Genomic DNA, 57671 nt, shown 5'->3' on the forward strand with positions numbered 1-57671 from the left:
AGGCGGACCCCTTCGAGGGCGGCAAGCAGGCTGTTGCCGAATGCTGGCGCAACATCACGGCGACTGGCGCGGAACCGCTCGCAGCCACCGACAACCTCAATTTCGGCAACCCGGAAAAGCCGGAGATCATGGGCCAGTTCGTCCATGCCGTGAAAGGCATCGGCGAAGCCTGCCGTGCGCTTGATTTCCCGATCGTCTCGGGCAACGTCTCTCTCTACAACGAGACCAACGGCGTTGCCATTCTGCCGACACCGACGATAGCAGGCGTCGGCCTGCTCGGCGACTGGAAGAAGATGGCGCGCATCGGCTCCGCATCTCATGGTGACAAGGTCATCATGATCGGCACCGACGGAAGTCACCTCGGCTCGTCCATCTACCTGCGCGACGTCCTCGGCAGCTCTGACGGCCCGGCGCCGGAAGTCGATCTCTTTGCCGAACGCCGCAACGGCGACTTTGTCCGGTCGGTGATCCGCAATGGCCAGGCGACCGCCTGCCACGACATCTCTTCGGGCGGTCTCGTCCTGGCTCTGGCCGAAATGGCGATGTCCTCGCGCAAGGGTCTGAAGATCGAGCTCGCTGAATGCCGCGGCGCCCCGCATGCGCTGTTGTTTGGTGAAGATCAGGCTCGCTACGTCCTGACGGTTCCTGATGATGTCGCGGACTTCGTCTGTGCAAACGCGGAAGGCGCTGGTGTACCGTTCCGTCGCATCGGCACAGTTTCCGGCGAAAGCCTGGTGGTCGACGATCTTCTGTCGCTGCCAATTCAGCAATTGCGTGACGCCCATGAATCATGGTTCCCTGATTACATGGAAGGTCGCGGCACGCTCGCTGCCGCGGAATGATGCGCAAGGAGTAACGATCATGCCTATGAAGCCCGGTGACATCGAAGACATGATCAAAGCCGGTATCCCTGGAGCCAAAGTCACGATTCGTGACCTAGCCGGCGATGGCGACCACTACGCAGCTGAAGTCGTCGCGGAAGCGTTCCGCGGCAAGAGCCGCGTTCAGCAGCATCAGATGGTCTACGAGGCGCTGAAGGGGAATATGGGTGGAATACTGCACGCCTTGGCGCTGCAGACGTCGGCACCCGATTGAGACAGTTTCGCTAATGCCCGGTCAAAAGCCGGGCATTGCTTTATATCCGTCGGCCGCGAATTCGATCGCTGGCAACGGCCCTGCGGTCAGCAAGGTGAAGTCGAACGGCGCCCTGGTATCGGGCCCCAAGACGTACTGCCGGTGGACCCGCAGAAAATCCCGCTTGATCTTCTTGTAGTGCTCCGCCGTGAGCATCTGCTTCACGCGAATGAAGATCATCTGCGCCTGCGGCAGACTGTGATAGCCGCACACGGCCACGACAGGCACCTTATAGAAATGGATGGCGTCGGTCAGACACTGGATATCGATCCACTTCACGGACTGACAGCCTGCGATAAGGCCTACGCGCGAGCGCAACAGATGCGCCGGCCGAAGCAGCGAACATTGCAGGATCGCTGAGCCCAGCGTCGCAAAGACCACCTGCTTGCCCTCGAAGAGATTGGGCTCGCGCTCGAGCAGGATGCCGATCACATGCGCGGCGACACTGGATCCCATGCTGTGCGATGAAATCACGTACTCCTCGGCATCCTCCGTCAGCGCCGCGCGCGCCGCAACCGCGCAATCCTCGAGCCACGCGTTGACGTCGTTCTTGTCCATCCGCCCGAGGGCAACCGCCATTCGCCAGTCCGCAAAAAGATGCAGGGTGTAGAAACGCTCGGCGAAAGGCAGGAAGGCGAGCGCGAAGAATGCGACCGACAAACCCGCGCTCCAGAGCAGATGGAACGCTGAAAGCTCTAGGCCGAGCGGCATCACCAGAATGGTTGCGCTCAGTGAAACGCCAAGCATCATCAGCAGGAACGGGAAGATGAAGAACAGGCCGAACCGCCAAGCATGCCGGAAATAGCCCGACATCCCTCCATCGCCTATGATGGCCGCAGCACTCAGAAAGCCGGCAACGATCTGAGACGCGACGCTGCCTGATCTCAGCCGTGAGACGAGCGCATTATGGTCGAACACGTGAACCCGAGAGCGTGTCTTCCAACCGTCCGTATCGGTCGTCACGTCGAATGCCGTCTCGCGCTGTTTTCCCTGAGTATCCGCCGCGGAGATGCCGAGTTTCCAAACAGCAGCGCTTTGGCGTGCGGATCGCTCATAACGGGCTCGGTGCGCAGATCCATCCAACGGCTCGAAACCGGGAAAATGCAGCACGACCCTTTTGGAGATGAAGGTCATTATTCTCTTTCTTGGCCGCAGCGCGGCGGCAGATAAGTGCTGCGCGGCAATCGGCGACAATTGTGGCGAAATCCGGGTATGGTCAGGTGACGCGCTCGCTCGGGCGATCCCATATCACGCCCTCCCGCGATGAGGCGTAACGCACGGGCAACACCATTGCCTGCAAACCGGTAGGGTGCTCTTTTTTTGGCCCCGCATGCTGGAATTCCGCCGATCACATGCTATCTAAGCTTAACGATTGAAACGGCGGGCCTTTAACTCGCCTGTGGAAAGGATTAGGTCCCTATGAGCGGCATCAACGAATTCATCGACAACGAAATCAAGACCAACGACGTCGTCCTCTTCATGAAGGGCACGCCGCAGTTTCCCCAGTGTGGTTTCTCCGGCCAGGTCGTGCAGATTCTCGATTACATCGGCGTCGACTACAAGAGCGTCAACGTGCTCGCCGATTCGGAAATCCGCCAGGGCATCAAGGATTACTCCAACTGGCCGACCATTCCCCAGCTTTACGTCAAGGGTGAATTCATCGGCGGCTGCGACATCGTCAAGGAAATGTTCCAGGCTGGCGAATTGCAGCAGCACTTCCAGGAAAACGGCGTAACCGTTCGCGGCGCCGCCTGACCTGACCGGTCACCGGGCGTTCTGCCCGGTTTCCAAATCTGTATTTTGAGTCCGAGGCGCTGTGCTGAACAGCGCCTTGGCCTGTTTATGGGAATTACATTGTGACAGATTCATCACAAGCCGCGCACGTGGGCCGCATCCCCATGCGCAAGGGTGAGTTCATCGCGCTTGCTGCCTTCCTGATGGCGATTAACTCGCTGGCGATCGACATCATGTTACCGGCGCTGCAGCAGATCGGCGCGAGCCTGAACGTCGAGAGCGAAAACCACCGCCAGTTCGTTGTTTCAAGCTACCTTCTCGGCTTTGGCTTCGCGCAGCTTGTCTACGGCCCGCTGTCCGATCGCTTCGGCCGCCGCCTGCCGCTGCTTGCCGGCATCGGCATCTATATCTGTTCCTCGCTTGGCAGCGCGCTGGTTCCAACCTTCGAGGGCTTGCTGATCCTCAGGTTCGTCCAGGGTCTCGGCTCCGCCGCCACCCGCGTCATCACCATCTCCATCGTTCGCGATATCTACGGCGGGCGGCAGATGGCCGAAGTGATGTCGCTGATCATGATGGTCTTCATGATCGTTCCCGTCATCGCGCCGGGCAGCGGCCAGATCATCATGCTGTTCGGCAGCTGGCACCTGATCTTCCTGTTCATCGCCGTCATGGCAGCCATCATCGCCGGCTGGGCCTATCTCCGGCTGCCCGAAACGCTGCGTCCGGAAAACGTTCGGCCCTTCACCGTCAGATCGGTGCTTGGCGGCTTCAGGCTGGTTCTGACGAACCGCATCGCGCTCTGCTACACGATCGCCAGCACCTTCATCTTCGGTTCGCTGTTCGGCTTCATCAACTCGGCCCAGCAGATCTATGTGGGGATCTATGGCCTCGGCGTCTATTTCCCCTTCGCCTTTGCCGGCGTCGCGATTTTCATGTCGATGTCGTCGTTCCTGAACTCGCGCCTCGTTGGCAAGTTCGGCATGCGCCGTCTGTCGCATGTCGCGCTGCTCGGCTTCATCACCATCAACACCATCTGGCTGCTGGCCCTGGTGTTGGGGCCGCACCCGATGCCGTTCTTCCTGTTCATCAGCTTTTTCGGCCTGGCGATGTTCCAGTTCGGCTGGATCGGCTCGAACTTCAACTCGCTGGCCATGGAGCCGCTCGGCCACGTCGCAGGCACCGCCTCGTCGGTCCTCGGTTTCATGAGTACCGTTGGCGGCGCGCTGATCGGCGCCGGCATCGGCCAGGCCTTCAACGGCACCGCGCTTCCCATGGTCGCCGGTTATTTCACGGTCTCGATTATCGGTCTCGTCTTCGTGCTGATCGCCGAGAAGGGAAAGCTCTTCCAGCCGCACAATCCGGCTGTTTGAGCAAGCAAACGACGGTTGAGACAAATCTATATTTCAGGACAATCATATGACGCCGCCCCATAAGCCGCACACCGAAAACCAGGGATCCAGCCGCATCGGCATGGGCTTCCTCGAATTCGTCATCACCATCGCCATCATGACGGCAAGTGTCGCCATGGCGATCGACAGCATGCTGCCCGCCCTGCCCGCCATGGGCCATGCGCTGAATGTCGCCAACGCCAACGACGCGCAGCTCGTCATCGGCGTCTTCTTCCTCGGCTTCGGCGTGTCGCAGATCATCTTCGGCAGCCTGTCGGACACGTTCGGCCGCCGCAACATCATGCTCGGCGGCCTCGCGGTCTATGTGCTCGCCATGTTCGGCGCAGCTGCCACCGGCAGCTTCGAGATGCTGCTCGTCATGCGCTTCATCCAGGGTCTCGGCGGCGCGGCCGTCCGCATTACCACCATGGCCGTCGTCCGCGACTGTTTTGGCGGCCGCGAAATGGCGCGTGTCATGTCCTACGTCATGATCGTCTTCATGATCGTGCCGATCGTCGCCCCCTCGGTCGGGCAGCTGATCATCACCTATGCCAACTGGCACTGGATCTTCATCCTGCTCGGCATCGTCGGCGCCATCCTATTCATCTGGGCATCCCTTCGTCTGAAGGAATCGCTGCCGCGCGAAGAGCGCATCCCCCTCTCCTTCGGCAACGTGGTCGACGGCTTCAAGACGGTTCTGACCAACAAGATCACCTGCGGCTACATGATCGGCCTGACCATGTTCACCGCCGTCATCAGCGCCTATGTGATCTCCGTTCAGCAGGTCTTCGGCGAGGTCTACGGCCTCGGCGACTGGCTTCCGATCGCCTTTGCAGCCACTGCCGGCGGCATCGCGGTCGCCAACTTCGCCAACGGCTTCTTCGTGCGCAAGTTCGGCATGCGCCGCATCTCGCACGTGGCGATGATATTGTTCACCATCATCTCGGCGATTGGCTTCTTCAAGGCGCTCGGCGGCACACCGAGCTTCGCCTTCGCCTATGCGCTCTTCACGATCCTGTTGATGATGTTCGCCGTGATCGCCACCAACTTCACGGCAATCAGCCTGGAGCCGATGGGCAATCTCGCGGGCACAGCGACCTCGATCACCGGCTTCGTCTCGACCACCTTCGGCGCCATCCTCGGCGGCGCGGTCGGCCAGCTGTTCAACGGCACGGTGCAGCCGCTCTTCGGCGGCTTCGCGGTGTTCGGGACAATCAGCATCGCAGCAACGCTCTGGGCGGAAGGCGGCAAGCTCTTCACCCATCCGGGCGACGACCCGCAGCTCGATCCCGGTGCCGGCCATTTCTGATTGAGCCGCTTATCGCATTCCTTCTCGCCCGCAACGCATCGTTGCGGGCGAAACTTTTTCAACAGCTAGCGCCACACAAGTGCGACCGAGAGAGCCAGCGCCAACGCCATCGCGATATTGAAGAACCGCGCCGAACGCGGGGTGCGTAAAAACTTGGCCACGAGGGTGCCCAGGACGAGCCAAAGGAACCCGGCAGGAAACGCGGCGGCTGCGAACAGCGCGCCCATCCACAAGGCGCCGCTGGCCCCAGCGTGCTGCGACGATACAAGGAACGTGCTGCCCGCGCTCAGCGCGACCAGCCAACCTTTCGGGTTCAGCCATTGGAATAGAAAAGCCTGGCGAAATCCAACCACCCGCCTCTGGCCGTCCGCTTCAACGGTACCCGCATTGGCGATCTTCCAGGCAAGCCACAGCAGAAACAGGGATCCCGCCAACTTCATCGCTATTACAATAGCCGGCGCGGCGGCGACAATTTCCCCGACACCGAAGGCGCTTAGAATGATCATCACGCCCATGCCAAGCGATGCGCCGAGCGGACAGCCGATTCCTCTTAACGTGCCGACGGCCGCGCCTGTCGATAGGACCAGTGTGTTACTGGGTCCAGGTGTAACCGCCGCGATAAACGCAAACAGCAAAAACGCCATTGTCTGCGCTGTATCCATCATACTCTCCTCGTCATTTCGAAACGGGAGAACATCTACGACTGGCGTGGCTGCTCGTATTGTACGTCTGTGCGCATGGACTTTCCTGGGTGCGCAAGATCTGCACGCCCGGGGCTATGGTTTCAGATGGTGAAGACTTCACGCCGCAGAATGTCCCAGCTCTCCTTGTCGGGCGCGATCAGCAGGCCGCCGTTCGTATGGTGCGGCAGATAGGGCGAGCCGTCGAAACGCGTGGCATGAGCACCGGCCTCGATGCTGAGCAGGGTGCCGGCAAGGTGATCCCAGGGCATCAGCTTGTTGTACATCAGGTAATGCACATGACCGCCGACGAAAGCGCGATATTCATGTGCCGCGCAGCGGTAGTTGGCGAGGAACCGAACCTTGGCGAGATTGGAGAGGATCTCGCTGCGCTTCGGCTTCGGTAGGAAGCCTGTCGATGCCATGCCGACCATGTCCTCCAGCGCCACGGGCGCTGCAACCGAAAGCCGCTCCGCGTCGCCATCAGGGCGCCGAAGCCAAGCGCCGCCGCCCTTTTCGCCCATCACCCAATCGTCACCCATCGGGTCGTAGATGATGCCGGCAACGGTTTCGCCCTTGGATATCACCGAGGCCATGACGCCGAAGGCTGGGATGCCCGATGCAAAATTGAAGGTGCCATCCACGGGGTCGACGACGATGGCAAGGTCTGCTCCCTCGAGCTTGCCGAGCAGATCGGGATCAGCCGCGACCGATTCCTCACCGATGAACACCGCATCTGGCCAAAGGGCCGCGGCTTCCGCCTTGATCATCCGCTCTGCCTGCAGGTCGGCTTCCGTCACTAGGTCGGTCGCCTCACTCTTGGCGCGCACGTCATCGCTTCCAAGGCGACGGAAACGCGGCAATATCTCTGCCTTCGCCGCCCGCCTCAGGAGATCGGCAAGCGTCGCTACATCTATCGTGGAACTCATGGACTTTCCTTCTTTGGCGTGAGCGCCGGCTATTCACTCTTCGACGCAGTCTCTCCGGCCATCAGGCCAGCGAAATCGAAAAGCTTCGGATCGAGCAGGTGCGACGGGTTCACATGCGCGAGAGCCCTCAGCATCGTATCCTTGCGGCCCGGCATGCGCCGCTCGATGTCGGCAAGCATGTCCTTCATCGCATTGCGCTGCAGTCCGTCCTGGGAGCCGCAGAGATCGCAGGGAATGATCGGAAACTGCATCGCAGCCGCGAATTTCGCCATGTCGTCTTCCGCGCAATAGGCGAGCGGGCGCAGCACCATGAGGTTGCCCTCGTCATTGAGCAGCTTGGCCGGCATCGAGGCCAGCCGCCCGCCATGGAAGAAATTCATGAAGAAGGTCTCGAGAATGTCCTCGCGGTGGTGACCGAGCACCAGTGCGTCACAGCCCTCCTCCTTGGCGATCCGATACAGATTGCCGCGGCGCAGGCGCGAACAGAGCGAGCAATAGGTCGCCCCCTCCGGAACCTTCTCTTTCACGATCGAATAGGTATCGCGATACTCGATGCGGTGCTTGACGCCGACCTTGGTGAGATATTCCGGCAGGATATGCTTGGGGAAGTTCGGCTGGCCCTGGTCGAGGTTGCAGGCGATCAGTTCCACCGGCAGAAGACCGCGCCACTGCAGGTCGAGGAGAAGGGCGAGCAGCCCATACGAGTCCTTGCCGCCGGAGACACCGATCAGCCAACGCTTCTGCCCCTTCAGCATCGCAAAATCGTCGAATGCTTGCCTGATGTTGCGCAACAGCCGCTTGCGCAACTTGTTGAACGACACAGAACTCGGAGCCTCGGAAAAGAGCGCGTGCGAGATCGCGCCATCCGCGTTCGGCGTTTCCAGCTCATCGGCAATGTTGGCTGCGATGTTCATTCTCTCGTCCAATCGGTCACTGCTTCCGCCTTAGCAGAAAGCGTCACGACAACCCAGTATCAATCGCCGAAAACCGACCAGCCGGTGCGGGCCGCCAGCATTTCGAGTGCGACGGCGCCGAGCTGTGAGTTGCCGACCTTGTTGAGGCCCGGCGACCAGACGGCAATCGAGGCGATGCCCGGTGCCACCGCAAAGATGCCGCCGCCGACTCCACTCTTGCCGGGAAGGCCGACGTGATAGGCAAAGTCGCCGGATCCATCATAATGGCCGCAGGTCAGCATCAGCGCATTGATGCGCCGCGCCCGCTTCGGCGAGACGACCGAATGCCCCGTCGTCGGATTGCTGCCGCGTGCCGCCAAAAACAGTCCGGCCTTGGCCAGTTGCTCGCAGGTCATCGACAGCGCGCACTGGTGGAAATAGACGCCGAGCACATGCTCGACCGGATGGTCGAGGTTGCGATAGGAGCGCATGAAATTGGCGAGCGCAAAGTTGCGGTAGCCCGTCTGCGTCTCAGACTTCGCAACGCGATCGTCGATGGTGACCGACTCGTCGTCCGCGAGATAGCGGACGAAGCGCAGCAGCTCACCGATCGCCTCACGCGGCGCATGGCCAGCCATGACGACATCGCTCACGGCGATTGCGCCCGCATTGATGAAGGGATTGCGAGGAATGCCCTGCTCCTGCTCGAGCTGGACGATCGAGTTGAAGGCGGAGCCTGACGGTTCGCGACCGACTCGCTTCCACAGCCCCTCGCCGACCTTGCCGAGAGCGAGCGTCAGCATGAAAACCTTGGAGATACTCTGGATGGAGAACGGCACATCGGCATGGCCGACGTTGTAGACCTTGCCGTCTACCGTCACCACGCTCAGACCGAACTGGTTCGCATCGATCTTGGCAAGCTCCGGAATATAGTCCGCAACCTTGCCCTCGCCGATGCGGGGCGCCAGCTCCTTGTGGATGCTGTCGAGAACTGCCTGCAAGTTTGTCATCGTATCTCCCCAGATAACAAAAAAGCCGCCCCAAGAGGCGGCTTTTCCGTATGCGAAAACGCCTCGCGATTAACGCGAATAGAATTCGACCACCAGATGCGGCTCCATGACGACCGGATACGGTACGTCGCCGAGCGCCGGAACGCGTGCGAAGGTAGCAACCATCTTGTTATGGTCGGCTTCGATGTAGTCAGGAACGTCGCGTTCAGCCAGGCTGACGGCTTCGAGAACCGTAACCAGCTGCTTCGACTTCTGACGAACTTCGATGACGTCGCCAGCCTTGCAACGGTAGGAACCGATGTTGACGCGGACGCCGTTCACGGTCACGTGGCCGTGGTTCACGAACTGACGGGCAGCGAAAACGGTCGGAACGAACTTGGCGCGATAAACGACTGCGTCCAGACGGGACTCCAGAAGACCGATCAGGTTTTCGGAGGTGTCACCCTTGCGGCGTGCGGCTTCAGCGAAGATTGCACGGAACTGCTTTTCGCGCAGGTCACCGTAGTAACCCTTCAGCTTCTGCTTGGCGCGCAGCTGCACACCGAAGTCAGAAAGCTTGCCCTTGCGGCGCTGACCATGCTGGCCCGGGCCGTATTCGCGGCGGTTCACCGGGGACTTCGGACGGCCCCAGATGTTTTCGCCCATACGGCGGTCAATTTTGTACTTAGACGATTCGCGCTTGCTCATCGTATTTCCTTTCAGAAAGTTAGAACGGTTTGTTGCCAAACCGCGTGAAGGAAACACGCCCTCCTTTGATCTTCTTTCGAGGATCCGACAGGATCATCCTATTACGCGAACAGGACAAATCCACGGGACATGTCAAATGAAACACCGGACATTTCTGCCCGGTGCTGGCGCGGTCTTTAGGGTGAAGTCGCTGGAATGTCAATCACAATTCCACGTCTTCGCCCCGCAATACTGCCTGGTGTGCCGGCCTTCGCGGCTTACTTTGCGCTCGCCGTTTCAGTCTTCAGGCCAAGAGCGTCGCTGATCGTATAGAACAGATCCGTCTGGTCCGTCAGGCCGGTGACATTGGCGGCACGCGGGCCGTAGGCAGCGATTCGCAGCTGCGAGCCGGTGTGACCCTGATCGTCAGCGTCGTCGGAGTTGCCGTAGCTCACGGCCATGACGGCGCCGTCTTTCGTCATCAGCGCTTCGGTCAGGCCCGGAGCCTTGGTGTCAGCGTCGACGATCTGGCTAGCATGCGCGTGGTCGGCGGTGACGATGACGAGCGTGTCGCCGGCTTCCTGTGCAAACTTCAGCGCTGCCTGAACCGCTTCATCGAGATCGACCGTTTCGCCGATCTGGCCGCACGGATTGGCGGCATGATCCTGCTTGTCGATCGAGGCACCCTCAACCTGGAGGAAGAAACCCTTCTCGTTCGTCCGAAGCAGTTCTATCGCCTTCGAGGTCATCTGTGCCAGCGTCGGGGTTGCCGCCGTGCGCTTCTCGTTCGGCTTGCAGACGACAGGCTCCTTCTCGATGTTACCGTAGTGGCTGGCCTTTGGGCCTTCCCAGCGAACCGGCATGTTGCCTTCGGCAAACAGGCCGAGCACCGGCGCACTGTCATTTGCCTGCTTGACCGCCTGAAGCTCATCGAGGTTGGAGACGATCTTGTAGCCACGCTCCTCGGCCTGCTGGCGAAGCGTCTTGTCCTTCCAGTCGCCTGCCTTCGCGGTTTCGGCGAAGCTCTTCGCGCCACCACCGAGCGTCACGTCTGCCCGCGCATTCAGCAGCTGCTCGCTGATCGAACCCTTGCCGCCGTTTTCAAGCGCGTTGGTCGGGCACTTCTCGGTCGTGGATGCAGGGCTGTAGCACTTGCGCTGCGTCACATGCGCGATCTGGACGGCAGGCGTTGCGTCCTGCAGTTCGGCCGTCGATACGTTGCCTGTGCCGATGCCGGCAGCCTTTGCCTTCTCGAGCAGGGTTTCGTGGGCCTTCTCGTGAATGTCGACGCCGATCGCACCGTTATAGGACTTCACGCCGGTCGCCCAGGCGGTACCGGAGGCAGCGGAGTCGGTCACGTAGGTCGGCTTGCCGGTTTTCTTGTCGAGCGAATAATGCGTGTACTGGCCGGTGACCGGCAGTGCATCGATGCCCTTGAAATACTGACCTGCGCCAACCGCATAGTTGCGTGCGATGGTGATTTCGGAATCGCCCATGCCATCGCCGATCAGCAGGATAACGTTCTTCGGGCGAGTATCGCTGAGCGCGGCGCGATAGGCCTCGGTGATATCGCCGGAGAGGCGGCGCGCGCCACCGGGAACGCTGAGATCCGCGCTCGCTGCACGCTCTAGAAGCTTGTTCGCTGCATCGTCGGCATAGCCAGGCTGAATGGCGACGGTTGAAAGCAGGCCGCCAACGACAAGGCGCAGCAACTGGTGACGAACATTGTTTCTCATGACCGAGATCTCCTTTTGATAATCCGCATCGACCGCTTGGGTCGCGCGCCTTATCCACCACCCGAATGAAGCTCTTGTGACAAAAGCAACTTCTTCGTGTGACATTAGAGATCGACTATAGACCGAGCCGATTGTCCGCGCTCGATCCAGTCTCATTCGGCCGCGGAGCGCATCTCATCCGCATCGGGCGCGTTGGCATCGCCGGGAGCTGTCTGGCAATTCATGTCGGGGAAAGCGACGATGCGCTTGCCGGCGAAATCCGTGTGGACCACCACCGTCCCCTGCTCCTCGAAATAGCCGAGCAGACGCCGCGCCCGCCGCGCGGAATGAGTGCCGTAAGCCCGGGCAATCCGTGCATCGGACGGGCATGGCTCGCCGCAGACGGCAGCCTTTGCCAGCATCAGGAAAACACCCTGCAGATCGTCGGTGACACCCGAAGCGAGCGACAGCGCCGTTCCCCAGGCCTCGGTTTCCGCCGTTGCCGCGTCCACGCCGGAGCGAGAAATCGCGACGCGGCGCCGAAACTCCGGCAGGGACATCGGAGCGCCGGGAACCCGGCGCATGCGAAGGCGCACAAGGAACTCCTGATAAAGCACGGAATCCGTTCGGAATCCGGAGCCAGGATCGTCGAGTATCTCGTGCAGCACCGCCGTCAGCCTTTCCTCCCGCTCCTCTGGGGACAATTCCGGCTGGGAGGAACGCCCCTCCGAAACGGGAGCCGAGGCAGCAGGCGCGGAGCGCGACAATTCGGCGAGGATATCGGTGGTCGGCCGTGGCGCGGGCGGAGCACGGCGCACGATCGGCCTTTGAAATTCCTCTGGATCCGGCGTGAAGATCAGGTCTTCGACGTCCTGCGGGGCATCCGGCAACGGCATGAGCTTGGGGCTGGACGAACGCGCCGACGTCTCGACATTGCCGATCTGGATCGGCAGCGGGCGACGCGAAAGAGCCGGCCCGAGAGCCACGAAATTGCCGCGTTTCAGGTCCCGGAACATTTCCGCCTGGCGGCGGTCCATGCCGAGCAGATCGGCAGCACGCGCCATGTCGATATCGAGGAAGGTGCGCCCCATCAGGAAGTTCGAGGCTTCAGCGGCCACGTTCTTGGCAAGCTTTGCCAGCCGCTGCGTCGCGATCACCCCGGCAAGGCCACGCTTACGACCGCGGCACATCAGGTTCGTCATGGCACCGAGCGACATCTTTCTCGCGTCGTCGGACACTTCGCCGGCGACCGACGGCGCGAACATCTGCGCTTCGTCGACCACCACCAGAACCGGATACCAGAACTCGCGATCGGCATCGAACATGCCGTTGAGGAAGGCTGCGGCGGCGCGCATCTGCTGCTCGACTTCAAGCCCTTCGAGCGTGAGAACGCAGGAAACGCGGTGCTGGCGGATACGATTGGCAATGCCGGCGAGTTCCGCCTCGGTGCGCTCACCATCGACGACGACGTGGCCGAACTTGTCCGACAACGTGACGAAATCACCCTCGGGATCGATGATGACCTGCTGCACCCATTGCGCGGATTGCTCCAGCAGACGGCGGAGCAGATGCGACTTGCCGGAGCCGGAATTGCCCTGCACCAGAAGACGGGTAGCCAGAAGCTCCTCGATATCGAGCGTGGCCGGATTGCCTCCCGACGCCGATCCCATATCGATACCAACCTGCAATGTCACATTCCTCTTTTCGTTAGAACAAGCGTCCTAGCAGGTTTGACCGTGTCTTTGGCAACACGGCTGAACAAACCCACAGGAGAAAACATCACACACTGGCCTTCAGCATCCGCGTGAAGCCCAGGCTGATCACGAGCGGCACCAGCAACACCGCCAAACCGACGCGCAGGCCCAAGACCTCCGCGATGAAGCCGATCAGAGGCGGCCCGATCAAGAACCCCGTGAGGGCCATGAAGGATAGGATGGCGACATTGGCCGCCGCCGGCCGATCACGGAGACTTGCCGCTGCTGTCACAGCCAGCGGAAACCCCACCGACACCCCGATCCCGAGCAAGGCAAAGCCGGCCAGCGTCACTATGCTGTGCCAGGCAAAGACGACAATGAGCATGCCGGCCAGAGCCGCCGCCCCGCAACCACGCGCAAGACGGATCGCTCCGAAACGTTGCTTCAGATGGTCTCCGCTGAACCGTCCGGTCGCCACCATCATGGCGAAGATCGTGTAGCCGATACCGGTCATCATGCCGTCGGTCTGGAAGACATCCTTGAGATAAACAGCGGACCAGTCGGCGATGGCGCCTTCTGTCATGGTAATCCCGAAGACGAAGGCGCAGATGCCGAGCAATGCGCTGCTCGGCAGTTTGAACGGCATATGTGGCGGGGCCGCGCCGGCCTCGCGGTCGGCTGGCAGGCGAAGACTGACAACAACGGCAAACGGCAGAACGACGAAGGCTGCCGCCATGATGGCCCATTCGGCCGGTGCTGCAATCGCCACCATGCCCGAACCAAGCAGGCTGCCCGCCATGATGCCAAGGCTCCAGAAGCCATGGCAACGGTTCATGATGACAGAACCGGTATCCTTTTCAGCGCGGTCAGCTTCGACATTCAGCCCGAGCTCCAACGTCGACATCGCGACACCAAGCAGCGCCAGCGCAATGAACAATTCGAGCGGCGTCCGCGAGAATGCCGGAAGGCAGACGATCACCGAGAAGACGAAAAATCCCGCGATAACAGTGGTCTTCCCCCCGATGCGGGCAACCACACGTCCCGCGAAAGGCAGGGTCGTGAGAATGCCAACAGGCATCCCAAGCAGCGCCAGGGCAAGATCGGCCGGCCCGAGCTCAAGGCGAGCCTGGATTTCCGGAATGCGCGGCAACCAGCTGCCGAACGCGATCGGCTGCAGGAAAAAGATAGCCATGACGAGTTTTTGGAAGGACATGCGAAAGCCTGGCGGGACGGATGCGAATCACAACCCTCAGTCTGCGCAGTCATCAGCCTTTGCGATAGCCCCCATCGCATCCGCGATCAATCCATTTAAGGCGCCCGCGACTGTCTACTGAACCTCAAGCCTTGAGCCCAAATCCCTGCATCAGCCGCCGCGTGGCGAAATCGGGATTGCCTGACGTGAAGACCGCGAAGTCGAAATTATCCGGGTGCACGGCATCGGCTACCTGCGGCACGAGGCTGCGGGCACGCCGCGCGATTGCTTCGGCCGGATCCAGCCAATCGACCGGCCAGGGTGCGAGCCGCCGGAAGACGTTCGCCATGAAGGGATAATGCGTACAGGCGAGAACGACGATATCGGTCTTCGAACCATCCTTCTCCACGAAGCACTGATCAATCTCGGAAAGCACGGCCTCATCGGAGATCGCGTCGCCGCGAATGTAAGCCTCCGCCATCCTAGCCAAGTTTTCGGAGCCGACCAGGCGAACGTGACACTGCTGCCCGAAGGACTGGATCAGGTCGCGCGTATAGGCGCGCTTGACCGTGCCCGGGGTCGCCAGAACAGAAACGAGCCCGGAGCGCGTCCGTTCGGCCGCCGGCTTGATCGCCGGCACCGTCCCGACGAACGTCATCTGCGGAAAGGCCGCGCGCAGATCAGCACCGACGAGCGTGAACGCGGTGTTGCAGGCAATGATGCAGACCTCGGGATCGTGATCGACAAGCAACTTGGCGAAAAGGCCGATGACCCGTTCCTTCAGCGCCTGTTCTTCCCAGCCGCCATAGGGAAAGCCGGCATCGTCGGCAATGTAGATGAAGCCGCGCTCCGGCATCAGCACGCGCGCTTCGCGGAGCACAGTCAGCCCCCCGATTCCGGAATCGAAGACCAGAACCGGCTTCAGCTCATTCGGCGCTGCTGTCATCTTCCGATTGTTCCTTGATATCGACGGGCGACCGGCTGCCGCGCGGATATTTCCGCGAGAAGCGGTCCAGGGAGGAGATCACGCCGCGCAACACGCTGATTTCCTGTTCCGTGAAAGCGCGACGGGAAAGGACTGCTCGCAGGTTGTCTATCATTTTCGGCTTTTTCGCGGGCGGATGGAAATAATTGCGCGCATCGAGCGCTTCTTCCAACTGATCGTAGAGGCCGTGCAATTGTTCCTTCGTCGATTGCGTCTGCTCCATCGCCTGGAACGGAACGGTCCCGACATCCTCCATGCCCGACTTCATCCACTCGTAGGACATCAACAGCACCGCCTGCGCGATATTGAGCGAGGCAAAGGCCGGGTTGACCGGGAAGGTGACGATCTCGTCGGCCAGCGCAACCTCTTCATTGGAGAGACCCCAACGCTCGCGGCCAAAAAGGATACCGGTGCCCTCGCCCGCGCGAAACTTCGCCCGAAGCGTCTCCGCCGCCACCACAGGCGAGCGCACCGGCTTGAAGCCGTCACGTTCGCGCGCCGTCGTCGCGTAGACGAAATTCAGGTCGGCGATGGCCTCCTCCAGGGTTTCGAAAACCTTCGTGCCCTCGATGACATGATCCGCCCTTGAGGCCGCCGCCTGCGCCTTCTCGTTCGGCCAGCCGTCGCGGGGATTGACCAATCGCAATTCCGCCAGACCGAAATTCGCCATGGCGCGGGCGACCATTCCGATATTCTCCCCCATCTGGGGTTCGACGAGAATGATAACCGGACCTTCCGTGAGAAGTTGCCGCTCGCTGTTCGTGCCTGCCATGACGCTGGATCCTTGTGTTACGGGCGGAATAGCCAAGCCGGGCCGAAACGGCAAGGGTTCAAGCGTTCGGGTATAGCCGATCAAGCGTTGAACCCAGCATTTCCACTCCAAGCCGCGAACTGGCGCTCGACAGCGGAAGATGCCGCGTCGTCCCACCGGTGCTCTTACGATCGAGGAAAAAGCAGTCCGCCCGCCGCTCCGAAACAGATGCAAGCCGAGCGATAGCCGCCTCTATCAGCCGGCGCCTGTCCTCGGGCTCGAGGGATCCTGGCTCGCTCTTTGCCATAACTCTTGCCCAATAGGTAGCAGCGAGAAAGATCGCCAGCGTCTGCCGGATATGTCCCGGCTTGGTGACAATGGACCACGATGATCCGAGCGGACGCGCAGCCGTTGCGACATCGCGATAAGCCGCATCCAGCTTCTGCGACAAGGATATCAGAATGGGCGTGGATTGACCGTCCTTGGCAGCCTTCAGCAGCTCCGAGAGCGCCGCAAACCATTTCGCGAGCACCTCCTCGAGCGCTCCCCGCGTGCGCGCCGGAAAGACCACAAAGGCGATGAGCGTCCCGGCTGCAGCACCGAGCGCCGTTTCCTCGATGCGGAGCACGAGCAGGTCGAGCGTCAGCGAGCCGATCATTCCGTAAACGAGACAGAGTGCGATCGAGACGAAAAAGGTCATCGTCGCATACGAACTCTGCAGGAAATAGAAGGCCAGGAAGATCGAAATGCCGGTCACGACGAATGCCGCGGGCGCATACCCGTTCAACATGGTGGCGAGCACGAGGCCGATCGCGATCCCGAAGAGCGTCCCGATCGAGCGCTGCAGCGCCTTCATGGCCGTATCGCCGCGAGAATTCGTGTTGGTGAAGACAAGGAACGAAGCCAGCACGGCCCAGAACCATCGATCGCGGGAAAGCGCCAAGCCGAGCGCCATCGCGATCGCCGATGCAAGCGTCGTCTGCAAGGCGGCGCGAACGAGAGGATTGGCGAGCGAGAAATCGAGCTTCTCGGCCGGCGTCGGTGTGTCCTCGACCGCCGCTATCTCTGCAAAACCGGTCAGATGACCCCGTTCGATCGTCTTATCGAGTTGCGCCCGCGCCTCCCCGAGCCTCACCAGGGCGTGCGACGTTTCAGAAGCGGGATCGCCGGCGACATCAGGAATTGCAGGTGTCGCGCCACCCTCGATCACTGCATGCACGAGACTAAACGCCGGCAGCTTCTGCGAACTGAGAACGATCGCGCTTTCGGCAGCGAGGTGCGCGTCGAACAGTCGGATCGCGAGTTCTCCGGCAGGCTCCGTCGCCGCGTCGAGGACACCGCTCGGCGGACGCGGGACGAAGCTCTCGGCCATCAGCACCACTTCCTTCAGCCGCTCCTCCAGCCCGTTCATTTCCTGCCGGTCGGCTTCGGTGACATGTCCCTCGGCCGCAAGCGCCGCGATTTTGAAAAGGATCTGATTGATGCGACCCCGAACGCTCTCCAGCGACCGCAGGAGATCGCGCCGCCAGTCGTCAGGCAGCACCAGCGAACGGACTGCGTGCCCGATGAGTGCCGCGACCACGGGCCCGACCGCGATAAGCGGCAGGTCCGCGATCGGAGGATGAAAATAGGCCCCCATGAAATAGGAGGTAAACGAGAACATGCCGATGGCATGCCCGCGTGGTCCGAATATGCGCGCCGAGACGGCTAGAAAGATGACGAGGAGGAAGACACCATCCGAAACATAGCGGTGTCCCTCGAGGCTGGCTGAGAGGCCGACGACGAGAATACTTGCCGCACAGCCGAGCAACCGCGTGACAAGCTGCCTGGCGCCACCCTTGTCACGCACGGCGACGCCGCCCTCGATCGACAGCACAATCCCCAAGCCAAATGACGCCAGGGGTAGCGGAACGATCAGGTAGTCGATCACAAGCAGCGCCGCGAACGACAGCGCGATCGTCAACGTTACCCGCGAAGCGATCCTGAGGCGCGACAGCGCCGGATCGTTGGCGAGCAGCCAATCTCGAAAATCAAACCCGGAAAACACGCAGCAGGCCCCTGGAACGGCGGAATCGCATCGTTACCCTACCGGTCAATTAGCCTCGGTCGGCATAAAATCAATTTCAATCCTGAGGCTCACTCGCCCTTGGCGATCAGGACCATCGTGTTCTTCAGCGAATTCGGCGGCTGGCCGGCATCGCCTTCCGTGATCACGTCGTCGATGACGGAATTGCTTCCCTCGTCGATCACCTCGAACCGAACAGTCGTGACGGCCTGCTTGTCGGATCCGTCGTCCATGCAAGTCGCCTTCTTGAAGGTGACCACGACCTCGGTCGTCCCGTTCGCACCGGCCTTCGGAGCATAGGCGAGATCCTGCAATGGGCAGGCGTCCTGTCCGTTGACGATGACATCGTAGTCAAAGGGTGAAATGCCGTCTTCATCCGCCGCCGGGTTCTGGATCGCCGCCCTGTACTTCGTGACGAAATCCTGGCTGTAGAGGCGCGTCAGGCGGCTGTCGTCGAAGATATCGACCCAATCGCTGTCGGTGCCGGACCAGTTCTTGATCGTCGCGTCCATGATCTCCTTGACCGGAGCGGTCGCATCTCCCGCAAGAGCCGGCGCTGAAACACTGAGGAGCAGAGCGAAAGTGAGGGCAAACTTCTTCATGGCGAGATATCCGGGGCAATGGACTCGGCGCGGAGACTAGCCATTTTCCTCTGCTTGGCAATGCCGCAAAAACGCACCTCGCGCCGCCGCTTGCGGCTTTGCACTGTCGGCTCACAATGCTATAGCGCTCGGGATTTCATATCACCCACCCGGGACGCCCGTCCCTCCAAGCTTAACGAGGCAGATACATGAAGAAGATCAAGGTCGCCAATCCCGTCGCCGATCTCGACGGCGATGAAATGACTCGCATCATTTGGCAGCTCATCAAGGATAAGCTGATCCATCCGTATCTCGACCTCGACATCGACTATTTCGACCTTTCCGTCGAAAACCGCGACGCCACCAACGACCAGGTGACGATCGACGCCGCCAACGCCATCAAGAAGCATGGCGTCGGCATCAAGTGCGCGACGATCACGCCCGATGAAGATCGCGTCAAGGAATTCAACCTCAAGCAGATGTGGAAGAGCCCGAACGGCACGATCCGCAACATTCTCGGCGGCGTTATCTTCCGCGAACCGATCATCTGCCAGAACGTTCCGCGCCTCGTTCCCGGCTGGACCAAGCCGATCGTCGTCGGTCGTCACGCTTTCGGCGACCAGTACAAGGCAACCGATTTCAAATTCCCGGGCAAGGGTAAGCTCTCGATCAAGTTCGTCGGCGAAGACGGTCAGGTCATCGAGAAGGACGTCTTCGACGCTCCTGGCGCCGGCGTGGCGATGGCCATGTACAACCTCGACGAGTCGATCCGCGAATTCGCCCGCGCCTCGATGATGTACGGCCTGATGCGCAAGTGGCCGGTCTACCTGTCGACCAAAAACACCATCCTCAAGGCCTATGACGGTCGCTTCAAGGATATCTTCGAAGAGATCTACCAGACCGAGTTCAAGGAAAAGTTTGCCGAAGTCGGCATCACCTACGAACACCGCCTGATCGACGACATGGTCGCTTCGGCACTGAAGTGGTCCGGTGGCTATGTCTGGGCCTGCAAGAACTACGACGGCGACGTTCAGTCGGATACGGTTGCCCAGGGCTTCGGCTCGCTCGGCCTGATGACCTCGGTTCTGCTGTCTCCGGATGGCAAGACCGTCGAAGCCGAAGCGGCCCACGGTACCGTTACGCGGCACTACCGCCAGCACCAGAAAGGCCAGGAAACCTCGACGAACTCGATCGCGTCGATCTTCGCCTGGACCCGTGGCCTCGCGCACCGCGCCAAGCTCGACGACAATGCTGAACTCGCGAAGTTCGCAGCGACGCTCGAAAAGGTCTGCGTCGACACCGTCGAAGCCGGCTTCATGACCAAGGACTTGGCGCTGCTCATCGGCCCGGATCAGCCGTGGCTCTCGACCACCGCCTTCCTCGACAAGATCGACGAGAACCTGCAGAAGGCCATGGCATAAGCCAGACGCAAATATCAGAATGGACGGCGGGGATTTTCCCCGCCGTTTTCGTTTCAGGACAAGACAATCAGGGAACAGCAGGAATGACCGCCACCATTCGCCCACTTCAGCCTTCCGAGCGCACGGCATGGGAACCGCTGTGGCTTGCCTACCAGCGCTTCTATGAAGTCGTCATTCCCGACGAGACGACCGATCTGACCTGGAACCGCTTCCACGACCCCGCGGAGGAAATGCACGCGCTCGGCTCATTCGATGCCGAGGGAAACCTGGTCGGCATCGTCCACGCCATCTTCCACCGCTCGACCTGGTTGCCGAAATGGACGTGCTATCTCCAGGATCTCTACGTGGAAAGCAATCAGCGCGGCCTTGGCACCGGTGCGCTCCTGATCGATGCAGTCGCCGACCTTGCCCGGGCAAACGGTGCGGGACGGCTCTACTGGATGACGCACGAAACCAACGCAACAGCGCGAAAGCTGTACGACCGGATCGCCGCGCGCTCCGGCTTCATCCAGTATCGCAAGGCGCTTTGATCGAACCGGCGGACTTTGCTTCAACCAGCGCTGTCCTATTTCCCGGCTGACGGTCGGGGTATCACCAAAACCCAACAGGAGGAGGAATGAATGGCAGAGGAACTGACGCTCTACACAAACCCCATGTCACGCGGCCGCATCGCCCGCTGGATGCTGGAGGAGACCGGCGTTCCCTATGATACGGAGATCATTGGCTTCGAGGGCGGGATGAAGTCGCCGGAATATCTCGCCGTGAACCCGATGGGAAAAGTGCCGGCGATCCGTCACGGCAAGACTGTTGTCACCGAATGCGCCGCGATATGCGCCTACCTCGCCGACACCTTCCCGGAGGCGAACCTCGCCCCGAAGCCGGATGAACGCGGCAACTACTATCGCTGGATGTTCTTTGCAGCCGGGCCGCTCGAAGCCGCAGCCACCAACAAGGCGCTGGGCTTCGATACGCCTCCCGACAAGAGCCGCATGGCGGGTTACGGCAGCTTTTCCGACGTCATGAACACGCTGGAGAAGGCAGTCGGCGCCTCGCCCTATATCGCCGGCAATCGCTTCACAGCGGCCGACGTCTATGTTGGCTCGCATATCGGCTGGGGCATGAGCTTCGGCACGATCGAGAAGCGCCAGGCTTTCGTCGCTTACTTCGGCCGCCTGATGGAACGTCCCGGCTACAAACGGGCGTCGGAGATAGACGATGCCTCCATGAAGGCGGCCGAATAGGCTAGCCAAGCGGCATGTAGATGTCGGTCAGAAGCTCGGTCGGCGGCACCTCGCGAGGGTTGTTCAGGTACTCCTCGAACATGAGATTGTCTCGCAACTGCCGGCCGGAAGCAGGCAGCCATTCCGCGTAGAGCCACTGGTAGGCCTTGTGCATATTGGCGTATGGCCCCTTGTGACGCAGCACAGCATACTCGCCGCCATCCAGCATCTGTGCCTGCAGTGGCGGTGCGATGGCAGCACCGCCATCAGTGTTCACGCATGCGATAGAGCGCAGCTTATCGGCGGGTACGATATCGGGATCATCGAAATAAACACCGATCATCCGCATCGTCGGCCTGGCCAGCCCTCGGACATGCAGGGTGCCGAACAACGTCTCGAACGCTTGGCCGATCTGCATGTACGAACCGAGGTGCGGCACGCCAATCAATTGAATTGGTTCAATCTTGCGTAAGGTAACATCAAACATCGTTGCGATCTTTCCGTTAGGTGAAGGTTCAAACGCTGTGTGACTACCCTTCTTCCGGTATTGCGCCGGCGGCATGCCGTAGACGGACTTGAAAATGCGGTTGAATGACTGGAGGTTGGGATAGCCTGATCGCTTTGCAATTTCCCCAACTGAAAGATGCGTACCTACGATATCGCCTGCGGCACGATGCAGCCGCAATCGCTTTACGGTCGCGGCAAGCGTCTCGCCATGAATGGCACGGTAGACCCGATGCCAGTGATAGCTCGAGATGCAGGCGATCTCCGCAAGCTTGTCCATATCCAGCTCCTCGTCGAGATGATTGTGGATATGGGCGGATACCCGCCGAAGCCGGGTTTCATAAAGCGTCCAAGCCGTTGCGCCATTCATGTCGGAACCTCTTGCAAACCGATCGGCCACACAGAACCATAGCGTGATTTGACAAATCCTGCTGACTTGGCCGAGGCGCAAAGAAAAAGGCGGGATTGCCCCGCCTTTCCAAAACTCGATAAAGCTCAGTGCGCTCAGCTTGCCAGCGCGAGCGCCACGGCCTCGATCGCCTCATCGGCTTTCGCACCGTCAGGTCCGCCGGCTTGGGCCATGTCCGGGCGACCGCCGCCGCCCTTTCCGCCCAATGCCGCTGACGCGACGCGGACGAGATCCACAGCGCTGAAACGGCCGGTCAGGTCAGGCGTGACGGCGACAACGGCGCTCGCCTTGCCATCGTCGGATACACCGATCAGAGCAACCACGCCGGAGCCGAGGGTAGCCTTGCCATCATCGGCGAGACCCTTGAGATCCTTCGGATCCACGCCCGAGATCGCCTTGCCGAGGAATTTGACGCCACCGACCTCGCGCACGGCATCGTCGGAGCCACCCTGCCCGCCGCCCATGGCGAGCTTGCGCTTGGCATCGGCCAGTTCCTTTTCGAGCTTCCGGCGCTCGTCCATCAACGCCTCGACGCGCGACAGCACCTCGCCCGGCTGCACCTTGAGCGCGCCGGCAAGCGCCTTCACGCGCTCGTCCTGCTCGGCCAGATAGGCACGGGCCGGCTCGCCGGTCACCGCTTCGAGGCGGCGCACGCCGGAGCTGACCGCGCTATCGCCGAGAATGCGCACGAGACCGATGTCACCGGTCGCCGACACATGCGTACCACCGCAGAGCTCGACCGAGTAGGCCTTGCCCGTTTTGGCGCCATGCAGGCCGCGGCCCATCGAGACCACGCGCACTTCCTCGCCGTACTTCTCGCCGAATAGCGCCATCGCGCCCTCTTCGATCGCGTCATCGACGCTCATCAGACGTGTCGTCACCGGCGAATTCTGCAGGATGATCTCGTTGGCCATATCTTCGACCTGCTTCAGCTCTTCGGCCGTCATCGGCTTCGGATGCGAAACGTCGAAGCGCAGGCGCTCGGGCGCGACCAGCGAGCCCTTCTGCGCGACGTGTGTGCCGAGAACCTCACGCAGCGCTTCATGCAGCAGGTGGGTCGCCGAGTGGTTGGCGCGGATGCGCGAACGGCGGGCGTGATCGACGGTCATGGCAACCGCGTCGCCAGCCTTCACATTGCCCTCGACGACGGTACCGGTGTGGACGAACAGTCCCTCGCCGCGCTTCTGCGTATCGGAGATTTCGATCTTCGCGGTATCGGAGGCGATGATCCCGGTATCGCCCGTCTGTCCGCCGGACTCGCCGTAGAACGGCGTCTGGTTGACGACGATCTGCACCTTGTCGCCCTTGGCGGCCGCCTCGACGGCAACACCGTCCTTGACGATCGCCTGCACGACGCCTTCGGCCGTCTCGGTGTCATAGCCGAGGAACTCGGTTGCGCCATGCTTGTCGCGCAGCTCGAACCAGATGGTTTCCGTGGCCTTGTCGCCGGAACCGGCCCAGTGCGAGCGTGCTTCCGCCTTCTGGCGATCCATCGCATCGGTAAAGCCGGCGAGGTCGACGCTGATTTCGCGGGCGCGCAGCGCGTCCTGCGTCAAGTCGAGCGGGAAGCCATAGGTGTCGTAGAGCTTGAAAGCGGTCTCGCCGTCGAGCATGTCGCCCTTGCCGAGCGTCGTCGTCGCGTCCGACAACAGCGACAGGCCGCGCTTCAGCGTCGTGCGGAACTTGGTTTCCTCAAGCTTCAGCGTCTCGGTGATCAGCGCTTCGGCGCGTACGAGTTCCGGATAGGCGCGGCCCATCTGCTGGATCAGCGCCGGCAGGAGCTTCCACATCAGCGGTTCGCGGGCGCCGAGCAGTTCGGCATGGCGCATGGCGCGGCGCATGATACGGCGCAGGACATAACCGCGGCCTTCAGCGGACGGCAGCACGCCGTCGGCGATCAGGAATGCCGACGAGCGCAAATGGTCGGCGATGACGCGATGGCTGGCGCGCTGCTCGCCTTCGGCCTTAACGCCGGTTGCCTCTTCCGAAGCCTCGATCAAGGCACGGAACAGGTCGATATCGTAGTTGTCGTGCTTGCCCTGCAGGACAGCCGCTACGCGCTCGAGACCCATTCCGGTATCGATCGACGGACGCGGCAGGTCGACGCGCTCTTCCTTGGTGAGCTGCTCGTACTGCATGAAAACGAGATTCCAGATCTCGATGAACCGATCGCCGTCCTCTTCCGGAGAGCCGGGAGGGCCGCCCCAGATGTGATCGCCGTGATCGTAGAAAATCTCAGAACAGGGACCGCATGGACCGGTATCGCCCATCGCCCAGAAGTTATCGCTGGTCGCGATGCGGATGATCTTGTCGTCGGACAGTCCGGCAATCTTCTTCCAGAGATTAAAGGCCTCGTCGTCGGTGTGATAGACGGTGACAAGCAGCCGCTTGGCGTCAAGCCCGAATTCTTTGGTGATCAGGGTCCAGGCATGTTCGATTGCCTGCTCCTTGAAGTAATCGCCGAAGGAGAAGTTTCCGAGCATCTCGAAGAAGGTATGGTGGCGCGCGGTATAGCCGACGTTATCGAGGTCGTTATGCTTGCCGCCGGCGCGCACGCACTTCTGCGCGGTCGATGCTGTCTTGTAGGGACGCGGCTCGAGACCGGTGAAGACATTCTTGAACTGCACCATACCGGCGTTCGTGAACATCAACGTCGGATCGTTGCGAGGCACCAACGGGCTCGACGGAACGATTTCGTGGCCGTTCTTCTTGAAGTAGTCGAGGAAGGTCGACCGGATATCATTCACACCGCTCATGCTATGCCCTTCAATGCTGCCGTAAAGGCAGGTCTAAACTCAAATTCAGTGGCTTTTATCGTCCACGTTAACCACTGTCCAGCAGACAAACAAAACCGGCCGCATTCTGATCAAGGAATGCGGCCGGTTTCAAACGATTAAGTTGGCGAAGGCTTACGAGTTATCATCGCTGTCATTGGCGTCGGGACCGCCATTCTGCAGCTTATCGGCGATCAGGCCCGCATTTTGACGGATCGACGTCTCGATTTCGCGCATCACCTCGGGATTATCCCGCAGGAAGATCTTGGCGTTCTCGCGGCCCTGGCCAAGGCGCTGGCTGCTGTAGGAGAACCACGCACCCGATTTTTCCACGATGCCGGCCTTGACGCCCAGATCGACCAACTCGCCGGTCTTGGAGACGCCTTCGCCATACATGATGTCGAATTCGACCTGCTTGAAGGGAGGCGCCATCTTGTTCTTGACGACCTTGACGCGCGTCTGGTTGCCGATCACCTCTTCGCGTTCCTTGACCTGGCCGATACGGCGGATGTCGAGGCGGACGGAAGCGTAGAATTTCAGCGCGTTACCGCCGGTCGTCGTTTCCGGCGAACCGAACATGACGCCGATCTTCATGCGGATCTGGTTGATGAAGATGACCATGGTCTTCGACTTCGAGATCGAAGCCGTCAGCTTACGCAGCGCCTGGCTCATCAGTCGGGCCTGCAAGCCCGGCAGGCTGTCGCCCATTTCACCTTCGATTTCGGCGCGCGGCGTCAGTGCCGCGACTGAGTCCACGACCAGCACGTCGACGGCACCGGAGCGTACCAGCGTATCGGTGATTTCGAGCGCCTGCTCGCCGGTATCCGGCTGCGAGATCAGGAGATTGTGCAGATCGACGCCCAGCTTGCGGGCGTAGACAGGATCGAGCGCGTGTTCGGCGTCGACGAAGGCGCAGATGCCGCCCTTCTTCTGCGCTTCCGCAATGGTCTGCAGCGCCAGCGTCGTCTTGCCCGAGCTTTCCGGCCCGTAAATCTCGATAATGCGGCCCTTCGGCAGGCCGCCAATGCCAAGCGCGATATCGAGGCCGAGAGAGCCGGTCGATACCGTCTCGATCTCGACCACGCTCTCGTTCGAGCCCAGCTTCATGATTGAGCCCTTGCCGAACGACCGCTCGATCTGTGAGAGTGCCGCTTCAAGTGCCTTGCTTTTGTCCACCGATTTGTCCTCTACGAGCCGCAATGAATTCTGTGACATTCGATCCACCTTTAGGTTATTGAAGCCGCTCAAGCAATGTCGCCGCCGATGTCGATTTTGTACCGGATTTGTTCTCATCAGGCAAGCGCCATTCAAACTATTGAAATAAAAAGGTAAAATACGTCGTGTTCTTCATTTGTTTTAATAAGGCAAAGCAATGGCTTAGCGGCCGTGCTACAGGCGCTACGGGCCCTGAAGTCCACGACGATTCGAACTGAGGCGGGTTGAAGGGCAGGCAATGCAGAAGAAGATTCTCGTCCTGGGCGGCGCTCATATCGACCGACGCGGCCGTATCTCGGGAACGACGGCGGAAGGCGCGAGCAACCCCGGAACATGGTTTGAGGAACCGGGTGGCGGCGGCTTCAATGCGGCGCGCAATCTGGCGCGGCTCGGCTTCGAAGTGACGTTGATATCACCTCGCGGTGGCGATCCGACCGGCGAGATGGTGAGCGAGGCAGCGGATTTCGCCGGTGTCATCGACCGCCCCTTTGTCTTTCTCGACCGGAAGACGCCGAGCTACACGGCAATCATCGAACGGGACGGCAATCTGGTGATCGCCCTTGCCGACATGAACCTCTACCAGATGTTCGTGCCACGGCGCCTGTCGATCAGGGCCATCCGCGATGCCTTTGCCGAAACCGACTTCATCCTCTTCGACGCCAACCTGCCTGCCGAGACGCTGCAAGCGATCGTCACGCGGGCACGCGCGCTCGGCAAACGCACCGGCGCGATCGCGATCTCGCCCGCCAAGGCGGTTAAGCTGCAGGCTTGCCTCGATGGTCTCGACTATCTGTTCCTCAACGAAGCGGAAGCGGCCGCGCTGACCGGAGAGCGACCGAATGACCCTGCCCACTGGGCGTCACTTCTCAGGGACATCGGCCTGAAGGGTGCGGTTGTCACCCGGGGGCAGCGAGAACTCATTGCTTTTGAAGGGGCTCGCGTCGTGGCGCTTCAGCCGGCAACCGTCGAGAATGTTGCCGATGTCACCGGCGCCGGCGACTCCATGGCCGCGGGCGTGATCGCCGCCCTGCTGAACGATAAGCCGATTTCCGATGCGGTTCGCGAGGGTGCCGCCGCCGCCGCCCTCACCGTGCAGTCGCCCCATGCAGTCAATGAAAACCTCTCCGCCGATCTGCTGAAGGAAACGCTTGCACTTGTCCCGCAGGCGAGAATTCTGCATTGAAGCGCAATACGATGAAATGGAAGCTACAATGACGAAACAGGTCTCCCCCCTCCTTCCGATTGTCTATTCGAAGGAAGTCGCAAGTGCCAAGCAGCGCGGCGCGCCGATCGTGGCTCTGGAATCGACGATCATCACCCACGGCATGCCTTATCCAGGAAACATCGAGATGGCGCGCAGCGTCGAATCGATCATCCGCGAACAGGGCGCCGTGCCGGCAACGATCGCCGTGATCCACGGTACATTGCATGTCGGCCTGGAGCCCGACCAACTCGAGCAGCTGGCGCAGGCAAAGGATGTCCTGAAAGTGTCGCGCGCCGACTTCGCCTTTGCGATCGCCGAGCGCCGGCATGGCGCTACCACCGTTGCTGCGACGATGATCGCCGCCGAGCTGGCGGGCATCAAGGTCTTTGCCACGGGCGGCATCGGCGGCGTGCACCGGGGTGCTGAGGAAAGCTTCGATATCTCGGCCGACCTCCAGGAACTGGGCCGCACCGGCGTGATCGTCGTCTGCGCCGGCGCCAAGGCGATCCTCGACATCCCGAAGACGCTCGAAGTGCTGGAAACCTCAGGTGTGCCGGTTGTCACCTACGAGAGCGAGGAATTCCCCGCATTCTGGTCTCGCGCCTCCGGCCTGCGCAGCCCGCTGACGCTCAACAGCCCCGCTGCGATCGCCAACTTCCAGAACGTTCGCGAGCAGCTCGGCATCGATGGCGGCATGCTGATTGCTAATCCCGTTCCGGAAGCGGACGAGATTCCGCGCGAGGAAATGGAAATCTACATCGAGCGCGCGCTCGATAGTGCCGAACGCGACGAGATCAGCGGCAAATCGGTCACGCCCTACCTGCTAAGCACAATCTTCGACCTCACTGACGGTCAGAGCCTGAAGACCAACATTGCCTTGGTCGAGAATAACGCCCGCCTCGCAGCCGAGATCGCAGTCGCCCTCGGCGGCTGATTACGAGTTCTGGGAGGCGTTAGGCGCCTCCCAAGCGATGGACCAAGTCGAGATCAGCGAAGGACTTCGCCGCGCGTATGGCGAGATAGCGCCAGCCACTGAAAGAAGTACGCGGCGACGGTGAGCGCAACGACGCAAAGCAGCACAATGAGTACCTTCGGCTCTGCGCTGTACGATAACATCGCTACCCGTACAAGGAACACAGCCCCGAATGTGCAAATCCACGCCAGATAGACGCGTGAAAACCATGTCCAGAACCACCCACTGAACAACTCGCGCTCAAACGCGTAGAGCAAAACGCCAATGGTGGAAAAAAAGCCCAGACATATGCTGCCGATCATCATCATCTGCGATCGCGGCACGCCGTTCAAATCGGCACAGGTGGCCCAAACATAAGACAGAGCCATTAACACAGCAAAGATTTTCCAGCGCATTATCGCCTCCCGGTTGCAATTTCGTAACACGCAATCGCTAATGTCGGAATCAGATAACGCCTAAAAATCTAAGTATCGAACTAGCTGTCCAACGTCTCCTTGACGACCACCGCGAGCTGTTTCAGCGAGAACGGCTTCGGCAGGAACCCGAACTTGGACTCCGGCGGCAGATTGCGGGCAAAGGCGTCTTCCGCATAGCCGGAAACGAAGATGAACTTCAGGTCCGGATATTTTTTGCGCAGCTCGCGCAGAAGCGACGGTCCGTCCATTTCGGGCATCACGACGTCGGAGACGACGATATCGACCTTGCCGTCCAGCTCTTCCATGATGTCGAGCGCCTCGACACCGGACCCCGCCTCGTGAACCGTATAGCCGCGCGTTTCCAGCATTCGCTTTCCGCCGCGACGAACCGCTTCCTCATCCTCGACGAGCAGAATGACAGCGGAACCCGTCAGGTCCTCCGGCGTCTCGGCAGCAGCCAGCGCCGCCGATGCAGCCTGCGCTGAAGGCGTTACGGCCTCCGCCTCGGCGACAATCGCGGGTTCGACGATGTGGCGCGGCAGGAAGACGCGGAAGGTCGTGCCCTTGCCGACCTCGGACTCCGGCTGGATATAGCCGCCGGACTGCTTGACGATGCCATAGACCATCGCAAGGCCGAGGCCTGTTCCCTTGCCCACTTCCTTGGTGGTGAAGAAGGGCTCGAAAATCTTGTCCATGATCTCCGGCGCGATGCCGGTTCCGTTGTCGGAAACCTCGATCAGGACCATGTCTTCGTTCGGCATATAGGAGTAATTGTAGGCCGCGACTTCCGCCGCGGTGACATTCTTCGTCCGAACCGTCAGTTTTCCGCCCTGCGGCATCGCATCGCGCGCGTTGACGCAGAGGTTGATCAGAACCTGCTCGAACTGCGACAGATCCGTCTTCACCGGCCAGAGGTCGCGTCCGTACTCCACGTCGAGCTTGACGTTGGTGCCCGAGAGCAGTCGGTCCACCAGCATACGGAGATCGCCGACGACATCGGTCAAATTGAGAACGCTCGGGCGCATCGTCTGCTTGCGCGAGAACGCCAGCAACTGCCGCACGAGAACGGCAGCACGGTTAGCGTTTCGCTTGATCTCCATGAGATCGGCAAATCCTGGATCAGCCGGCCGGGCCTGCAGCAGCAGGTGATCGGAAGACAACAGGATCGCGGTCAAAACGTTGTTGAAGTCGTGCGCGATGCCGCCCGCAAGCGTGCCGACCGCATTCATTTTCTGAGTCTGCGCCATCTGTGCTTCGAGAGCCTTTTGCTCTGTCACTTCAACGGCATAGACGATCGCCGCCTCTTCCGGGGCTTCGTCGCTCTGATCGATCACCGCATTGACGTAGAAACGGAAATGCCGGGAATCATCGGCCGCCGTCTTGGAATCCAGGGGGGCGATATCGCCTTGACGATCCTTGGCCGCAGCCAGTGCCTGCTGCAGCCGCGGTTTGTCGACGTCCTGCACGATCGTCTCGAAGAGCGCGCCGTTCTCGACGTCGTCGCGCGAGACGATGCCGGAAAAAAGCTTCAGGAATGGCGCATTGGTACGCAGGATGCGACCGTTGCCGTCGACCGAAGCAATTGCCATCGGCGTGTTGTTGAAGAAACGGGTAAAGCGCATGACCGCCGCCGAGGCGGATTGATCGCTTTCGCCGTTCGACCGACGCGTCAGCACGATGGTCCGGCTTTCGCCGGGGGCGCCGTCCCGCATCGAGGTGACGCTGTGAACGATCTCCACCGGAACGCTCTGGCCGTTGGACTTCTTCAGATCAAGATCGAGCGTGACGGTCTTCTTGAGACCGGGTTCGGCCTGAACCGACTGAATGAGCGCCAGCCCCTCGCCCGCCACGAGATCGCCGATCGTCATCGAACCGGGCACGAATTTCGTAAGATCGATACCCAGCCATTCGGCCAGGGTCGCATTCAGATAGAAGATCTCGCCCTTTCGCCCTGCCGAAAAGAAGCCGGCCGGTGCGTGATCGAGATAATCGATCGCGTTCTGAAGTTCCTTGAAGAAGCGCTCCTGATCGTCGCGGTCCGACGTGATGTCGCTGATCTGCCAGATGCGTAGCGGCTTACCGCCGCCCTCCTGGCCCTCGAGAATTCGCGCCTTCAGCCGGTACCAATGCGCGCCGGAGCCGTTGTTGGAAGGACCGAGCGCGCGCAGAAGGCGAAATTCCTCGCGGCCTTCCTTGCCTTCTCTCAAACCATTGGAAAGACGGTAAAGAGCCTCGTTCGACTCCCGATGGCGCGACAACAGCGCTTCAAGCGTCTGAACCTCGGTGGATTTCCGTGCCCCCGTCAGCTGTCCGTAGGCGGCGTTGGCGTAGACGATACGCCCCTTGTCGTCGGTGATCAGAGAACCATCGGGATGACTGTTGAGAAAGGCGCGGGCGAGACTGTCCGACTGCCGTTGCGGCATCACTTCGATGAAACCGATGATCGACGACACGAGGAAGAATATGCCGACCATCGCCAGCACGCCGAGCACGCCCAGCACCATCTCGTTGTCGAGCGACCGCTTGAAGACCACGAAGGCGGCAGCGGCGGCGATCAGCACAAGAGCAAGCAGAACAATGCGCAAAGCGGTCCCCGCCCGGCCTCCACGGTCCAGGAGCGGTTCCCTAAAATTATCGGCCTGACGCGATTTCGTCATCTAGTTCCTCGCATTGCCCGCCGGCCTTCACTCGCACCAGAGAGACGAAGCAAGAATCAGGGCACCTTTCTTCTTATTAGCAATTTGCTGCTTCACCAAAAACACCGCAGACGGCGAAGAGTGATTGAATTCACAAGGAACAGCGCCACTTTTGTCCCTTGAACGCCTTGCGGCAACACCCGCATAGTTCGGTTCCAACCGTTGCCGACTGGACAAGGTACACGCAACTTGTCTACGAAGCTGAAAAGTCGTCATGTGGTTGAAGACCGCGAAGGGAGTACCTGAAGATGTTCGATAGCCTCATGAGCGATTACGGCAGCCGTTTTCTGTTGGCGGCCGGCGGTGTTGGCATCGGCCTGCTTCTCCTTGTCGTCGTTCTCTGGATCATGCGCCATCGCGCGCCGTCTCCATTCGTTCGCGGCGGACGCAACCGCCAGCCGAGACTTCAGGTTCTCGATGCAGCAGCCGTTGATGCTCGCCGCCGTCTGGTTCTGGTGCGCCGCGACAATGTCGAGCATCTGGTGATGATCGGCGGACCGACCGACATCGTCATCGAAAGCCGCATTCTTCCGGGTGGCGAAACCGAGATCGAGCCGACGCCGATCGCGGCAAGGGCAAAGGCTGCGGTCGCACAGCAGGAGCCCGTCGCACCGCGCGCGCTCAATCCGCCGGTTCCAGTCCGGGAAAGCGTCGCAATCGCCGAAGAGTTGCCATCGGATGACGCGTCGTCGCACGTTCGCGCCATGCCAACGCCCCCGAGACCGACGCCCCAGGTCGAGATCGAGCGCGCGCCGCGTCCGGCGCCAATCCTGGAGGCTCGCCCTCACCCCCAGCCCTTCTCCCGCCCGGAGCCCGCGCCGATCGAGCCGGCAGCGGCAGCTGAGATCCTTGATTCCGCCCGTCAGCGCGTTTTGCCGAACCAGCGTCTTGAGCCGTCAATCGTCGCACCGCCGATCACACCCGCGCCTGTCGCCCCGACCCCGGCCCCGCGCGACGCAACCATTGTGCCGCCGCCCGTTGTTCCGACAGCCCAGCCAAGCGATTTCCAGCGCGTCCTCGAAGAAGAGATGACCTCCAACCTGACTGCCGAGCGTCTCCTGCCGCAACAGCAGCCGGTCGCCAATCGCGCACCACCTGCCGGCAGCGGCCCGCGCCGCGATCCCGATATGGCTCCGATCACGGGAGCCGACGCCGCGCTTCAGAACGAGGTCGCCCGTATTTTCGGCGAGATGAGCGTCAACCGCGACAAATAAGTTGCCTGCTCCAGCAAGCTCAAACAAAAAAAGGCGCTGCAATCGCAGCGCCTTTTTTCTGGAATGATAGAGCTTATTCGTCCCGGTAGACCTTCTCGCGACGCTCGTGACGCTCTTGCGCCTCGATGGACAGCGTGGCGATCGGTCGCGCGTCAAGCCGTCTGAGACCGATCGGCTCTCCTGTCTCCTCACAGTAGCCGTAGGTGCCGTCCTCAATCCGCTGCAATGCTGCATCGATCTTGGAGATCAGCTTTCTCTGACGATCACGAGCACGCAGTTCGATGGCTCGGTCGGTTTCGGACGACGCTCGATCTGCGAGGTCCGGATGGTTCGCGCTTTCCTCGGCCAGATGGTCGAGAGTTTCACGCGCCTCGCGAAGGATATCGTTCCTCCAGGCCACCAGCTTGGTCCTGAAATAGGCCCGCTGGTTGCCATTCATGAACTCTTCCTCTTCCGAGGGTGCGTAATTGCTAAGATCGATCTTCTCACTCAACGCGATTCTCCTGAAGAACATCTCATCTCTGGCGGCTGTATATCCCGAGCGCTACGGTTGATTCAAGTCCAATACGCTAGGTAAACAGATTTTTAAATCTGTCATATTTTTGAGCTAACAGACTATTTTTGCGTCATTATTTCATTCATCCCCTAAGCATCGAGTGTCAGCCGGTCCGAACTCGTCCACTGCGATCGTCGTGATAGTTGACGCAAGGGCGACCCTGCAGCTACTGAAGAAGCCAGCGTCATCATGGATCGTTCTATGCCCGCAATCCTTCCTCCGCCGACCAGAATCTACCTTTTGCGGCACGCAGAAGCTGCATGGGCCCTGCCGGGTCAGAAGGATTTCGACCGTCCGCTCAGCGAGAAGGGATATGCCGACGCGGAAGTCGTCGCCGACAGGGCGTCCGATATGGGCTACAAGCCCGATCTCGTGCTGAGTTCGACCGCGACTCGCTGCAAGGAGACAGCCGATGCCGTACACCGCGCGGCGGGAGAATCCGTGGATCTCCGGTTCGTCGACGAACTCTATGAGGCAACGCCTGACATCTACATCGCGATCATTGCGGCGCAATCGGTCGAATCGGTGATGATCGTCGGCCATAACCCGACGATGGAGCAGACGCTGGAAGCCCTGATCGGTCATCAGGCCCTCTCGCAAACCCTGCCAACCGGTTTTCCGCCGGCGGGTCTCGCCGTCCTTGACAGCGACAACAGCGCAACCGGCTGGCGGCTTGTCGATTTCCTGTTCGATTGACGCTCTTGGTCGCGGCCTTTCCCCGCCGCATATCGGTTCCTATATGGGCTCTAACGAACCAATCGGAATTCCAAATTGCCGCCCAGCCTGACATCGTTTGCCGACGACGCCCGTATCGCCTTCGACAACCTTTCCGACCGCGCGGCCGGGTTGGTGCACCCAACCGTACGCCTCGGCGTGACCGGGCTGTCGCGCTCCGGCAAGACGGTGTTCATTTCGTCCCTTGTCCATAATCTGTTGCACGGTGGCAGGCTGCCGCTATTCGAGCCTGTGCAATCCGGTCGGGTGTCCTCGGTGCGCCTGGAACAGCAGCCCGACGACGCCGTTCCGCGGTTCCAGTACGAGGACCACATTCGCGCTTTGGCGAAAGACCGCATCTGGCCCGATTCCACCCGGGCGATTTCGGAACTGCGCCTGACGATCGATTACCAGAGCGCCAGCGGTTGGAACCGGTTTTTCTCCGCCGGGCGCCTGTCGATCGATATCGTCGACTATCCCGGTGAATGGCTGCTCGATCTGCCACTGCTCGGCAAGGACTACCGCACATTCAGTGAAGAAACGATCGCGTTGGCCCGCACCGGCATCCGCGCCGAGCTGTCGCGCGCGTGGCTGTCGCTGACGAGTGACGCCATCGCCAACATCGCCGCCGACGAGATGCAGGCGCGTGATCTCGCCACCGCTTTCGCGGACTATCTGAAAGCCTGCAAGGCCGACGAACGATCACTTTCGACGCTACCGCCCGGACGTTTTCTGCTCCCCGGCGATCTGGAAGGATCCCCTGCCCTGACCTTCGCACCACTCGTTTTGCCGCCCGACGGTAAGCCGCAAAAGGGATCGCTGTGGGCGATGATGGAGCGGCGCTACGAGGCCTACAAGTCTGTCGTCGTCAAACCCTTCTTTCGCGACCACTTCGCCCGGCTAGATCGCCAGATCGTCCTTGTCGATGCGCTGCAAGCCATCAACCGGGGACCGGAAGCGGTGCAGGATCTCGAGCGGGCGCTGACGGATGTGCTGGCCTGCTTCCGGCCTGGCTCGAATTCCCTTCTCTCGGCCCTCCTCGGCCGCAGGATCGATCGGGTATTGGTGGCGGCGACAAAGGCCGACCATCTGCATCACGAGAGCCACCACAGGCTGGACGCTTTGACGCGACGCCTCGTCGACCGCGCCATACAGCGCATCGGCATGGCCGGCGCCGGCATCGACGTCATGGCGCTCGCCTCGGTCCGCGCGACGCGCGAGGCGACCGTCCAGCGCGACGGACAGGACCTGCCTGTTATCGTCGGCACGCCGATCGCGGGCGAGACGATCGCCGGCGAACGATTCGACGGCGAGAAGAAAACAGCGATTTTTCCGGGCGACCTGCCTGAGAACCCGGAAACACTTTTCGCGGAGATCGAAGCCGGCGGCCCGGTTGTCCTGCCCGATGTGAACGTCGTGAGGTTCAGGCCGCCGCAGCTCGAGGAAACAAGTGGCGGCATCAAGCTCTCGGTGCCGCATATCCGCCTCGACCGGGCAATGCAGTTCCTCTTCGGGGATAGACTGGCATGATCAAGCCTCCACAGCAGAGAACACCTGGCGCCTTTTCTTTTGACGAGCCCGCGCCAACGGTGGCCGACCGACCGCACCGCAAGCCGGAAAGCTTCACCGAAGCGATCGTCCTGACGGCGGATGAGGACGATCCCTTCCTCAATCCCGAAAAAGACCTGCCCTCCCTGCCGGTGGCGGTCCCTCGCAAACGCGGCACGGCCTTCGGCAAGATTGCGTTCGGCGCATTCGGCGTCCTGTTTTCGCTGGCCTTCGGCCTGTGGACGGATAGCCTTATTCGCAGCCTGTTTTCGCGCGCGGACTGGCTTGGATATACGGCTCTCGCCGCCCTCGGCGTCGGTGTCCTCGCCGTCATCGCCATGGTTCTCAGGGAAACCGCAGGCATGATGCGGCTCGCCGCCGTTCAGACGATCAAGGCCGAGGCTGACGAGGCGATTCGCGACACAAAGCCGGCCAAGGCGCGAGCCCTCGTGAGGAAGCTCGAAGCCCTGTTGCACGCCAAGCCCGAAACGGCCAAGGGGCGTGCCACCCTGAAAGCCGCCGAAAACGATATCATCGATGCGCCGCACCTGATTGCCCTTGCCGAGCGGGAATTGCTGGCGCCACTCGACCGGCAGGCGCGCAGCCTAATCGTCAACGCGTCGAAGCGTGTCTCGGTCGTAACGGCCGTCAGCCCGCGCGCGATCGTGGATCTGCTCTACGTCCTTTACGAAGCGGCCAGGCTCATTCGAGCGATGGCGGATCTCTACGGCGGCCGCCCAGGAACCTTCGGCATGATCCGGCTGATGCGGGATGTGCTCGCACACCTCGCCGTCACGGGATCGATCGCGGTCGGCGACAGCCTCATCCAGCAGGTTCTCGGTCACGGCCTGGCCTCGAAGCTCTCCGCCCGGCTCGGCGAAGGCGTCATCAATGGCCTGATGACCGCCCGCATTGGAATCGCTGCCATGGATCTGTGCCGGCCACTCGCATTTCGGGCAGTAAAGCGCCCGGGAATCGGTGATTTCATCGGCGACCTATCTCCGACATCAGGCGATCGCGGCAGCAAGAGCTGAAAACAGCCCACGAGCCATCAACGCCCTACAATCTCCTCGATTTCGAACAGATTCAAAATGTTACCCGCCATGCGGGAGCCACACGCGCTTGCCTGAAAGCCCTGCTGACGCGGTCATTTCAGGACGTTGGAAACCAAGCATTAACCATTATTAGGCAAAACTTCGAGACAGTTAAGCGATGCGGTTCGCCAAGGAAAATCCATGTACTCGCGCAAGTTTCTCTCTCTGTTCGGCCTGGCGGCGATAGCCCTCTCGCCATTGGCTGACACGGCCGCAACGGCCGCCACCCGCGACAAGGCCTTCTTCGACTCCGTCGCCGGCACGTGGAAAGGTCCCGGCGAGATCGTCGCCGGCAAATACAAGGGCACGAAGTTCACCTGCAACCTCGTCGGCGAGCCTGTCAATGACGGCGGCGCGGGCATCAAGCTCGACGGAAGCTGCCGCGTCGGCGTGTTCAAGCAGCCGATGACGGCGCTGATCTCGCAGGCTGGCAGCAGCTACAAGGGCAAGTTCCTGGACGGCGCAGCCGGCAAGGGTCTGGACGTCGTCTCGGGCGCCGTCACCGACGATACAGTCGTCGTCGGCCTCAACCGCTCAAAGCTCAATGGAGCCATGATCGCTCGCATACGCGACGACAAGACCATGAACGTTACCGTTTCCGTGAAGGTTGAAAGCCAGATGATCCCTGTCATCGGCCTGACCTTGACCCGCCAGGTGGATGAGATGACGGTCGGATCCGTCGAGTAATCCGAAGCGCAGATGGTTTGAAAAAGCGGCGGTTTCCGCCGCTTTTTTGTTGTCAGCTGGCTGACCACCAGTTCCGGTTGGCGTCCGCGATCTCAATCCCTTCAATGTCGGCCTGCTTCAGCCAGTCGCTGACCGTCGCACCGTCGACGACGAGATCAGGCGCCACGTCGGCAAGAGGCATCAGCACGAAGCCGCGGCCGGTCATGCGCGGATGCGGCAACTCCAGCCTTGGAGCATCCTGTTTGACATCGGCGAACGTCAGCACGTCGATATCGAGCGTGCGCGGCCCCCAGCGCTCGACACGTTCACGCTTCATCAAGCGCTCCATGTCCAGGCAAACGTCGAGAAGCGCTTCCGGCGAAAGCGTGGTTTCAATGAACGCGCAGGCGTTGAAGAAATACGACTGGTCGGTCTTGCCCCACGGAGGCGTGCGATAAAGCCTGGACACCGCAAGCACCCGGCAATCCGGCCGCTTGTCCAGTTCCTGCAATGCGACGGACATGGAATGAACAGGGTCGCCGATGTTGCCGCCGAGACCCAGGGTAGCGATTTGAAAGCCGTGATCAGACAAAATGCTCGATACTCACTTGGACGAAGTCGAGCACGCCTGGCACCGGGGCATTTGGTTTGCGCACGGTGATCTTGGCGCGCTTGATCTGCGGAAACTTCTCGCAAAGACCTTTCGCGATATCGAGCGCTAAGGCCTCGATCAGATACCGGCGCTTGCCGGTCACGATCTCCTCGATGACGGTGAACGCGATGCCGTAGTTCACGGTATCGTCGATCGAATCCTTCTCGAGCGCACCGCCCGCCACGACATCGAGTTCGGCGTCGACGAAGAAGCGTTGGCCCAGGAACTCTTCCTCGTCGTGCACGCCGTGCCGGGCGAAGAAGGCGCAGTTCTGAAGGGTGATAGTGTAGGAGATGCTCATGCTGTGCCTTTCCGCTCGAAGCCGCTGCCTGCATCCAGCATAGCATCGGCTACCGCCAGCGCGTCCTTGTTGATTGCGACATCATGGACGCGAAAAATGGACGCTCCCCGAAGGCGGAGCAGCGCGCTCGTCGCGGCCGTGCCGGCATCGCGGTCAGCAGCATCGCGCCCAGTGATCGCGCCGATGAAGCGCTTTCTCGAGGTGCCGGCCAGCACCGGAAACCCCAATTTGTGAAGCTCGCTAAAGCGCGTCATCAGTTCGATGTTTTCCCGTGTGTCCTTGGCGAAGCCGAATCCGGGATCGAGAACGATCGTCTCCCGCTCGACGCCGGCCTTGAAGGCAATCTCCAACGATTGCTCGAGAAACAGGAACTGGTCCGCGATCACATCGGCAAGCTTCTGCCGCTCGCGTCCGGTGTGCATAAGACAGAGGCCCGCACCGGTCTTCGCAGCGACAGCGGCGATCTCGGGCTCCTTTTGCAAACCGAACACGTCGTTGATGATATGCGCCCCCGCCGCCATGGCCAGCCGGGCGGTGTCGGCCCTGTAGGTATCGATGGAGATCAGCACGTCGCTTCTGCCGCGCAGCGCCTCGATGACAGGGATGACTCGCGCCTGCTCCTCGGCGGCGCTGACGGGCGCCGCATCAGGGCGTGTCGATTCCCCGCCGATATCGACAATAGCAGCGCCTTCGTTCACGGCCTCAAGAGCACGGGCAAGCGCCGCCTCGACAGTAGCGTGACGGCCGCCATCGGAAAACGAATCTGGTGTGACGTTGACGATGGCCATGATGACGGCCCTTGGGCCGAGCTCGATCGTACGACCATGTCCGACGCGCCAAAGCTTGCTCGCGTACCCAGTCACCGGCATTCATCCTATCGATCGAAAAAACGGCGCCTCATATTGCGCTGGCCGTGGCTATGCCCCAAGCTCCGGCAAACTTCAACATGAGTATTTGCAGAATGCTTTCCGTACCGCGTTATATGCCTTTCCTTGTTGCCGTTTCCATATCGGTTTTCACGACAGCCCCTGCAATGGCAGCCGTTGTGGCAACAAAGAGCTATTCCTATTTCGACATCAAAGGCAAAACAGCCGACGAGCTCGATGAACAGCTGAGCATACGCGGGCCTACGGCAAGCGGCTCCTCCGCACGCCACCCCGGCGCAACCAAGATCCGCTTCGGCGGCGATGCCACCTATATGCAGGATCGTGGGCGTTGCCGCGTCAGCAGCGCACGCGTGACCGTCCATACCAAGATCATTCTGCCACGCTGGAGCAATCGCCGCGGCGCAAGCAAGCAGCTGTCGATGATCTGGGACACGCTGTCGAGCGATATCAAGCGGCACGAGGAACGCCACGCGGAAATTGCCCGTGCACAAGCGCGTGTCATGGAAAAGCGAATCCTCGCCCTGCCGTCTCAACCGAGCTGCGGGCGGATGCAGGAGCTCGTCACCGAGGCTTCGACTCGGGGAATCGAGGAACATGATCGCCTGCAGGCCCGATTCGATCAGGTTGAGGCCGTCAATTTTCAGAAGCGGATGCTCCGACTTCTCAACAATCGGATCAAGGCATCGGGCGGCGCAAAATAACCGATTCTCCGGACAAAAACGACCGGAGAACATTAGCCGCACAACAAAAACTGTGAAGAAACCCCGTGGCCCCAGCCATTTACTGGTGATTTCTCACCCTAGCTAAATCCAACATAACGCGCTAATATTCAAACATTCGAAAGTTCAACTCCGTTAGTCCGAACTTTCGGTTCCTGGGTTCTCCTGGCGCGTTGCGAAGCCGCGGATGATCCTCCCTCGTCCGTAGGTAATGCGCCTACCTCGCCTCGCTCGTCTCTCGGCAAGCGAGGCTTTTTTTGTCCGGCGTCAGGCCTGGCGTTCGGGAACGTGGACGGTCAGACCGTCCAGCGCAGCCTTCATTCTGATCTGACAGGAGAGGCGCGACGTGGGGCGTACGTCGAAGGCGAAATCGAGCATGTCTTCTTCCATCGCCTCGGGCGGGCCGACGCGTTCGGTCCACTCCGCGTCGACATAGACATGACAGGTTGCGCAGGCACAGGCGCCGCCGCATTCGGCTTCGATGCCCGGCACCGAGTTTCGAACTGCATTTTCCATAACGGTCGATCCCTGATCGACATCGAGGTCAAAGCGCGTGCCGTCGAAAGCGACAATGGTCAGTTTGGGCATGGTGGTTTCCGGTATTTGTCTATGGGAGGGTATGAATTTACTTCCAACAATTCAGAGAGGCAGTCAACATCGACGGGCCCACGGCTGTCATCCCAGATTTGGAAGCGACACGCTTGTCAAAATGCGCCACCGCACAGACCATAAAAAGACCCGCTGTCCTGGAATGGAACAGCGGGCCATGTCGTTTACTCTCAGCACTCAGCGGCTGAGTTTCAAAATGAAATTTTCTGCCTCGATCACGGCCACCCCAACGGCTGCCATGCTGGCGGCATCGCCGCAGTTACCTTCGAGCGTCTCGGCGGCCAGCTGGACACGAAATGCGCCGACGGCTCCGGCAGCGCCCTTCAACCGATGCGCTGCACTGACCACGGCGTTTGCATCGCCGCTGGACATCTCATGCAGGCAGGCCCGCGCCTGCCGTGCGAACATCTGCAGCACTTCCAGTTCCAGCGACTTGTCGCCCATCGTCTGGTTGGCCAGATGAACGAGATCCACTGGCCGTTGCTGCGAGGGCGCCGGCCCCTTGCAATTGTCGGGCGCCGCGAATGCAATTCCAACTGCTGCCATGTGCCGATATCTCCGTCGTAGTCCCGGGCTCTGACACGGATTATTGTCGGCTGAAGCTGGCGATCACGTTAAAAACGGCGGCTTCGGGCGCCGATTTCTCTTGTTATGGTTAATGCACGTTAAACATTCCCAAAGCCTTGGTTTTTGGCGCTTGGATGGGCGAGATCATCCTTAATGAACACTTAATATCGAGGGATTCAACCGGATGCGTTAATTGTCTACGGGCAGCGGATGTGTCACTACGGTACGGCTGGGCGAGCTCCATGGTGATACCTTTGCTCGCCAAGTGGATAATGGTAATGTTTTGATACCGTCTGTTTGGAAAAGCAGCTATCCACTCTGAAATGATATGCTTATCCGCCCTTCTCGAGGGGCGGCCAAGCTCAGAGGCAAAGGTTTGGCTCGGGGTGGCGGAAACCCGGGTGAGTTATAAACCGGCTGAGATGTAACGAGGCGTAACGGAATGGCGAATAACAAGTACAACGAATCGATCGAGGACAAGGCGTTCAAGGCTTTGGACGAAGCTCTCCAGATCGACTTCGAAGAAGACAATACGCCGTCTCTTAGAAACAAAAAGCCCGACGCCCCGGAGGCAAACGTGTCTGAGAAGTCCAGCCCTCGTAGTTCGCAGAGCAAGGAAGAGCCGAAACGCCAGCGCAACGGTGCGGCTGCCGCCCGTCCCGCCGAACAGGGATCGCGGGCTCCGTCCTTCGCGGCCAATGACGGCAATCGCATCAGCCCCGCCTCGCTGCTGAAATCTCTCGACAACGGTTCCACGCGCCCTGCCCTTCGCAACGCCACGATCGTCTCGCTTCTGTGGGTGATTGCCGGCCTCGGGCTGATGGGACTGCTCTATTCGCCGCAGATCTGGCAGATTCGCTCTCTCGCCGATCTCCTCGCCCTTCCGGGTGTCATCGCCGGCATGATCGGCATTATCGTTCCGGTCCTGCTGTTCTACGCCTTCGCGATCATGATGTCCCGCGCGCAGGACATGCGCAACGCGGCGCGATCCATGGCGGAGGTGGCCCTGCGTCTCTCCGAGCCGGAAACGATCGCCTCAGAGCGCATCATGACTGTCGGCCAGGCCGTCCGCCGCGAAGTCTCGGCGATGAACGAAGGCATCGAGCGCACCATCGCGCGCGCTTCCGAGCTGGAAACTCTGGTCCATTCCGAGGTCAACGCGCTGGAGCGCAGCTACGCCGACAACGAACTGCGTGTGCGCGGCCTGGTTCATGAACTCGGCTCCGAGCGCGAGGCGATCGTCAACCACGCCGAGCGCATCCGCACCTCGATCGTCGGCGTCCACGACCAGCTGCGCGAAGACCTGTCGCTCGCGACGGAAGAAATCGCCGTCCGCCTGGCAACATCAGGCGAAGCCTTCGCGTCGATGATCGACACGCGTGCTGCCGCGATCACCGAGAAGTCGGAGAGCGCGATCCAGTCTCTCGGCACGCTTTTGGCCGCCAAGACCGACTCGCTGCTTCAGACCCTGACATCCTCGGGCTTTGCGCTCGCCAACGAATTCGACACACGCCTGGAATCGCTGACATCGAGCCTCAGCGACCGCGGCGACCAGCTTCTCAGCCAGTTCGAAACGCGTGCGTCCACCATGGACAACAACGCCGAGAAGCTAAACGCCGCCCTCAACGACCGTGCGCGCCAGCTGAACGAGATCCTGATCGCACGGACCCGTGAAATCAACGACAGCCTGACCGGCGGCGAGCGTACGATCACCAGCTCGCTCGACGATGTCCTCGCCAAGCTGAACAATGCACTCGACGAGCGCGGCACGACCTTCCGCCAGAGCCTTCAGTCCAGCGTCGATGACACGATCATGGACCTCGACCTGCGCTCGGGCTTCTTCGACGAGCGCCTGCAGGCGACGGTGGCTCAGCTGTCGACCTCGTTCGATGATCGCGTCTCCGAATTCGCGAACGCTTTCGACAAGCGCGCCGGAACGCTCGACACCAAGCTGATGGAGAGCCTGAACCGCATCAACGATACGTTGAGCGGCAATTCGGATTCGCTGAACGACATCCTGAGCTCCAGCATCGAGAAAATCAGCGCATCGCTGACCGATCAATCCTTTGCGCTGACGACGGCGCTTGCGACCGGCCAGGAAGTTCTCGAAAGCTCGCTCACCGGCAAGGTCGACGAAGTCGCGACCGCGATCGGCACGCGTACGGCAGAGATGACCTCGGCCCTCTCCCACGCCTCCTCCGAGATCTCTCTGGCGCTGGCATCGGGAACCTCCGAGCTGCACAACAACCTCGCGGCCCGTGCCTCCGAGTTCCGCGATACTCTGCTGTCGACCACCTCGGACCTAAGCTCGGCCGTATCAGCCGGCACCGAGCAGATCACCTCTGCCTTCGGTCGCGCCGACGAACTGAACACGATGATTTCCAAGCGCGCCGGTGACATCACCCATGCGCTGGATTCCGCGCATGAGCGCATCGACGGCGTGATGTCCACGCGCGGTGACGCCCTCGTCGGCGCACTCTCCGACAGCCACGAGCGTTTCGAAAGCACGCTGGCGCAACGCTCGGAAGCGCTCATCAACGCGGTCACCGGCGGCCATGATCGTCTTGCGGACACGCTTGACGACAAGGCGATGGCACTTGCCATCTCGCTGAACGAGACCCAGAGCCGCCTCGAGGAAACGCTTGGCTCGCGCGCCGATGCGATCGCAAACTCGATCTCCGTCGGCCACGACCGCCTCGCCGAGACCTTGGACGACAAGGCGATGGCATTTGCCATCTCGCTCGACGAAAGCCAGAACCGCTTCGAGGAAACGCTTGGTTCCCGTGCCGATGCGATCGCAAACTCGATCGCCACCGGTCACGACCGCCTTGCGGAAACCTTGGACGACAAGGCGATGGCGTTTGCCATCTCCATCAACGAGAGCCAGAACCGCTTCGAGGATACCTTCGGCTCACGTGCCGACGCGATCGTCAATTCGATCGCGGGCAGCCATGAGCGCCTTGCCGAGACGATGGATGACAAGGCGATGGCGCTTGCCATCTCCCTGAACGAAAGCCAGAGCCGCTTCGAACAGACCATCGGTTCCCGTGCCGATGCGATCGCTAACAGCATCGACAAGAGCCACGCCCGCCTTACGGAAAATCTGGACGAGAAGACCGCAGCCTTCGCAAGCTCGCTCCGTGACAGCCGCGGCCAGATCGATGAGACGCTGGCCACGCATGCGCAGGCACTTGCCCAGTCCCTGGCTGCCGGCCAGGAAAAGCTGAACGACACGCTCGACGACAAGACGATGGCGCTGGCAATCTCCCTCAACGAAGGTCACAGCCGTCTCGAAGAAACCCTGGCACATCAGGCCGACAGCATCTCCGGATCGCTGGCTGCTGGCCAAAGCAAGCTCGCCGATGCGCTCGACGAGCGGGCGATGGCACTCGCCATCTCCCTCAACGAGAGCCAGACACGCGTTGAAGAAACGCTCGGCCATCATGCCGACAGCATCGCAAGCTCGCTCTCCAGCGGTCACGACCGCATCGAGCGGACGCTTGGCGACCGCGCCTCGGCACTGGCTGCATCCCTGGACGAGAGCCACGACCGGATCGAGGAAACGCTTACCCACCGCGGCAGCTCGATCACCAACGCGATCGCCGATGTGCATGACAAGCTCGCCGATACGCTGGCTGAAAAGGCGATGTCGCTCGCGATTTCCTTCGAGGACAGCCAGAGCCGCTTCGACGACGCGCTGGAAACCCGCACCAATGCGCTGCTCGGCTCCGTCGCCGGCGCTGAAGCGCGCGTTGCGGGCGCCTTTGCCGACAGGGTCGACGAAATTCGCAGCGCCTACACCGAAAACCAGGAGCGCCTCGAGCGTTCGCTGGCAGACCACGCGTCCCACCTCACCGGCACGCTCTCGAGCAACACCAACCGCCTGGAAGGCGGCCTCACGGCGGCCGTCGATCGCTTCGAAGCTTTGACCGGCAACGCAACGACCCGTATCGAAGAGGGGCTGCATTCCGCTCACGACCGCATCCGCACGACGCTCGACGACCGCACCCAGGCGATCAACGTCACGCTGAACGAGGCACAGGCACAGCTGAACGACACGCTCAGCGATCAGGCGACGACGATTGGCGCCTCCATCGCCACCAGCGTCAGCATGCTGGAAATGTCGCTCGAAGATCGCGAGGCATCGCTCCGCCAGACGATCGACACCAGCGCGCAGACCCTCGAAACCCGCCTGCGGGATAGCAGCGGCGAGCTCGCCGGACGCTTCCAGGACGCAGCCGGTGCGATCTCGCGCTCGACCCAGGATTTCGCAGCCGATCTCGACCGCTCGATCGGTGGAATGACCGATCGCTTTGCGGAAACCGGCTCCCGTGTCGAAACAAGCCTGAACTCGCTCGAGAACCGCATTCGCGATGGCGTTGGCGGTATCACGCTGCAGGTTGACGCAGCCGGAGAGAAGCTCTCCGAGACGCTGTCAGGCGGCATCTCCCGCCTCGGCACGCTTGGCGACGACGCCAACAGCCGCATCGCCGCGACGTTGGATAACAGCGTTTCCAGGCTCACCGGCGCCGTCGACGAACGCACTGCCAATCTGGCGGCCACAATCGACAACCGCGCTTCCAATCTGGTCGCCGGTATCGACACCCGCACAACGACCATCGGCGACGCCATGGAACGTGGCGGCGCGCATATCGAGGAACGCCTGTCCACCATGGACCGGGCGCTCACCATCGGCCTCGATGCCGTCAACAGGACGATCGAAGGCAAGGCCGCCGGGCTTGCATCGTCGCTGCGCAGCGCCGTTGCCGACGCGACGCTCGGCATGAACGAGGAAGCATCCCGCTCGGCCTCGGCTCTCAGCCAGACCGGCCAGGATTTTGCCGAAGGCCTCGCCGCAAAGAGCAACGAATTCGCCCACGCAATGGACACCCGCTCCGAGCAGATCGTTCATCGTGTGTCCGAGGCGCAGAACCGCCTGGCGGGCCAGGCCGCAGCCGTCGCACAGACCTTCTCCGAGGCCGGCAACGCGATCATCAACAAGGTGGCCGAAGCGGAAACGCTGGTTAGTGGCCAGGTGGGCGCCATCTCGCGAGCGCTCAGCGATGCCCAGTCGACCTTCGAAAGTCATGGTAGCGATATCCGCTCGACCATCTCGACGGCCAGCAACGAAATCGCCACGACCATGGCGGACGTCGACCGCGCGCTCGAAGCACGCGGCGAAGCAATCCGCAGCGCCATGGAAGAGCGCAGCCGTGAAATCGGCACGACGCTTGCCGATGTCGATAAGGCGCTGGAAGCACGCGGCAGCTCTATCCGGTCTGCGCTCGACGAACGGACGAGAGAGCTCAACTCGATGCTTTCAGGCCGCTCCACCGAGCTTTCCCGCATCATCGAAGAGACGGCACGTCCGCTGATCGACCGCTACGCCGAAACCGGCAAGGAAGCCGCCGCTCAGATCACTTCGGCTGCGCAGCAGAGCACGGATCGCCTTCGCGCCGAGAACACAGCTCTGATGGATGCGCTGACGGCACGCACCGAACGCGCGGCATCCGCCGTGGACGCGGTCGAAAACAGCCTGCTTAGCAACGTGAACCGCCTGATCGAGCGCCTGAGCGACAACAGCGCTGCGATGGGCCAGATGATGAGCCGCGCCGCCGAGGACCTGACGGCCGTCGATACCCGCCTCGGCGATACGACGTCGCGCTTCACGGACTCCGCGTCGAAGGCGGCCGAGATGGTCTCCGCCTCCACGCGTCTTCTCGAAGGCAAGGTCGACCGGCTCTCCGACATTTCGGGCCAGACCCTGTCGCAGGTCGGAAGCATCATTGGCCGCTTCGACGAACATTCGAAGGTTCTCACCCAGGCTTCCGGCCTCCTCGCAGCGGCACAATCGAACCTGGTTTCGACGCTCGAGGATCGCGAGTCCGCGCTGCAGAACCTCTCGGTCGGCCTCGTGCAGCGGTCGGAAGACATCGAAAAGACGATGCGCGCCCTCGGCAGCATGGTGGAATCGGCGTTCGAACGCGCCGAGCAGCGTTCAGGCCAGTTGAGCGGCAACCTGCGCCAGAGCGTGCAGTCTTCCTTCGCCGATATCGGCACTGTGCTCAGCGACGCCGAAAAGCGCGCCGCGGAAGCAGCCGAAACAATGCGCAACGCCGTTACCCAGGCCAGCGAAGACGCCAACAGCTCGATCGACAGCGCTTTCGGCAATGCCGAACGTCGCTCCGGCGAACTCGCCAACCGTCTGCGCGGCGGCCTGACGGCCTCGCTCTCGGACGTCGAGCGCATGTTCGGCGAAGCTGGTCGCACGTCCGACAACGCTGCCCAGCATCTCCGCGAATCGATGCGCGAAGCCGTCGATGAAGCCGTCTCGCGCTTTGCCGGCGCAACCGAGGAAATTCGCCGCTCTGCCGGCGACATCCGCAAGGAACTCGATATGACGCGCGGCGAACTGAAGCGCGGCGCCTTCGATCTTCCAGAGGAAGCCAAGGAAAGCGCTGCCGCCATGCGCCGTGCCGTTGCCGAGCAGATCAAGGCACTGCAGGACATTTCGCATATTGTCGGTCGCTCCACGCAACAGATGGAAATCTCGGAACCTGCGCCGCGCGCAGCCGCACCGGCCCCCCAGGCAGCCGCACCGCGCCCAACGCAACCGGCCATCAGCCAGCAGGCGCCGATACAGCAACCACAGCCACAGCCGCAACAGGCTGCCCCGGTTGCTCCGGCTCCTGCCGCCGTTGCCCCCGGCGCCATCGAAAGCTTCGGCCTTCGCGGCACGCTGACGCCGACAACCTCGGCACCGGTACCGGCACAGCAGACACCTCGCCCGCCGGTTTCCGCACCGCCCGCTTCCGGCGGCTGGATCAGCGATCTGCTGCGCGGCGCCTCGCGCGAGGACGCGGCGGAAGACAACGCAGCGCGCCAGCCGGCAGCACCGAAGCCCGAAGCACCTGCTGCCGCAGCACCGCGCACCGCCGACAGCCGCAATCCGCGTCACGTCGTCGAATCGCTGAACTCGCTTTCAGTCGATATCGCCCGGGCAATCGATCATGAGGCGTCCGTCGATCTGTGGCGTCGCTACCAGCGCGGCGAGCGCGATGTCTTCACCCGCAGGCTCTATACGCTCAAGGGCCAGCAGACTTTCGACGAGATCAAGCACAAGTACGACCGCGAGCCGGAATTCCGGACGGCCGTAAACCGGTACATCGCCGACTTCGAGAAGCTGCTCGCTGACGTCGCTCGCACCGATCGCGACAAGACCATTACCCAGTCCTACCTCACGTCGGACACCGGCAAGGTCTACACGATGCTCGCCCACGCGGCGGGTCGCCTGAGCTGATCAGGGCATCGAACGTCCGAAACCTCTTAGAGGCCGCATCTAACTGATGCGGCCTTTTTGATTCCGGATGATGCCGCCCTCGCAGAGGGTGCAGCCCGCTGGTATTCGAGAGGCACTTTACAATCGCGCATGATGGCTTGATCTTCGCCAGCATTGGGTCGGAGAACACATCATGGATGAAGTACATCCCGGCAGCTGCCTGTGCGGCGCGGTTCGGTTTCAAGTTGCCGGAGAGTTCGGGAGCTTCTTTTTCTGCCACTGCGCACGGTGTCGCAAGGACACTGGCTCATCGCACGCGGCCAATCTCTTTTCGTCGAACGGCCGGTTGACCTGGCTATCGGGAGCCGACCGCGTCAAGACCTACCGCCTTCCCGAAACCCGGCACGAAAGAAGCTTCTGTATTGAATGCGGTTCGGCTCTGCCGAGCATGCAGGGGGATGGCAGCTTAATCGTCGTGCCTGCGGGAAGCCTGGACGCGCCCGTACCCGTTCGCCCGACAGCGCACATCTGCTTTGCCAGCCGCGCAGACTGGGATCCACTTCTCGAGGAGATCCCAACGCTGGATGGACTTCCCGGTCAATAAGCTCCGGCAAATCTCGCTCGAGCGAGTGCCGAGGAGGCAAGCTGGTGGGGCTGACGTTCAAGCGAAAATCCCTGGCAGCGTCAAAAAAAGAGGCCCGGAACGACAATCGTTCCGGGCCTTCATTTGCTCACTGACGGCGGACTGGCCGCCCCGTCAGCTCAAGCTTCGGTATCAGGCGTATCTTCGCCAACCGAAGCGGCATTTTCGTCGCCGTTCTCTACGTCGCCGCTTTCCTCATCCGGCTCGCTGATACGCTCGACCGAGACAACCTTCTCGTCCTTGGCCGTCGCGAAGATCGTGACGCCCTTGGTCGCGCGGCTCGCGATACGAATGCCGCCGACCGGTACGCGAATGAGCTGTCCGCGATCCGAGACGAGCATGATCTGATCGCCTTCCGCAACCGGGAATGCAGCAACCAGTTCGCCGATCTCGGTGGTCTTCGATGTATCCGTTGCACGGATACCCTTGCCGCCGCGGCCGGAAATGCGGAAGTCGTACGAGGACGAACGCTTTCCGAAGCCCTTTTCCGAGACGGTCAGAACGAACTGTTCGCGCGCCTTCAGCTCTTCGTATCGATCGTCCGGCAACTGTCCCTCTTCGGTGACTTCTTCACCGACAAGCGCGATGTCCTCTTCGTCGATACCGGTCGCACGCCGTTCGGCAGCGGAACGCTTCAGATAGGCCGCACGCTCCCATGGTTCTGCATCGACGTGTCCAACGATCGTCATCGAGATGATCCGGTCGCCATCGGCAAGGTTGATGCCGCGCACGCCGATCGAGTTACGACCGGCAAAGACACGCACATCGTCTACCGAGAAGCGAATGCACTGGCCGAGCGCCGTGGTCAGCAGAACGTCGTCATGCTCCGTGCAGGTCTCGACCGAGAGGATTTCGTCACCCTCTTCCTCGAGCTTCATGGCAATCTTGCCGTTTCGATTGACCTGGACGAAGTCCGACAGCTTGTTTCTGCGGACAGTACCGCGCGTCGTCGAGAACATGACGTCGAGCTTGTCCCAGCTGTCCTCGTCCTCGGGAAGCGGCAGGATGGTGGTGATGCGCTCGCCGGATTCCAGCGGCAACATGTTGATCAGTGCCTTGCCACGCGACGTCGGCGTTCCGATCGGCAGGCGATAGACCTTTTCCTTGTAGACGATACCGCGCGACGAGAAGAACAGAACCGGCGTATGCGTGTTCAACACGAATAGCTGGCTAACAAAATCTTCGTCGCGTGTGGTCATGCCCGAGCGGCCCTTGCCACCGCGGCGCTGGGCACGGTAGGTCGCAAGCGGAACGCGCTTGATGTAGCCGAGATGTGAAACGGTAACGACCATGTCCTCGCGGGCGATCAGGTCCTCGTCGTCCATCTCGAGACCACCGTCGATGATCTCGCTCCGGCGCGGTGTGCCGAACTCGTCGCGAACGGCGGTGAGCTCATCCTTGACGATCGACTGGATCCGCAGGCGCGACGACAGAATCTCGAGATATTCGCGGATCTCTTCGCCTATCTTGTTGAGTTCATCGCCGATTTCGTCGCGACCGAGAGCCGTCAGGCGAGCCAGACGCAGTTCGAGGATCGCGCGTGCCTGCTCTTCCGAAAGGTTGTAGGTCAGGTCGTCGTTGATGCGGTGACGTGGGTCGTCGATCAGGCGGATCAGGCTCTCGACATCGGCTGCCGGCCAGCGGCGCGTCATCAACTGTTCGCGTGCGGTCTGCGGATCCGGCGCCTGCCGGATCGTGCGGATGATCTCGTCGATATTGGCGACCGCAATCGCGAGACCGACCAAGACGTGCGCTCGTTCACGCGCCTTGCGCAGAAGAAATTTCGTTCTCCGGCTAACAACTTCCTCGCGGAAGGAAACGAAGGCGCGAAGCATGTCGAGCAGCGTCAGCTGCTCCGGCTTGCCACCGTTCAGCGCAACCATGTTGCAGCCGAAGGAGGTCTGCAGGGGGGTATAGCGGTAAAGCTGGTTCAGGATCACGTCGGCATTGGCGTCGCGCTTCAGCTCGACGACGACGCGGTAGCCCTGGCGGTCGGATTCGTCGCGAAGGTCGGAGATGCCCTCGATGCGCTTGTCGCGCACCAGTTCGGCCATCTTCTCGATCATCGTCGACTTGTTCACCTGATACGGGATCTCGGTGATGATGATCTGTTCGCGATCGCCGCGCATTGGCTCGATCGCCGCAACGCCGCGCATGATGACTGAGCCGCGGCCGGTTTCGTAGGCCGAGCGAATGCCGGAACGACCGAGGATCTTGGCACCCGTCGGGAAGTCGGGGCCCGGGATGATTTCCATGATCTCCGGCAGTTCGATCGCCGGATTGTCGATCAGCGCGACGCAGCCGTTTATAACTTCTGAGAGGTTATGCGGCGGAATGTTCGTCGCCATGCCGACGGCGATGCCGCCTGCCCCGTTGACCAAAAGGTTCGGGAACTTGGCGGGAACAACGACCGGCTCGGAAAGCGTGCCGTCATAGTTATCGCGGAAATCGACGGTTTCCTTGTCGAGATCGTCGAGCAGCGAATGCGCGGCCTTTTCCAGACGGCATTCGGTGTAGCGTTCGGCCGCAGGCGGATCGCCATCGACGGAGCCGAAATTGCCTTGGCCATCGATCAGCGGCAGGCGAAGAGACCAGTCCTGCGCCATACGCGCCAGCGCATCGTAAATCGCCGAGTTGCCGTGCGGATGGTATTTACCCATCACGTCCCCGGTTACGCGGGCGCATTTGACGTATTTCTTGTTCCAGTCGATACCGAGCTCGGACATGCCGTAGAGGATTCGCCGGTGCACGGGCTTCAGGCCATCACGCACGTCCGGCAGCGCTCGGCTGACGATGACGCTCATCGCGTAATCGAGATACGACCGCTGCATTTCCTCCATGATGGAGATGGGCTCGATGCCTGGCGGGAGCTTCCCGCCGCCGGGGGGTGTTTGCTCAGTCAAAACGGATCACGATCTCTTCTAGAATCACTTGAAGATTTATAGCGGAAAGGCTGTTCTTAAGCCAATTTTGCCGGGGGTTTTGAACAGGCTTTTGCGGTCTATTCGCGGCAATACCGGGCTTTTGCGCCCCCACGCTCGCGATGCGAGTAGCGCCATTTGCCAAATCGGTTTCCCCATACCACAATCGCCTGAAATCAGGCCTGTATATGGGCGTCTGGAGACACGATGGCAAGCGCCGACCAACTGATCAACGCCTTCACCACCCTGCTCGTCACAATCGACCCACCAGGTCTTGCGCCGATCTTTCTCGGGCTGACAGTGGGCATGAGCCGCGGCCAGCGTAAGCAGGTGGCGCTGCGCGGCTCGATCATCGCCTTCATCATCCTCGCCGTCTTTGCGCTGTTCGGCTCCAGCGTGCTCGGCGTGCTCGGCATCTCCATCGGCGCCTTCCGTATCGCAGGCGGCCTGCTGCTCTTCTGGATCGCCTTTGAAATGGTGTTCGAGAAGCGGCACGACCGCAAGGAAAAGACCAGCACCGCCGCGATAACGGTCGATCATATCCACAATATCGCCGTCTTCCCGCTCGCCATCCCGCTGATCTCCGGCCCCGGCGCCATCTCTGCAACCATCCTGATTGCCGGATCGATGCAGACCTCGTTCGAGCGGGCACAGCTGATCATCGTTATCGGCGCCAGCCTGCTGCTGCTGTTCCTGGCGCTGCTGATCGCCGAGCGTGTGGATCGCTTCCTCGGCGTCACCGGCCGGGCAATCCTCACCCGCCTGCTTGGCGTCATCCTGGCAGCGCTCGCCACCCAGTTCGTCGTCGATGGCATCAAGTCGGCCATGAACCTCGTCCCGGCTGGCTAGGGCCGGAATGAAAAAAAGGCGCACCCGATGGCGCGCCGTTTGAAAACTCGATCTAGCCTGACATCAAAACGGGATGTCGTCATCGAGATCACGCGAGAAGTTGCCGCCGCCACCGGCACCGCCGCCCGAGCCGCCACGACCCGACGACTTCGCCGGAGCGCCGTAATCGTCGCCATAGCCACCGCCGCCACCACCGAAGTCGTCGCCACCGGCATTGCCGCCGCGACCACCACCGAAGCCGCCGCCAGCGCCTGCACCCCCGCCTTCGCCGCGACCATCAAGCATCGTCAACGTCGAGCCGAAGCCCTGCAGGACGACTTCCGTTGAATAGCGGTCCTGGCCCTGCTGGTCCTGCCACTTGCGGGTCTGCAGCGCACCTTCGATGTAGAGCTTGGCGCCCTTCTTCACATACTGTTCGACGACCTTGCACAGGCCTTCGTTGAAGACGACGACCGTATGCCATTCCGTCTTTTCGCGGCGTTCGCCGGAGTTGCGGTCGCGCCAGGTTTCCGACGTCGCGATCCGGAGGTTGGCGATCGGCCGGCCGTCCTGCGTCCGACGGATTTCGGGGTCGGCACCCACGTTTCCGATCAGAATTACCTTGTTCACGCTGCCAGCCATACTTCTCACCCTGCCTGCCGCCGTCCTGGCGGCTCTTTTTGAACCGATGGGCCTACCTTAAACCATAGAGCTCCCGCCCGGGGCGTCCATCACAGGTTCATCCACAAAGAAATTTGTTCTTTATTTGTTCTATTTTATCCCTATGATCCTGTCAATCGAATCGAAAACCTTTCAGCAGATGGACATTCAGCCTCGACTCGCCAGCCGGCATCACTAAATAAGGGGCTTGTTCCAGCACAGAAGCAGAAGACGATGAGCGAACTGAAGACGATCTCCATCCGCGGCGCGCGCGAGCATAACCTCAAGGGCATTGATCTCGACCTGCCGCGCAACAAGCTGATCGTCATGACCGGCCTGTCGGGATCCGGAAAATCCTCGCTCGCCTTCGACACTATTTACGCCGAAGGTCAGCGCCGGTACGTCGAGAGCCTGTCGGCCTATGCCCGCCAGTTTCTGGAGATGATGCAGAAGCCCGACGTCGACCAGATCGACGGCCTCTCCCCGGCGATCTCGATCGAGCAGAAGACGACTTCGCGCAACCCGCGCTCGACGGTCGGCACCGTTACCGAAATCTACGATTATATGCGCTTGCTTTTTGCGCGCGTCGGCGTCCCGTATTCGCCGGCGACCGGCCTCCCGATCGAGAGCCAGACAATCAGCCAGATGGTCGATCGCGTCCTGGAGTTCCCGGAAGGAACGCGGCTCTACATCCTTGCTCCGCTCGTACGCGGCCGCAAGGGCGAGTATAAGAAAGAGCTGGCCGAGCTGATGAAGAAGGGCTTCCAGCGCGTCAAGGTTGACGGCCAGTTCTACGAGATCGCGGAAGCGCCGACGCTCGACAAGAAGTACAAGCACGACATCGACGTCGTCGTCGATCGTATCGTCGTCCGTCCGGATATGGCGTCGCGCCTGGCCGACAGCTTCGAGACCTCTCTGAAGCTCGCCGACGGGCTCGCGGTCGCCGAGTTCGCCGATAAGCCGTTGCCTATAGAGGAAACAGCAGCCGGCGGTTCCGCCAACAAGTCGCTGAACGAGACGCACGAGCGCGTGCTTTTCTCGGAAAAGTTTGCCTGCCCGATTTCCGGTTTCACCATTCCGGAGATCGAGCCCCGGTTGTTCTCGTTCAACAATCCGTCGGGCGCGTGTCCGACCTGCGACGGGCTTGGCTCGCAGCAGAAGATCGATGCCGATCTGATCGTACCCGAACCCGAGCGCACGCTGCGTGACGGCGCTCTCGCGCCTTGGGCAAAATCGTCGTCTCCCTACTACAACCAGACGCTCGAAGCCCTCGGAAAGCATTTCGGCTTCAAGCTCGGCAGCCGTTTTAGCGACCTGTCTGATAAGGCCAAGGATGTCATTCTCAACGGCACCGAGGAAAAGGTCGAGTTCCATTACGCCGACGGCGCCCGGTCCTACACGACGCACAAGAATTTCGAAGGCATCATTCCCAATCTCGAGCGCCGCTGGAAGGAAACCGATTCCGCCTGGGCGCGCGAGGAGATCGAACGCTACATGTCGGCGGCGCCCTGCCCGGCCTGCGCCGGCTATCGCCTGAAGCCGGAAGCGCTGGCGGTCAAGATCAACAAGCTGCACATAGGCCAAGTCACCGAAATGTCGATCCGTGTGGCACGCGACTGGTTCGAAACGTTGCCTGCGAGCTTCAACGCCAAGCAGAACGAGATCGCCGTCCGGATTCTCAAGGAGATTCGCGATCGCCTGCGGTTCCTCAACGACGTGGGTCTTGAATATCTCAGCCTCTCGAGAAACTCCGGCACGCTTTCGGGCGGCGAGAGCCAGCGTATTCGTCTTGCCTCGCAGATCGGCTCCGGCCTGACCGGCGTGCTTTACGTGCTCGACGAGCCGTCGATCGGCTTGCACCAGCGCGACAACGCCCGTCTTCTGGAAACGCTGAAGCATCTGCGCGACATCGGCAATACTGTCATCGTCGTCGAGCATGACGAGGATGCCATCCTGCAGGCCGACGATGTCGTCGACATCGGCCCGGCTGCAGGCATCCACGGCGGGCAAGTCATCGCCCACGGCACGCCTCAGGACATCATGGCCAATCCGAAATCGCTGACGGGCAAGTACCTGTCTGGCGAACTCGGCGTTCCCCTGCCCGACGAGCGGCGCAAGCCAAAGAAGGGCAAGGAGATCAAGGTCGTTGGCGCACGCGGCAACAACCTCAAGAACGTCACGGCCTCCATCCCGCTCGGCGTCTTCACGGCGGTTTCAGGCGTTTCGGGCGGCGGCAAATCCACCTTCCTGATCGAGACGCTCTACAAGTCGGCGGCCCGCCGCGTCATGGGCGCGCGCGAAATCCCCGCCGATCACGACCGCATCGACGGCTTCGAGCATATCGACAAGGTGATCGATATCGACCAGTCACCGATCGGGCGCACGCCGCGATCGAACCCGGCGACCTACACCGGCGCCTTCACGCCGATCCGCGACTGGTTCGCGGGTCTGCCGGAGGCAAAGGCTCGCGGCTATCAGCCCGGCCGGTTCTCCTTCAACGTCAAGGGTGGCCGCTGCGAGGCCTGCCAGGGCGACGGCGTCATCAAGATCGAGATGCATTTCCTCCCGGACGTCTACGTCACCTGCGACGTCTGCCACGGCAAGCGCTACAACCGCGAAACGCTCGACGTGACCTTCAAGACCAAGTCGATTGCCGACGTGCTCGACATGACCGTCGAGGAGGGCGTCGAATTCTTCGCGGCGGTACCGGCAGTACGCGACAAGCTGCAGGCCCTGAAGGACGTCGGCCTCGGCTACATCAAGGTCGGCCAGCAGGCGAATACGCTGTCGGGCGGCGAAGCCCAGCGCGTCAAACTCGCCAAGGAGCTGTCGAAGCGCTCGACCGGACGCACGCTTTATATTCTCGACGAACCGACGACGGGCCTTCACTTCCACGACGTCGCCAAGCTGCTTGAGATGCTGCATGAGCTCGTCAACCAGGGCAACTCCGTCGTGGTGATCGAACACAATCTCGAAGTCATCAAGACGGCCGACTGGGTCCTTGATTTCGGTCCTGAGGGTGGCGACGGCGGCGGCGAGATCGTAGCGTCGGGCACGCCGGAAGCGATCGTCAAGGAAAAGCGGTCCTATACCGGCCAGTTCCTCAAGGATCTTCTGGAACGGCGCCCGGCCAAGAAGACCGTGGTGGCGGCCGAGTGACATGCTGAGACAGGCGAACGCTTCCGATATCGAGGTCGTTCGCCGTCCTACGATGGATGCCTACAAGCCCTATGTCGCGGCCTTCGGCGGCGAACCGCTGCCGATGAGCGAAGACTATGGGCCGCGGATCGCAGACGGGAGGCCTGGCTCCTCGATGTCGAGGGAGCAGCGGTGGGGCTTGCCGTGCTGGAGCGGCACACCGACCACGCGATGCTTTTCAGTATCGCCGTTCCTCCTATGCACCACGGCCGTGGCATCGGCCGCACCATCCTGCGCTGGGTCGAAGACAAGACACACGAATGGGGCCTTCCGGAACTGCACCTTTATACAAACGCGCGCATGGAACGGAGCATCGCGATCTATAGGGCCTTCGGTTTTCAGGAAACGGGTCGACGCCCCAATTCGCGCAGACCAGGATGGGTCACCGTCGACATGACAAAGAAGATCGCCTGAACGGGCGCAGGGAGGACGGCAATGAGCAAGACAGGCAGCATACGCGTCGGCATCGGCGGCTGGACATTCGAGCCGTGGCGAAACCATTTCTTCCCATCCGATCTGAAGCAGAAGGATGAGCTGAATTATGCCAGCCGGCAGTTGAAGGTCATCGAAGTCAATGGCACCTATTACAGCTCACAGAAGCCCGCGACCTTCGCGAAATGGGCAGCCGACGTCCCGGATGGTTTTATTTTCTCGCTGAAGGCCAGCCGCTTCGTCACCAATCGCCGGGTGCTTGCGGAAGCCGGCGAGTCGATGGAGCGGTTCCTGACGCAGGGCCTGACGGAGCTTAGGGACCGCCTCGGCCCGATCCTATGGCAGTTCGCGCCCACGAAGAAATTCGACCCGGACGATTTCGAAGCCTTCCTGAAACTGCTGCCGGCAAAGCAGGACGGGCTTCCGCTACGCCACGTCGTCGAGGTCCGGCACGACTCCTTCAAGGTTCCGGAGTTCGTGGCACTTCTGGAAAAATATGCCGTCGCCCCCGTCGTCGCGGAGCATTTCGACTATCCGATGATTGCCGATGTGACTGCGGACTTCGTCTATACCCGGCTGCAGAAGGGATCGGATGATATCCGCACCTGCTACGCCGAGGCCGACC

At 61.2% G+C, this 57671-nt stretch carries 46 protein-coding genes and 2 pseudogenes (2 of these 48 cut by a window edge); 22 read left to right on the forward strand and 26 right to left on the reverse strand.

Translation table 11 applies throughout. From position 1 onward, the window contains the following. On the forward strand, positions 1-842 hold the 3' portion of the coding sequence (purL, locus tag ASE04_RS07205; RefSeq protein ID WP_056814278.1) for a phosphoribosylformylglycinamidine synthase subunit PurL. 1393 nt of this gene lie to the left of the window's left edge; the window shows 842 of its 2235 coding nt (coding positions 1394-2235); its start codon lies off the left edge, out of view; the stop codon is at positions 840-842. Between the two features lie 19 nt (positions 843-861). Continuing rightward, a complete protein-coding gene (locus tag ASE04_RS07210; RefSeq protein ID WP_007789538.1) occupies positions 862-1095 on the forward strand; it encodes a BolA/IbaG family iron-sulfur metabolism protein in 234 nt (77 codons plus the stop codon). A 21-nt stretch (positions 1096-1116) separates the two neighbouring features. Here the strand turns inward: ASE04_RS07210 and ASE04_RS07215 are convergent, their stop codons facing one another. Then, complete coding sequence (locus tag ASE04_RS07215; protein ID WP_056814281.1) at positions 1117-2268, reverse strand: hypothetical protein; 1152 nt, start codon at positions 2266-2268, stop codon at positions 1117-1119. Between the two features lie 285 nt (positions 2269-2553). Between ASE04_RS07215 and grxD the strand changes: the two genes are divergently transcribed. The 3 genes from grxD (at position 2554) to ASE04_RS07230 (ending at position 5565) form a co-directional block, all read left to right on the forward strand. Then, the gene (grxD, locus tag ASE04_RS07220; RefSeq protein WP_018902196.1) at positions 2554-2889 is read left to right on the forward strand and encodes a Grx4 family monothiol glutaredoxin; all 336 of its coding nucleotides are present in this window, start codon (positions 2554-2556) and stop codon (positions 2887-2889) included. 143 nt (positions 2890-3032) lie between these two features. Continuing rightward, a complete protein-coding gene (locus ASE04_RS07225) occupies positions 3033-4238 on the forward strand; it encodes a multidrug effflux MFS transporter (protein ID WP_056814760.1) in 1206 nt (401 codons plus the stop codon). A 46-nt stretch (positions 4239-4284) separates the two neighbouring features. Further along, positions 4285-5565 carry a multidrug effflux MFS transporter gene (locus ASE04_RS07230; RefSeq protein ID WP_056814284.1) on the forward strand — a complete coding sequence of 427 codons (1281 nt, stop codon included), beginning with the start codon at positions 4285-4287 and terminating at the stop codon, positions 5563-5565. Positions 5566-5630: 65 nt separating this feature from the next. Here the strand turns inward: ASE04_RS07230 and ASE04_RS07235 are convergent, their stop codons facing one another. The 12 genes and pseudogenes from ASE04_RS07235 to ASE04_RS07290 all read right to left on the reverse strand — a co-directional run bounded on the left by ASE04_RS07235 (position 5631) and on the right by ASE04_RS07290 (position 18747). Next, on the reverse strand, positions 5631-6227 hold the full coding sequence (locus ASE04_RS07235) for a LysE family translocator (RefSeq protein WP_056814287.1): 597 nt from the start codon (positions 6225-6227) through the stop codon (positions 5631-5633). Positions 6228-6349: 122 nt separating this feature from the next. Beyond that, entirely contained in the window at positions 6350-7174 is an 825-nt protein-coding gene (locus tag ASE04_RS07240; protein WP_056814290.1) for an inositol monophosphatase family protein, read from the reverse strand. 29 nt (positions 7175-7203) lie between these two features. Then, on the reverse strand, positions 7204-8088 hold the full coding sequence (gene ttcA / locus ASE04_RS07245; protein ID WP_056814292.1) for a tRNA 2-thiocytidine(32) synthetase TtcA: 885 nt from the start codon (positions 8086-8088) through the stop codon (positions 7204-7206). Between the two features lie 59 nt (positions 8089-8147). Then, entirely contained in the window at positions 8148-9077 is a 930-nt protein-coding gene (locus ASE04_RS07250; RefSeq protein ID WP_056814295.1) for a glutaminase, read from the reverse strand. Between the two features lie 69 nt (positions 9078-9146). Next, on the reverse strand, positions 9147-9764 hold the full coding sequence (rpsD, locus tag ASE04_RS07255; protein ID WP_056814299.1) for a 30S ribosomal protein S4: 618 nt from the start codon (positions 9762-9764) through the stop codon (positions 9147-9149). A gap of 257 nt (positions 9765-10021) precedes the next feature. Beyond that, the gene (gene phoA / locus ASE04_RS07260) at positions 10022-11479 is read right to left on the reverse strand and encodes an alkaline phosphatase (RefSeq protein WP_056814301.1); all 1458 of its coding nucleotides are present in this window, start codon (positions 11477-11479) and stop codon (positions 10022-10024) included. Positions 11480-11631: 152 nt separating this feature from the next. After that, entirely contained in the window at positions 11632-13146 is a 1515-nt protein-coding gene (locus ASE04_RS07265; RefSeq protein WP_056814763.1) for an ATP-binding protein, read from the reverse strand. 91 nt (positions 13147-13237) lie between these two features. Further along, positions 13238-14365 (reverse strand): MFS transporter, encoded by a 1128-nt coding sequence (locus ASE04_RS07270; protein ID WP_056814304.1) that lies wholly within the window; start codon positions 14363-14365, stop codon positions 13238-13240. Positions 14366-14489: 124 nt separating this feature from the next. Then, positions 14490-15290, reverse strand: a complete 801-nt coding sequence (murI, locus tag ASE04_RS07275) for a glutamate racemase (RefSeq protein WP_056814307.1) — start codon at positions 15288-15290, stop codon at positions 14490-14492. Further along, complete coding sequence (locus tag ASE04_RS07280; RefSeq protein WP_056814309.1) at positions 15271-16101, reverse strand: RNA methyltransferase; 831 nt, start codon at positions 16099-16101, stop codon at positions 15271-15273. Before ASE04_RS07280 ends, murI begins: the two co-directional genes overlap by 20 nt. Positions 16102-16110: 9 nt before the next feature. Next, a pseudogene (locus ASE04_RS07285) lies at positions 16111-18127 on the reverse strand (FUSC family protein); the annotation flags it as partial. Between the two features lie 89 nt (positions 18128-18216). Next, on the reverse strand, positions 18217-18747 hold the full coding sequence (locus tag ASE04_RS07290) for a hypothetical protein (RefSeq protein WP_056814316.1): 531 nt from the start codon (positions 18745-18747) through the stop codon (positions 18217-18219). 188 nt (positions 18748-18935) lie between these two features. On the opposite strand from ASE04_RS07290, the gene ASE04_RS07295 reads away from it, so the two are divergent. The 3 genes from ASE04_RS07295 to ASE04_RS07305 all read left to right on the forward strand — a co-directional run bounded on the left by ASE04_RS07295 (position 18936) and on the right by ASE04_RS07305 (position 21388). Continuing rightward, on the forward strand, positions 18936-20147 hold the full coding sequence (locus ASE04_RS07295) for an NADP-dependent isocitrate dehydrogenase (protein WP_056814319.1): 1212 nt from the start codon (positions 18936-18938) through the stop codon (positions 20145-20147). Positions 20148-20230: 83 nt separating this feature from the next. Beyond that, complete coding sequence (locus tag ASE04_RS07300; RefSeq protein WP_056814322.1) at positions 20231-20677, forward strand: GNAT family N-acetyltransferase; 447 nt, start codon at positions 20231-20233, stop codon at positions 20675-20677. A gap of 90 nt (positions 20678-20767) precedes the next feature. After that, a complete protein-coding gene (locus ASE04_RS07305) occupies positions 20768-21388 on the forward strand; it encodes a glutathione S-transferase family protein (RefSeq protein WP_056814325.1) in 621 nt (206 codons plus the stop codon). A 1-nt stretch (position 21389) separates the two neighbouring features. Here ASE04_RS07305 and ASE04_RS07310 read toward each other — a convergent pair whose 3' ends face one another. The 3 genes from ASE04_RS07310 to recA form a co-directional block, all read right to left on the reverse strand. Further along, the gene (locus ASE04_RS07310; protein WP_056814327.1) at positions 21390-22241 is read right to left on the reverse strand and encodes an AraC family transcriptional regulator; all 852 of its coding nucleotides are present in this window, start codon (positions 22239-22241) and stop codon (positions 21390-21392) included. Between the two features lie 134 nt (positions 22242-22375). Next, positions 22376-25036: an alanine--tRNA ligase gene (alaS, locus tag ASE04_RS07315; RefSeq protein ID WP_056814332.1), complete on the reverse strand. Its 2661-nt coding sequence runs from the start codon at positions 25034-25036 to the stop codon at positions 22376-22378. 153 nt (positions 25037-25189) lie between these two features. After that, positions 25190-26269, reverse strand: coding sequence for a recombinase RecA (gene recA / locus ASE04_RS07320; protein ID WP_056814335.1), 1080 nt, complete (start codon positions 26267-26269; stop codon positions 25190-25192). Between the two features lie 238 nt (positions 26270-26507). Between recA and ASE04_RS07325 the strand changes: the two genes are divergently transcribed. Next, positions 26508-27452 carry a carbohydrate kinase family protein gene (locus ASE04_RS07325; RefSeq protein WP_056814338.1) on the forward strand — a complete coding sequence of 315 codons (945 nt, stop codon included), beginning with the start codon at positions 26508-26510 and terminating at the stop codon, positions 27450-27452. Positions 27453-27480: 28 nt separating this feature from the next. Then, a complete protein-coding gene (locus ASE04_RS07330) occupies positions 27481-28407 on the forward strand; it encodes a pseudouridine-5'-phosphate glycosidase (RefSeq protein WP_056814340.1) in 927 nt (308 codons plus the stop codon). Positions 28408-28460: 53 nt separating this feature from the next. Here ASE04_RS07330 and ASE04_RS07335 read toward each other — a convergent pair whose 3' ends face one another. Continuing rightward, positions 28461-28841 carry a hypothetical protein gene (locus ASE04_RS07335; RefSeq protein ID WP_056814346.1) on the reverse strand — a complete coding sequence of 127 codons (381 nt, stop codon included), beginning with the start codon at positions 28839-28841 and terminating at the stop codon, positions 28461-28463. An 80-nt stretch (positions 28842-28921) separates the two neighbouring features. Continuing rightward, positions 28922-31519: a cell cycle histidine kinase CckA gene (gene cckA, locus ASE04_RS07340; protein ID WP_056814351.1), complete on the reverse strand. Its 2598-nt coding sequence runs from the start codon at positions 31517-31519 to the stop codon at positions 28922-28924. Positions 31520-31806: 287 nt separating this feature from the next. On the opposite strand from cckA, the gene ASE04_RS07345 reads away from it, so the two are divergent. Beyond that, positions 31807-32772, forward strand: coding sequence for a flagellar biosynthetic protein FliO (locus ASE04_RS07345; RefSeq protein WP_200960693.1), 966 nt, complete (start codon positions 31807-31809; stop codon positions 32770-32772). Positions 32773-32845: 73 nt separating this feature from the next. Here the strand turns inward: ASE04_RS07345 and dksA are convergent, their stop codons facing one another. After that, positions 32846-33265: an RNA polymerase-binding protein DksA gene (dksA, locus tag ASE04_RS07350; RefSeq protein WP_056814357.1), complete on the reverse strand. Its 420-nt coding sequence runs from the start codon at positions 33263-33265 to the stop codon at positions 32846-32848. Positions 33266-33529: 264 nt separating this feature from the next. Between dksA and ASE04_RS07355 the strand changes: the two genes are divergently transcribed. The 4 genes from ASE04_RS07355 (at position 33530) to ASE04_RS07370 (ending at position 37371) form a co-directional block, all read left to right on the forward strand. Beyond that, positions 33530-34024 carry a SixA phosphatase family protein gene (locus ASE04_RS07355; RefSeq protein ID WP_056814361.1) on the forward strand — a complete coding sequence of 165 codons (495 nt, stop codon included), beginning with the start codon at positions 33530-33532 and terminating at the stop codon, positions 34022-34024. A gap of 75 nt (positions 34025-34099) precedes the next feature. Then, positions 34100-35572 carry a YcjX family protein gene (locus ASE04_RS07360; RefSeq protein WP_056814363.1) on the forward strand — a complete coding sequence of 491 codons (1473 nt, stop codon included), beginning with the start codon at positions 34100-34102 and terminating at the stop codon, positions 35570-35572. After that, positions 35569-36624, forward strand: coding sequence for a YcjF family protein (locus ASE04_RS07365; protein WP_056814366.1), 1056 nt, complete (start codon positions 35569-35571; stop codon positions 36622-36624). Before ASE04_RS07360 ends, ASE04_RS07365 begins: the two co-directional genes overlap by 4 nt. 201 nt (positions 36625-36825) lie before the next feature. Then, the gene (locus tag ASE04_RS07370) at positions 36826-37371 is read left to right on the forward strand and encodes a hypothetical protein (protein WP_056814368.1); all 546 of its coding nucleotides are present in this window, start codon (positions 36826-36828) and stop codon (positions 37369-37371) included. Between the two features lie 52 nt (positions 37372-37423). Here the strand turns inward: ASE04_RS07370 and folK are convergent, their stop codons facing one another. From folK to folP, 3 genes are read right to left on the reverse strand one after another with little or no spacing between them, the layout of a single operon-like run. Beyond that, positions 37424-37942 (reverse strand): 2-amino-4-hydroxy-6-hydroxymethyldihydropteridine diphosphokinase, encoded by a 519-nt coding sequence (gene folK, locus ASE04_RS07375; RefSeq protein WP_056814372.1) that lies wholly within the window; start codon positions 37940-37942, stop codon positions 37424-37426. Further along, complete coding sequence (folB, locus tag ASE04_RS07380) at positions 37935-38303, reverse strand: dihydroneopterin aldolase (RefSeq protein ID WP_056814376.1); 369 nt, start codon at positions 38301-38303, stop codon at positions 37935-37937. Before folB ends, folK begins: the two co-directional genes overlap by 8 nt. Continuing rightward, positions 38300-39166: a dihydropteroate synthase gene (folP, locus tag ASE04_RS07385; protein ID WP_056814765.1), complete on the reverse strand. Its 867-nt coding sequence runs from the start codon at positions 39164-39166 to the stop codon at positions 38300-38302. The genes folB and folP overlap by 4 nt, the downstream gene beginning before the upstream one ends. 98 nt (positions 39167-39264) lie before the next feature. Between folP and ASE04_RS07390 the strand changes: the two genes are divergently transcribed. Further along, positions 39265-39891: a DUF922 domain-containing Zn-dependent protease gene (locus ASE04_RS07390; protein WP_056814378.1), complete on the forward strand. Its 627-nt coding sequence runs from the start codon at positions 39265-39267 to the stop codon at positions 39889-39891. Between the two features lie 285 nt (positions 39892-40176). On the opposite strand, the gene ASE04_RS07395 is transcribed toward ASE04_RS07390, so the two are convergent. Both ASE04_RS07395 and ASE04_RS07400 read right to left on the reverse strand, forming a co-directional pair. Next, positions 40177-40497, reverse strand: coding sequence for a 2Fe-2S iron-sulfur cluster-binding protein (locus ASE04_RS07395; protein ID WP_056814382.1), 321 nt, complete (start codon positions 40495-40497; stop codon positions 40177-40179). Between the two features lie 198 nt (positions 40498-40695). Then, complete coding sequence (locus tag ASE04_RS07400; protein ID WP_056814386.1) at positions 40696-41064, reverse strand: Hpt domain-containing protein; 369 nt, start codon at positions 41062-41064, stop codon at positions 40696-40698. Between the two features lie 463 nt (positions 41065-41527). Here ASE04_RS07400 and ASE04_RS07405 point away from each other — a divergent pair, with 463 nt between their 5' ends. Next, positions 41528-48385 (forward strand): hypothetical protein, encoded by a 6858-nt coding sequence (locus ASE04_RS07405; RefSeq protein ID WP_056814389.1) that lies wholly within the window; start codon positions 41528-41530, stop codon positions 48383-48385. Between the two features lie 172 nt (positions 48386-48557). Beyond that, complete coding sequence (locus ASE04_RS07410; RefSeq protein WP_056814391.1) at positions 48558-48968, forward strand: GFA family protein; 411 nt, start codon at positions 48558-48560, stop codon at positions 48966-48968. A gap of 158 nt (positions 48969-49126) precedes the next feature. On the opposite strand, the gene gyrA is transcribed toward ASE04_RS07410, so the two are convergent. Continuing rightward, entirely contained in the window at positions 49127-51910 is a 2784-nt protein-coding gene (gyrA, locus tag ASE04_RS07415) for a DNA gyrase subunit A (RefSeq protein ID WP_056814395.1), read from the reverse strand. A gap of 225 nt (positions 51911-52135) precedes the next feature. On the opposite strand from gyrA, the gene ASE04_RS07420 reads away from it, so the two are divergent. Then, on the forward strand, positions 52136-52777 hold the full coding sequence (locus ASE04_RS07420; RefSeq protein ID WP_056814398.1) for a MarC family protein: 642 nt from the start codon (positions 52136-52138) through the stop codon (positions 52775-52777). Positions 52778-52840: 63 nt separating this feature from the next. Here ASE04_RS07420 and ASE04_RS07425 read toward each other — a convergent pair whose 3' ends face one another. Continuing rightward, the gene (locus ASE04_RS07425) at positions 52841-53398 is read right to left on the reverse strand and encodes a single-stranded DNA-binding protein (protein WP_056814401.1); all 558 of its coding nucleotides are present in this window, start codon (positions 53396-53398) and stop codon (positions 52841-52843) included. Positions 53399-53650: 252 nt separating this feature from the next. Here ASE04_RS07425 and uvrA point away from each other — a divergent pair, with 252 nt between their 5' ends. The 3 genes and pseudogenes from uvrA to ASE04_RS07440 form a co-directional block, all read left to right on the forward strand. Beyond that, positions 53651-56575: an excinuclease ABC subunit UvrA gene (gene uvrA, locus ASE04_RS07430; protein ID WP_056814404.1), complete on the forward strand. Its 2925-nt coding sequence runs from the start codon at positions 53651-53653 to the stop codon at positions 56573-56575. 1 nt (position 56576) lies between these two features. After that, positions 56577-57028 (forward strand): annotated as a pseudogene (locus ASE04_RS07435) (GNAT family N-acetyltransferase). 21 nt (positions 57029-57049) lie between these two features. After that, a protein-coding gene (locus ASE04_RS07440; RefSeq protein ID WP_056814407.1) for a DUF72 domain-containing protein crosses the window boundary here: on the forward strand, positions 57050-57671 show its 5' portion. The gene runs 185 nt beyond the window's last position; 622 of the gene's 807 nt are visible here — the first part of the coding sequence; its start codon is at positions 57050-57052; the stop codon falls past the right edge of the window.

Source organism: Rhizobium sp. Root708 (assembly GCF_001429725.1).
Taxonomy (GTDB): domain Bacteria; phylum Pseudomonadota; class Alphaproteobacteria; order Rhizobiales; family Rhizobiaceae; genus Rhizobium.

Bases quoted from the DNA above. Each gene is read 5' to 3' on its own strand.
- ASE04_RS07370 (WP_056814368.1), top strand. From the start codon at position 36,826: ATGTACTCGCGCAAGTTTCTCTCTCTGTTCGGCCTGGCGGCGATAGCC.
- ASE04_RS07355 (WP_056814361.1), top strand. From the start codon at position 33,530: ATGCCCGCAATCCTTCCTCCGCCGACCAGAATCTACCTTTTGCGGCAC.
- recA (WP_056814335.1), bottom strand. From the start codon at position 26,269: ATGTCACAGAATTCATTGCGGCTCGTAGAGGACAAATCGGTGGACAAA.
- ASE04_RS07250 (WP_056814295.1), bottom strand. From the start codon at position 9,077: ATGACAAACTTGCAGGCAGTTCTCGACAGCATCCACAAGGAGCTGGCG.
- ASE04_RS07240 (WP_056814290.1), bottom strand. From the start codon at position 7,174: ATGAGTTCCACGATAGATGTAGCGACGCTTGCCGATCTCCTGAGGCGG.
- ASE04_RS07425 (WP_056814401.1), bottom strand. From the start codon at position 53,398: ATGGCTGGCAGCGTGAACAAGGTAATTCTGATCGGAAACGTGGGTGCC.
- rpsD (WP_056814299.1), bottom strand. From the start codon at position 9,764: ATGAGCAAGCGCGAATCGTCTAAGTACAAAATTGACCGCCGTATGGGC.
- ASE04_RS07225 (WP_056814760.1), top strand. From the start codon at position 3,033: ATGCGCAAGGGTGAGTTCATCGCGCTTGCTGCCTTCCTGATGGCGATT.
- ASE04_RS07280 (WP_056814309.1), bottom strand. From the start codon at position 16,101: ATGGCAGGCACGAACAGCGAGCGGCAACTTCTCACGGAAGGTCCGGTT.
- ASE04_RS07365 (WP_056814366.1), top strand. From the start codon at position 35,569: ATGATCAAGCCTCCACAGCAGAGAACACCTGGCGCCTTTTCTTTTGAC.
- cckA (WP_056814351.1), bottom strand. From the start codon at position 31,519: ATGACGAAATCGCGTCAGGCCGATAATTTTAGGGAACCGCTCCTGGAC.
- ASE04_RS07410 (WP_056814391.1), top strand. From the start codon at position 48,558: ATGGATGAAGTACATCCCGGCAGCTGCCTGTGCGGCGCGGTTCGGTTT.
- folB (WP_056814376.1), bottom strand. From the start codon at position 38,303: ATGAGCATCTCCTACACTATCACCCTTCAGAACTGCGCCTTCTTCGCC.
- ASE04_RS07300 (WP_056814322.1), top strand. From the start codon at position 20,231: ATGACCGCCACCATTCGCCCACTTCAGCCTTCCGAGCGCACGGCATGG.
- ASE04_RS07210 (WP_007789538.1), top strand. From the start codon at position 862: ATGCCTATGAAGCCCGGTGACATCGAAGACATGATCAAAGCCGGTATC.
- ASE04_RS07325 (WP_056814338.1), top strand. From the start codon at position 26,508: ATGCAGAAGAAGATTCTCGTCCTGGGCGGCGCTCATATCGACCGACGC.
- ASE04_RS07330 (WP_056814340.1), top strand. From the start codon at position 27,481: ATGACGAAACAGGTCTCCCCCCTCCTTCCGATTGTCTATTCGAAGGAA.
- phoA (WP_056814301.1), bottom strand. From the start codon at position 11,479: ATGAGAAACAATGTTCGTCACCAGTTGCTGCGCCTTGTCGTTGGCGGC.
- ASE04_RS07400 (WP_056814386.1), bottom strand. From the start codon at position 41,064: ATGGCAGCAGTTGGAATTGCATTCGCGGCGCCCGACAATTGCAAGGGG.
- ASE04_RS07420 (WP_056814398.1), top strand. From the start codon at position 52,136: ATGGCAAGCGCCGACCAACTGATCAACGCCTTCACCACCCTGCTCGTC.
- murI (WP_056814307.1), bottom strand. From the start codon at position 15,290: ATGACAGCAGCGCCGAATGAGCTGAAGCCGGTTCTGGTCTTCGATTCC.
- ASE04_RS07230 (WP_056814284.1), top strand. From the start codon at position 4,285: ATGACGCCGCCCCATAAGCCGCACACCGAAAACCAGGGATCCAGCCGC.
- ASE04_RS07390 (WP_056814378.1), top strand. From the start codon at position 39,265: ATGCTTTCCGTACCGCGTTATATGCCTTTCCTTGTTGCCGTTTCCATA.
- uvrA (WP_056814404.1), top strand. From the start codon at position 53,651: ATGAGCGAACTGAAGACGATCTCCATCCGCGGCGCGCGCGAGCATAAC.
- alaS (WP_056814332.1), bottom strand. From the start codon at position 25,036: ATGAGCGGTGTGAATGATATCCGGTCGACCTTCCTCGACTACTTCAAG.
- ASE04_RS07395 (WP_056814382.1), bottom strand. From the start codon at position 40,497: ATGCCCAAACTGACCATTGTCGCTTTCGACGGCACGCGCTTTGACCTC.
- ASE04_RS07345 (WP_200960693.1), top strand. From the start codon at position 31,807: ATGTTCGATAGCCTCATGAGCGATTACGGCAGCCGTTTTCTGTTGGCG.
- grxD (WP_018902196.1), top strand. From the start codon at position 2,554: ATGAGCGGCATCAACGAATTCATCGACAACGAAATCAAGACCAACGAC.
- ttcA (WP_056814292.1), bottom strand. From the start codon at position 8,088: ATGAACATCGCAGCCAACATTGCCGATGAGCTGGAAACGCCGAACGCG.
- ASE04_RS07290 (WP_056814316.1), bottom strand. From the start codon at position 18,747: ATGAAGAAGTTTGCCCTCACTTTCGCTCTGCTCCTCAGTGTTTCAGCG.
- ASE04_RS07405 (WP_056814389.1), top strand. From the start codon at position 41,528: ATGGCGAATAACAAGTACAACGAATCGATCGAGGACAAGGCGTTCAAG.
- ASE04_RS07305 (WP_056814325.1), top strand. From the start codon at position 20,768: ATGGCAGAGGAACTGACGCTCTACACAAACCCCATGTCACGCGGCCGC.
- ASE04_RS07310 (WP_056814327.1), bottom strand. From the start codon at position 22,241: ATGAATGGCGCAACGGCTTGGACGCTTTATGAAACCCGGCTTCGGCGG.
- ASE04_RS07270 (WP_056814304.1), bottom strand. From the start codon at position 14,365: ATGTCCTTCCAAAAACTCGTCATGGCTATCTTTTTCCTGCAGCCGATC.
- ASE04_RS07335 (WP_056814346.1), bottom strand. From the start codon at position 28,841: ATGCGCTGGAAAATCTTTGCTGTGTTAATGGCTCTGTCTTATGTTTGG.
- ASE04_RS07215 (WP_056814281.1), bottom strand. From the start codon at position 2,268: ATGACCTTCATCTCCAAAAGGGTCGTGCTGCATTTTCCCGGTTTCGAG.
- ASE04_RS07235 (WP_056814287.1), bottom strand. From the start codon at position 6,227: ATGGATACAGCGCAGACAATGGCGTTTTTGCTGTTTGCGTTTATCGCG.
- ASE04_RS07295 (WP_056814319.1), top strand. From the start codon at position 18,936: ATGAAGAAGATCAAGGTCGCCAATCCCGTCGCCGATCTCGACGGCGAT.